The organism is Cryptosporangium minutisporangium (genome assembly GCF_039536245.1).
Lineage (GTDB): Bacteria > Actinomycetota > Actinomycetes > Mycobacteriales > Cryptosporangiaceae > Cryptosporangium > Cryptosporangium minutisporangium.
The window spans coordinates 57,672-115,342 of record NZ_BAAAYN010000005.1 but is presented as its reverse complement, the minus strand read 5'-3'; the positions used below and the strand labels follow the sequence as shown (position 1 = coordinate 115,342).

The window sequence follows — 57,671 nt, the reverse complement described above, 5'->3', positions numbered from 1 at the left end:
GCACGTCCTGAACGCGTTCTGCCCGCACATGGGCGGCGACCTGAGCCGGGGCGAGGTCAAGGGAGACGCCCTCGCCTGCCCGTTCCACGACTGGCGCTGGTCGGGGTCCGGCCGCTGCGCGAACATCCCGTACGCCCGCCGCGTTCCGCCGCGCGCCCGGACGAAGACCTGGCAGACGCTGGTGCGCAACGCGCAGCTCTACGTCTGGAACGACCCGCAGGGCAACCCGCCGCCGCCGGAGGTCACGATCCCGGAGATCGAGGGCATCGGCACCGACGCGTGGACCGAGTTCACCTGGAACCGCCTCCGGATCGACGGCTCGAACTGCCGGGAGATCGTCGACAACGTCGTCGACATGGCGCACTTCTTCTACATCCACTACGCGTTCCCGGTGTACTTCAAGAACATCTTCGAAGGGCACATCGCGACGCAGTACATGAATAGCAAGTCGCGGCCCGACGTCCGGATGGGCACCAACTACGGCAACGACGCGGTCAACCGGTCGGAGGCGTCGTACTACGGCCCGTCCTACATGATCAACTACCTGGAGAACGACCTGCCCGACGGGCAGGTGCTGAAGACGGTGCTGATCAACTGCCACTACCCGATCACGCCGACGAGTTTCGTCCTGCAGTACGGCGTCTCGGTGCGCAAGCCCGACGGCATGAGCGACGCGCAGGTCGAGGGCGTGGCCCGCAGCTTCACGGCCGGGGTCGAGAAGGGCTTCCTCCAGGACGTCGAGATCTGGAAGAACAAGACCAAGATCGACAACCCGCTGCTGTGCGAGGAAGACGGCCCGGTCTACCAGCTGCGGCGCTGGTACGAGCAGTTCTACGTCGACGCGGGCGACGTCACGCCGGAGATGACGCAGCGGTTCGAGTTCGAGATCGACACCGAGCGCGCGATCGGGTTCTGGCAGCGGGAGGTCGACGCGAACCTGGCCAGCGGACGGCTCCTGGTCAGCACCGACGGCACCGGGGCCTGATCCGTGGTTCCCGTGTCCTGCCGCCAGTGCGGGTCGTGCGTGCTGGTCAAGAAGAACAGCCTGGCGCACACGCTCGTGCAGTGGACGTCCGGCACCGACCAGTGCACCGAGCTGGGCGGTCACGCAGACCGGGCGCTGATCCGGACCTGCACGCAGCTGCGCGCCAGCATCGAGTCGTCGGTGCGTGAAGGGCTGCTCCCGGTCGGGGACTCGTAGATGAGCTACACGCTCACGGTCCTCGACGTGGTGCCGGAGACCGCCGACAGCAGATCGCTCGTGCTGCGCGTGCCCGACGCCGACCGGGACCGGTTCCGCTACCGCCCCGGCCAGTACCTCACGCTGCGCATCCCCTGCGACGACCAGCCGTCGGTGGCCCGCTGCTACTCGCTCGCCAGCGCCCCCGGCGTCGACGCCGACCTCACGGTGACCGTCAAGCGGGTTGCCGGGGGAGTGGGCTCGGCCTGGGTCTGCGACCGGGTGCGGCCCGGCGACGAGATCGAGGTGCTGCCGCCGGCAGGGCTGTTCACCCCGGAGCGGCTCGACGCCGATCTACTGCTGTTCGCCGCCGGGAGCGGCATCACGCCGGTGTTCTCGATCGTGAAGGCGGTGCTCGCTCAGCCGGGCGGCAGCGCGGTGCTGGTCTACGCCAACCGCGACGAGAACTCCGTGATCTTCGCCGCGGAGCTGCGGACGCTGGCGGCGAAGGCGCCCGACCGTCTTCAGGTCATCCACCTGCTGGAGAGTGTGCAGGGTCTGCCGACGGCCGCGATGCTCGCCGCGCTGGCCGCACCGCACGCCGGACGGGATGCCGCGTTCGTGTGCGGGCCAGAGCCGTTCATGGACGCGGTGTGTGAGGCGTTGCGCCCGACGGGCATCCCGGTCGTGCTCGAACGGTTCCGGTCGCTGAGCGGCGATCCGTTCGCGGCAACCGTGGAGACCAGCAGGGCGGACGGCCCGGCCACCCGCCTCACCGTGACCCTCGACGGCGACCGGCGCGAGCTGAGTTGGCGGACTGACACCACGCTCGTCGACCGGTTGCTCGCCGAGGGACTTCAGCCGCCCTACTCCTGCAAGGAAGGCGCGTGCAGCGCCTGCGCCTGCCGGCTCGTGAGCGGCGAGGTCAAGATGCTGCGCAACGACGTCCTGGAAGAGGAGGACCTGGCCGAGGGCTGGGTCCTGGGTTGCCAGGCGGTCCCGGTGACCGACGAGGTCGAGCTCACCTACGACGACTGAGATTTCGTCCCGCTCGGAAAGGAGCGTGCATGTCGCCTGCCCGGAATTTCTCGGTCGAGACCGCCGACGTCGTCGTCGTGGGGTCCGGCGGCGCCGCACTCACCGCGGCGTACACCGCCGCGGCTACCGGACTGCGCACGATCGTGGTCGAGAAGACCGAGTACTTCGGCGGCACCAGCGCCTACTCCGGTGCGGGCATCTGGCTGCCCGGCAATCCGGCGCAGCAGCGCGCGGGCGTGCCGGACTCGGTGGAGCTGGGACTGGAGTACTTCCGGGCGGTCGTCGGCGACCGCACTTCGGCCGCGCTCCAGGAGGCCTACCTGTCGACCGGGCCCGAGCTGATCGAGTTCCTGGAGAAGGACCCGGCGCTGGTCTTCGACTACGGGCCGTTCCCCGACTACTTCGAGGCTCCGGGCCGGGTCGAGAACGGCCGCGACATCTTCCCGCGTGCGCTCCGGGCCGCGGAGCTCGGCGAGCGCCTGGCCGACCTGCGCCCGACGATCTCGATCGACCAGCACGGCCTCTCCGAGGACCGGAGCACGCTGATCGGCGGTCAGGCGCTGATCGGCCGGCTGCTGCTGGCGCTCGACGCGACCGGGTCGGCGACGCTCTACTCCCGCACGCCGATGACGTCGCTGGTCGTGGAGGACGGACGCGTCATCGGGATCGACGTCGACGGGCCGGAAGGACCGCGCCGCATCCGGGCCGAGCGTGGCGTCGTGCTCGCGGCCGGAGGCTACGAGTGCGACGACGACCTGCGCCGCGAACATCACGCGCTGCCGAGCGGCCAGTGGACGTCGGCGGCGCCGGGCTCGAACACCGGCGACGCGCTGGCCGCGATCCAGGCGGTCGGCGGCGCGGTGGACCTGCTGGACGAGGCCTGGTGGTGTCCGGCGACGCTGTTCCCGAACGGGCGCGCCGAGTTCACGCTCGGCTTCCGCGGCGGCATCCTCGTCAACGGTGCCGGCGAGCGGTTCGCCAACGAATCGTTGCCCTATGACCGCATGGGCCACGAGCTGCGCCGCGGCCAGGCCACCGGCGTGCCGCACGTCCCGTGCTGGCTCGTGTTCGACGCCCGCTTCGACGCGATGCCCGGGATCTCGCAGCCCGCCCCGGATCGGGAGGCGTTCACCGCGGCTGGGCTGTGGCGGACGGCGGATTCCCTCGCCGAGCTGGCGACGCGGATCGGCGTGCCCGCCGACGCGCTGCAGCGCACCGTCGAGCGGTTCAACGGATTCGCGGCCTCCGGAGTGGACGAGGACTACCACCGCGGCGAGGACGCGTACGACCTTTTCTTCGCCGACGGCACCGGACCGAACCCGTGCTTGGTGCCGATCGACCGCGGCCCGTACTCGGCGATCCAGATCGTGCTCGGTGACCTCGGCACCAAGGGCGGCGCCCGGATCGACCCGGACGCCCGCGTGCTGGACGAAGCCGGGGCACCGATCCCCGGCCTCTACGCCACCGGGAACTCAGCCGCGTCGGTGGCCGGACACGTCTACCCCGGCCCGGGAACGCCGCTGGGCTCGGGCATGGTCTTCGGCTACCGCGCGGCACGGCACGCAGCACACGGAGGACGTCAATGATAAAGGCCTGGGACCACGAGGTCGACGTGCTGATCGCCGGCAGCGGTGCCGGCGGCATGGTCAGCGCGATCGCGGCCGCCGACCGGGGCCTCGACGCGCTCGTCGTCGAGAAGGCCGCCGGGTTCGGCGGCTCCACCGCGTTGTCCGGCGGCGGCATCTGGCTCCCGAACAACCCGACGCTGCGGGCGAAGGGACTGACCGACGATCCCGCTGACGTCCGCCGCTACCTGCACGCGATCGTCGGCGACCGGGTTCCGGCCGCGCGGCTGGACACCTACGCCGATCGCGGACCCGAGGTGCTGACCATGCTGCACCGCGTCAGTCGGCACATGGCGTTCACCTGGTGCCCCGGCTACTCCGACTACCACCCCGAGGAGCCCGGCGGCCGTCCGAAGGGCCGCACGATCGAGCCGAAGCCGATCGACGCCCGCAAGCTCGGCGACGAGGAGGACCGGCTGCGCGGCCTCGACGTCCCCGCGCCTATGGGTCTGTGGCTCACCGGATATGAGGCCAAGACCCTGATGATGTTCAAGCGCGACCGCAAGGCCTGGCGGATGTTCCCGGTGGCCGGCTGGCGGGTGCTGAGCAACCTGGTCCGGCGCCGGCACATGAAGACGCTTGGCGCGGCGCTGATCGCCCGGCTGCGGCTGACCATGCGCGACCTGAAGATCCCGCTCTGGCTCGAGGCGCCGATCGTCGAGCTGGTGGTCGAGAACGGCGCGGTCGTCGGCGCGGTCGTGCAGCGCGCCGGCAAGCCGGTCCGCGTCCGGGCCCGCCGCGGACTGATCCTGGCCACCGGAGGCTTTGACCACGACCCGGTGCTGCGGGACAAGCACCTGCCCGAGCACGGGCGAGCCGACTTCAGCATGGGCGCGCCGACCAACGTCGGGGACGGCCACCGGCTCGGCGAGCAGGTCGGCGCCGACCTGGACCTGATGGACGACGCTTGGTGGATGCCGGCGATCGCCAAGCCGGACGGCGAGGTCTTCCCGCTGGTCTCCGAGCGCTGCATCCCGCCGATGGTGATCGTCAACCAGGAGGGCAAGCGCTTCACGAACGAGTCGTCGCCGTACGTCAACTTCGTCCACGATCAGCTCGACGGTGGGTACGTGCCGATCCACGCGATCCTCGACGCCAAGGCCCGGGACCGGTACCAGTTCGCCGGGATTCTGCCCGGCCAGCGCTTCCCCGGCCGCTGGTACAAGAGCGGGCTGGTCACGAAGGCCGACACACTCGCCGAGCTCGCCGAGAAGATCGATGTCCCGGCCGACGCGCTGCAGGCCACCGTCGACCGGTTCAACGGCTTCGCCCGCACCGGGAAAGACGAGGACTTCGGCCGCGGCGACTCCGCGTACGACCACTACTACGGCGACCCGACGCTGCCCAACCCGGTGCTCGACACGCTCGACGCCGGTCCCTACTACGCGATCCGGCTGGAGGCCGGCGATCTCGGCACCAAGGGCGGGCTGGTCAGCGACGAGCACGGTCGCGTGCTGCGCGAAGACGGCTCGGTCATCGACGGCCTCTACGCGACCGGCAACGTGTCGGCTTCGGTCATGGGCAACGAGTACGCCGGCGCGGGCGCGACGATCGGCCCCGCCATGGTCTTCGGCTACCTCGCCGTGGAGCACGCCGCCACCCGCTGAATCCCGAGAGGTTCATGTCATGACCATGCAGAAGGTGACGGCCGCGATCGTCGGCCCCGGAAACATCGGCACCGACCTCCTCGCCAAGCTGCAGCGCAGCGAGACGATCGAGGTCGGGTACGTGGTCGGCGTCGTCGAGTCCGACGGCCTGGCACGCGCCCGCGAGCGCGGTGTCGCAGCCTCGCCGGAGGGCGTCGACTGGCTGCTGCGCCAGGACCCGCTCCCGCAGCTGGTGTTCGAGGCGACGTCGGCCAAGGCACACCTGGCCAACGCGCCGCGCTACGCCGAAGCCGGTATCCAGGCGGTGGACCTGACCCCCGCGCACCTCGGGCCGATGGTCTCGCCGCCGGTCAACGGCGCGGCGCACCTCCGGTCGCCGAACGTCTCGATGATCACCTGCGGCGGTCAGGCGACGATCCCGATCGTGCACGCGGTGTCGCGGGTGACGCCGGTGCCCTACGCCGAGATCGTCGCGTCGGTCGCGTCCCGGGGCGCCGGCCCGGGCACCCGCGCCAACATCGACGAGTTCACCGAGACCACCGCCCGCGCGGTGGAGGAGGTCGGCGGCGCCGCGCGGGGCAAGGCGATCATCATACTCAACCCGGTCCACCCGCCGATGATCATGCGCGACACGGTGTTCTGCGCGATCGACCCGGACGCCGACCGCGACGCGATCGCCGCCTCGGTGCACGACATGGTGCGCGACGTGCAGGAGTACGTGCCGGGCTACACGCTGCGCGCGGACCCGCAGTTCGACGATCCGCGCGAGGACTGGAACGGCCGGGCGCGGGTCGCGGTGTTCCTCGAAGTCCGGGGCAACGGTGACTACCTGCCGCCGTGGGCCGGCAACCTCGACATCATGACCGCGGCCGCGGCCCAGGTGGGAGAACTCATGGCACGATCCGCCCTGGCTACGACGACCGGAGTGAGCGCGTGAGCCGCCCCGAGTTCCGGCACGACGTCCGGATCACCGACACGACGCTGCGCGACGGCAGCCACGCGATGGCGCACCGCTTCACCGAGACGCAGGTGCGCGACACGGTCCGGGCGCTCGACCGGGCTGGCGTCGAGGTCATCGAGGTCTCGCACGGCGACGGGATCGGCGGGTCGTCGTTCAACTACGGCTTCTCCCGCACCGACGAGATGCGGCTGATCGCGGCCGCCAAGGACGAGGCGAAACGGGCGCGCATCGCGGTGCTGCTCGTGCCCGGCATCGGTACGGTCAAGGACCTCGAGCGGGCCCGGGACGCCGGCGCGGACATCGTCCGGGTCGCGACGCACTGCACCGAGGCCGACGTCTCCCCGCAGCACTTCGAGGCGGCCCGCGCGCTGGGCATGGAGACCGTCGGCTTCCTGATGATGGCCCACCGCACCAGCCCGGGGGACCTGGCGAAGCAGGCCCGGATCATGGTCGACGCCGGGTGCCAGTGCCCGTACGTCACCGACTCGGCCGGTGCGCTGCTGATGCACGAGGCCAAGGATCGCTTCGACGCGCTCGTGGCCGAGGTCGGCGACGAGGCGGAGGTGGGCTACCACGGTCACCAGAACCTCAGCCTCGGCGTCGCGAACTCGGTGCTGGCCTACGAGGCCGGAGTGCGCTCGATCGACGGGTCGCTCTGCGCGCTCGGTGCGGGCGCGGGCAACTCGCCGACCGAGGTGCTGGCCGCGGTATTCGACCGGCTGGGGGTCTCGACCGGGCTGGATGTGGCTGCGTTGGTCGACGCGGCCGAGGAGGTCGTCCGGCCGTACCTGACCCGCTGGCCGAAGATGGACCGGAACGCGATCGTGCAGGGCTGGGCCGGGGTCTACTCGTCGTTCCTCCTGCACGCCGAGCGGGCCGGGGAGCGGTACGACGTGCCCGCGCACGAGATCCTGCGGCGCTGCGGCGAGCTCGGGTTCGTCGGCGGGCAGGAGGACATGATCCTCGACGTCGCGATCCAGCTGGCGGCCGAGCGCCGCGCGTGATTGCCGCGCGAACGATGCGCCGCTGGGCTCGCTCACACGAGCCCGGCGGCACATCGTTCCGGCCGACGCCGGTACTCAGGCGACGTGGATCGTCACCGAGCCGAGGTGGTCGAAGTCGGCGCGGAACTCGTCACCCGGCTCCAGCGGGACGGCGGCGTGCAGCGCGCCGGTCATGATGACGTGCCCCGGCTCGAGCGCGACGCCGTCCGGACCGAGCACATTAGCCAGCCAGGCCACCACCCCGACCGGGTCGCCGAGCGCGGCCGACCCCATCCCCTCGTCGATCACGGTGCCGTTGCGGCGCAGCGTCATGTGGATCAGCCGGGGGTCGAGGCCGTCGAGCGGCACCACCTGGTCGGAGAGCACGGCCGCCCCGTTCGACGCGAGGTCCGCGACCGTGTCGGCCAGCTTGATCCGCCAGTCGGCGATCCGCGAGTCGACGATCTCCATCGCGGCCACCGCGCCCGAGATCGCCGCCCGTGCCTCCTCGACCGTGACGCCCGGGCCCTGCAGCCGGCGACCGAGCACGAACACGATCTCGGCCTCCATCTTCGGCGCGATGAACCGGTCGAGCGGGATCGTCCCGCTGTCTCGGTACACGGTGGAGGCCAGTACCGGTCCGTAGTCCGGTGAGTCGATTCCGATCAGCTCCTGCATCGCCTTCGACGTCACACCGACCTTGTGCCCGATCACCCGGTCCCCGTCGGAGAGCAACAGCTCGACGAGCTCGCGCTGGATCGCGTAGCCGTCGGCCATCCCGAGCGAGGGATCGTCGTCGGTGAAAGGAGCGATCGGCACCCGGGTGCGCCGCGCCTCGTAGAGCGCGCGGGCCTTCGTCAACGGATCCGATACAGACATGAAACGGGTTCCTTTCCGGTCGGTGGTACCCGAGCATGACGAAAGTGGGCGGGGGTGACACCGGTTCCCACCGCTCACCGGGATGCCAGCTGTCCGTCCCGGTGACCGGGAGCGGCCGTAGAACGCCCCACCGAACCGAACCTAGCTTCGGATCGACCGCCCTTCCGACGGCGGCCAGCAACGCGACCGGAGGTGCGCGCATGGTCCACGAGGTGGTCCGACGTGTCGAGGAGCTCGGCGATCGGTTACGCAAGGTCGCGGACGAGACCGAGCGGCTGGGCCGGCTGTCCGACGAGAGCGTGCGGGTCGTCCGCGAGGCCGGCGTGATGCGGATGCTGCAGCCCACTGACTTCGGCGGATACGCCGCCCATCCGCGGGACTTCGCCGAGGCCGTCATGGCGGTCGCCAAGAACTGCGGTTCGACCGGCTGGGTCTGCGGCGTCGGCGGCGTCCACCCGTGGGAGATGGCGCTGATGGACCGCCGTCTGCAGCAGGAGGTGTGGGGCGAGAACCCCGACACCTGGATCGCCTCGCCGTACGCGCCGCAGGGCGTCGCGGTGCCGACCGACGGCGGCTACGTGCTGCGCGGGCGGTGGAACTTCTCCTCCGGCACCGACCACTGCGACTGGATCTTCCTCGGTGCGGCGGTCGGTAACCCGGACGGCAGCCCGGCCCAGCCGTTCCGGGCGATGCACGTGGTGCTTCCCCGGGCCGACTACACGATCGTCGAGGACTCCTGGGACGTCATCGGTCTGTCCGGCACCGGCAGCAAGGACGTCGTCGTCGACGGTGCGTTCATCCCCGAGTACCGCACGATCGACTCCGAGGAGGTCGCCGCGGGACAGGCCGGCGACCGGGCCGACACCGTGTACCGGCTGCCGTTCTGGGCGATGTTCCCGCTGGGCATCACCGCCGCGGTCATCGGCATCGCCGAGGGCGCGCTCGCGGCCCACCTGGACTACCAGCGGAACCGCGTCACCGCGATGGGCACCGCGATCAAGGACGACCCGTACGTGCTGTACGCGATCTCGGAGGCGGCGACCGAGATCGCCGCGTCCCGCACCCAGCTGCTGGACGGGATCAGCCGGCTCTACGACAAGGTCGACGCCGGGCAGACCGTGTCCTTCGAGGACCGTGCGGTGGTCCGCCGCAATCAGACCCGGTGTGCGTGGCGTGCGGTCGCGGCCGTCGACGAGATCTTCGCGCGCTCCGGTGGCAACGCGGTGCGGCGGAACAACCCTATGCAGCGGTTCTGGCGGGACGCGCACGTCGGGCTGCAGCACGCGATCCACACCCCGGGCGGCATCTACCACGCCACCGCGCTGACCCAGCTCGGGATCGAACCGCAGGGCGCGCTGCGAGCGCTGATCTGATGGTCCCTGAACCGATTCATCACCGCGTCGACGGCGACGGTCCGGCGCTCCTCCTGCTGCACGGTTCGGGCCCCGGCGTCAGCGGCTGGGCGAACTTCGGCGAGAACGTGCCGGTCTTCGCCGAGCGGTTCACCACGATCGTTCCCGACCTGCCCGGCTACGGTGCGAGCTACGTCCCGGCGCTGGACCGCCCCTACGGCGCGATCGCCGTTAAGGCGCTCATCCGCCTGCTCGACGAGCTCGGCCTGGAGAAGGTTCACGTCCTGGGCAACTCGCTCGGCGGAATGGTCGCCACCCAGCTCGCGCTCGACTACCCCGAGCGGGTCGAGCGGCTCGTGCTGATGGGGCCCGGCGGAGTCGGCGTTCCGCTGTTCACGCCGCAGCCGACCGAGGGTATCCGGCTGCTCACCGCGTTCGTCGAGGACCCGACGCGGGAGCGGCTCGTCGCCTGGATGCAGAGCATGGTCGGCGACCAGTCGTTCCTCACCGAGGAGCGGATCGAGGCGCGGTGGCGCGCGGCGTCGGCGCCCGGTGCGCTGGACTTCACCCGGGACTTCTACCGGGCGGCGCTGCGCGCGATGGCGTCCGGGGCGTCGCCGGGGACGCCGCTGTGGGCGCGGCTGGGCGAGATCGCGCACCCGACGCTGCTCACCTACGGCCGGGACGACCGGGTGACGCCGCTGGAGAGCGCGTTCCTGCCGCTGCGCCACCTGCGCAACGCCGAGCTGCACGTGTTCCCGAACTGCGGCCACTGGGCCATGCAGGAACGCAAGGCCGACTTCGAACGCGTCGTGCTCGAGTTCCTGACCCGCTGACCGAAGGAGTACAGCATGTCCGACCTGAAGGCGCTGGGGTACGTGCGGGTACGCGCGACCGATCTGGACGCCTGGCGCGCGTTCGCGTTCGACGACATCGGCTTCGCCCAGGGCACCGGCCCGGAGACCGACGCGCTCTACCTGCGCCTGGACGAACGTCCGGGGCGGATCGTGGTGGTGCCCGGAGACGAGGACCGGGTGGAGGCCGTCGGCTGGGAGGTCCGTGACCACCTGGCGCTGCGCCGGGTGCAAACCGCGGTCGAGGCCGCCGGTATCGCGGCGAAGCCGCTGTCGGCGACCGAGTGCGACGAGCGCCGGGTGGAGGAGGCGATCGCATTCGAGGCCCCCGGCGGCACGCCGACCGAGGTCTTCTTCGGCCCGGCACTCGACCACAGCCCGGTCGGCACGAAGTACGGCAACCGCTTCGTCACCGGCGACCTGGGCCTCGGCCACGTCGTCGTGCCGGTCGGCGACCTCGACGGCGCCTACCGGTTCTACGCCGAGACGCTCGGCTTCCTGCCCCGCGGGGCGTTCCGGCTGCCGGCGCCGCCGGAGTACGGCCCGGTGCGGCTGCGGTTCATGGGCATCAACGCGCGCCACCACAGCCTGGCGATTCTGCCGTCGCCGCAGCTGAAGGCGCCCGCACTCGTGCACATCATGGTCGAGTGCGAGACGCTCGACGAGGTCGGGCAGGCGCTCGACCGGGTGACGAAGTCCGGGCACCACATCTCCTCCACACTCGGGCGGCACACGAACGACAAGATGGTGTCGTTCTACGTCCGCACGCCCGGCGGCTGGGACCTGGAGGTGGGCTGGGCCGGCATCCGGGTGGACGAGGCCAGTTACACCGCCGAGGAGATCACCGCCGACAGCTACTGGGGCCACCAGTGGGACTTCGGTCAGCCATCATGAACGCGCCGTCGACCACGGACATCGCCAACGCCGTCAAGCGGTACCTGGACGCGGTCGCGGACGGAACCGCGGAGGAGATCGCGGACTGCTTCGCCGAGGACGCCACCCAGGAGGACCCGGTCGGCAGCGGCGCCCGCCGGGGGCGCGCCGAGATCGAGAAGTTCTACTCCGCGATCGAATCCGCGCGGCGCAAGACCGAGCTGGTCACGCTGCGCATCGCCGGCGACGGCGCCGCGTTCCACTTCGTCGTCACGACCGAGATGGACGAGCACGCGGTCGAGATCGGGGTCATCGACGTGATGACGTTCGACGAGCAGGCGCGGATCACGAGCATGCGGGCGTACTGGAACTCCGACGACGTCCGCATGCTCCGCTGATGGCGGTCGGCATCGACCTGTCCGGGCAGGTCGTGCTCGTCACCGGTGGCGCTCGTGGCGTGGGCGACGGGATCGTCGAGCGTTTCCTCGCGGCGGGAGCGCACGTGGAGATCTGCGGCCGCTCGCAGCCGGAGACCCTCCGCTCGGTCGACGGCCGGGACGTGTGCTTCCGTCCGGTCGACGTCCGGGACGCCGCCCAGGTCGACGCCTGGGTCGCCGACGTCGCCGAGCGGCGTGGCCGGATCGACGTCGCGGTCAACAACGCGGGCGGGGCGCCGTTCACCGACTTCGTCTCCGCGTCACCCCGCTTCCACCAGCGGGTCACCGACCTCAACTTCCTCGCCGCCGTCTACGTGTGCCGCGCGGTCCAGCCCGTGATGGCGGCCGGGGGCGGCGGATCGGTCGTCAACATCACGTCGATCTCCGCCCGTCGCCCCAGCCCGGGAACGGCCGTCTACGGCGCGGCCAAAGCCGCGACCGAGAGCCTCACCCGCAGCCTCGCGGTCGAGTGGGCGCCGGACATCCGGGTGAACGCGGTGAGCTGCGGCCTGGTGGCCACCCCCGGCTCAGGCGACCACTACGGCGACGACGAACAGGTCGCCCGGGTCGCCGCGACGATCCCCCGGGGCGTCTTCGCGACGCCCGCCGAGGTCGGCGACGCCTGCCTGTTCCTCGCCTCGCCGCTCGCTTCGCACGTCACCGGAGCCGTGCTCAACGTCGACGGGGGCGGCGAGTGGCCGGCTTTCCTCCGACACACACCGAACGCCTGACTCGATTCGAGGATGCCGAATGCCCGACGCCGTCATCGTCTCCGCCGCCCGGTCGCCGATCGGGCGAGCTCACAAGGGATCGCTGACCACGCTGCGCGCCGACGATCTCGCAGCCCAGGTCGTCGACGCCGCGCTCGCGGCGGTGCCGGCGCTGGACCGCGCCGCGATCGAGGACGTGCTGCTCGGCTGCGCCCAGCCGGCCGGAGAACAGGGCTACAACCTCGGCCGGATGGTCGCGCTCCGGCTCGACCTGGACGGCGTCCCCGGCACGACCGTGCACCGCTACTGCGCCTCATCGGTCCAGACCACCCGGATGGCGCTGCACGCGATCCGGGCCGGAGAGGGCGACGTCTTCGTCTCCGCGGGCGTCGAGACCGTCTCCCGGTTCGGCAAGGGCAAGGCCGACGGCATGCCTGCCACCCGCAACCCCCGCTACGCCGACGCCGCCGAGCGGGCCGCCGCCCGGGCGGAGAGCGGCACCTCCTGGGCCGACCCGCGCGAGTCCGCTCAGCTGCCCGACGTCTACCTGGCGATGGGGGAGACCGCGGAGAACGTGGCCCAGCTCTGCGGGGTGAGCCGCCGGGCCCAGGACGAGTACGCCGTGCGCAGCCAGAACCTCGCGGAGGCCGCCGCAGCCCGCGGCTTCTGGAAGAACGACGTCACCCCGGTGACGCTGCCGGACGGCACCGTGGTCGAGACCGACGACGGTCCGCGCGCCGGCGTGACGCTGGAGAAGGTCGAGGCGCTCAAGCCGGTGTTCCGGCCCACCGGGACCGTCACCGCGGCGAACTGCTGCCCGCTCAACGACGGCGCGGCCGCACTGGTCGTGATGAGCGACCGCCGGGCCCGGGAGTTGGGCATCGAGCCGCTGGCGCGGATCGTCTCGTCCGGCGTCTCGGCGCTCAGCCCGGAGATCATGGGACTCGGCCCGGTCGCCGCCAGCCGGCAGGCACTCGCCCGCGCCGGGCTGGCCGTCGGCGACGTCGACCTGGTCGAACTCAACGAGGCGTTCGCCGCGCAGGTCCTGCCGTCGATCGATCAGCTGGGCCTCGACCTCGACCGGGTCAACGTCAACGGCGGCGCGATCGCGCTCGGCCACCCGTTCGGATCGACCGGCGCCCGGATGGTCACGACGCTGATCCACGGGCTGCAGGAGCGCGACGGCGGCATCGGCCTGGTGACGCTCTGCGCCGCCGGTGGCCAGGGCATGGCGCTGGTCATCGAGCGGCTGAACTGACCGGCGGCTCGACGAGCTCCACCCGGATCCGATCGGGGTCCAGCACGTAGACGCAGCGGTGACGGGCCAGCGGCGCGCTGGCCACGATCGGCTCCGACAGCACGTGCACGCCCGCCGCGCGCAGGCGGGCGAGCACCGCGTCCAGATCGGCGACCGTGACCGCGACATGCACGGCGCCGACCGAGCCGTTGTCCGGATCCAGAACCACGTCGGAGCCGCCGCGGTACTGCAGCAGTTCGACGACCGTCGCGCCGTCGGGAGCCGTGACGAACGCCTGCCGGACGACGACCCCCGGGTAGCCGGTGACCGCGTCGATCCGGGGACCGCTGCGCTCGAACGGCCCCAGGCGCTCGCCGTCCAGCAGGTCGGCGTAGAAGTCCATCGAGCGCTCCAGGTCGCTGACCGTGAGCCCGACATGGTGCACGGATGCCATGAGTCCTCCTCGTAGACGCCTCCAGGTTCGCCGGGCGGCTCGCGGCTGCCGAGCGGCGTTCCCGGTGAGCGGGACCGAGCCTGGTTCGGTGCGGTGTCCGGTCTCGACGATGAACGCATGCCATCCGCACCGCTCGTCGAGGACTTCCGCGTCCTCGACCTGACGACCGGGATCGCCGGCGGGTACGCGACGAAGCTGCTCGTCGACGCCGGCGCCGACGTCGTGAAGGTCGAGCCCGACGGTGGCGATCCGCTGCGGCGGTGGACCGCCTGCGGCGCGGACCCCGGCGAGGGCGGCAGCGCGCTGTTCGGGTTCCTCGCCGCGGGCAAGCGGTCGGTCCCCGGCCCGGCTCTCGACGCCCTGATCGGCGGCGCGGACCTGCTCGTGGAGTCCGGGCAGCTCGACGACGCCGAGTTGGCCCGGGTCCGAGCCGCCCACCCCCAGCTGGACGTCCTCTCGATCACCCCGTTCGGCCGCACCGGCCCGTGGGCGAACCGGCCCGCGACCGAGTTCACGCTCCAGGCGCTCGCCGGTTCGATCGGAGGCCGCGGCTACCCGGACCGGCCTCCGGTGCAGGCGGGTGGGCTCCTCGGCGAGTGGATCGCCGGGAGCTACGCCGGCGCCACCGCGCTCGCGCTGCGCACCGGGAGCCGGCGCGGACGCGGCGGAGAGCACGCCGACCTCTCGATGTGCGAGTGCCTCTGCGTGGCAACGTCGCTCTACGCCCCGGTGACCGCGCGGCTCGCCGGACGGCGTCCGGCGGGGCGGAGCGTCGAGATCCCGTCGGTGGAGCGCAGCGCGGACGGGTGGGTGGGGTTCTGCACGATCACCGGCCAGATGTTCGCGGACTTCCTCGTGATGATCGGCCGCCCGGACCTGCAGGACGACCCCGGCATCGTCGACCCGGTGCGGCGTCGCGAGCGGGCTGCCGAGTTCCGGAAGGCGATCGAGGAGTGGACCACCGGACTGCCGACCGCGGCGATCGAGGAGATCGCCAGCGCGTTCCGGATCCCGGTGTCGCCGCTCGGCACACCGGCCACGGTCATGGACAACGCGCAGTTCGCTGCGCGAGGGGTGTTCGTGCCGAACGCCGCCGGGACGCTCCGTCAACCGCGACGGCCCTACCTGGTCGACGGCGACGCCGGTCCGCTACCCGGTCCGGTGCCGAGGCCCGGCGAGCACCGCGTGGCGTGGACGTCGCGCCGCCAGGACCCGGGGCGCCCCGACGGCGCCCCGCTCGACGGCGTGCGGGTCATCGATCTGACGATGTTCTGGGCCGGACCGGCCGCGTCCCAGCTGCTCGCGGGCTTCGGCGCCGACGTGATCAAGGTCGAGTCCGCCGCCCGACCCGACGGCATGCGGTTCACGTCCACGCGCACGCCCGACGTCGATGGCTGGTGGGAGTGGGGCGGGGTCTTCCACGGCACGAACGCCGGCAAGCGTGGCGTGACGCTGGACCTGGGCACCGCCGAGGGGCGGGAACTCCTGCTCGCGCTGGCGGCCGACGCCGACGTCCTGATCGAGAACTACTCGCCGCGCGTCCTGGACCAATTCGGTATCGACGCCGCCGCGATCCGCGCCGTCAACCCGCGAGCCAGCCTGGTGCGGATGCCGGCATTCGGCCTGGACGGCCCGTGGCGCGACCGCACCGGGTTCGCGCAGACGATGGAGCAGGCCACCGGGCTGGCGTGGCTGACCGGGCACGCCGACGACCCGCCGCTGGTGCTCAAGGGACCGTGCGACCCGGTCGCCGGAGCGCACGCGGCGGTGGCCGTCCTCGCCGCGCTCGAATCCGCCGAACGGCAGGGGATCGGCGTCTTCGTCGAGGTGCCGATGGTGGAGAGCGCGCTGAACGTCGCCGCACAGCTCGTGCTGGAGTACCAGGCCTACGGCGCCGAGCCGGCGCGGGACGGCAACCGCGGCCCGGCCGCCGCTCCGCAGGGCGTCTACCGTGCCTCCAGCGCCGCGGGCGACGACGAGTGGCTCGCGGTCGCGGTCGCCACCGACGAGCAGTGGCGGGCCCTCCGCCGCGTGATGGGAGGACCGCCGTGGAGCGACGACCTGGACACCGCTGCGCGCCGCCGGGCCGCCGCCGACCTCCTCGACGCCCGGCTGGGGGAGTGGACCGCGGGCCGCGACGCAGCCGCCGCCGCTGAGCTGCTGGTCGCCGCCGGAGTGCCCGCCGCGCGGGTGGTGCCGCCGCCGGACGTCCTGGACAACCCGCAGCACCGCGCCCGTGGCTTCGCCGAGACGCTCGACCACCCGGTCGTCGGAGTACTGGAGCTGCCCGGCCTGCCGGTGCGGTTCGCGTCCCGCCGGACGCCGTGGTTCCAGCGTCCCGCGCCCACTCTGGGCCAGCACAACGCCGAGGTGCTCGACGTCGATGTCGCGCGGCTGGAACAGCTCCGCTCGGACGGCGTGATCGGCGACCGCCTGCTTACCGAAGGGCCCCGATGAGCCATCCGTTCCGCGACGTCGCACTCGTCGCCGCGCACAACACCCGGCAGGCGCGGGTGCTCGAGGGGCACACCGCGTTCTCGATCACGCTGGAGGCGGCCCGCGGCGTCCTCGCCGACGCCGGTGTTCCGGTGACCGACGTCGACGCGGTGTTCAGCAAGCACGCGCCCGCGTTGATCCACGCGCTCGGCCTCGGACCGGTCTGGAACTCCAACGCGGCCGGTGGCATCGCCGGTGTGCTGCAGGCGTGCGCGCTGGTCGCGGCCGGCCTCGCGCGGACCGTACTGATCGCGGACGGCGGCGCCGGTCTCTACACCGAGCGGGCGTCCACCGCGCCCTGGACCCGCCCGAGCAACGAGTTCGTCGCGCCATTCGGGCTCTACACCGCCGCCGAGTTCGCGCTGATCGCCCGCGTCCACATGGACCGGTACGGCACCACGCCCGCGCAGCTGGCCGAGGTCGCCGCGACGATCCGCAACAACGGCCACGTCAACCCGGAAGCCGTGTACTCCGGGCGCGGTCCGTACACGCCCGCCGACGTACTGGCGTCCCGGATGATCGCCGACCCGTTCCACCTGCTCGACTGCGCGACGACGTCCGAGGGTGGCTGCGCGCTGCTGGTGACGACCGCCGAGCGCGCCGCCGACCTGGCGAACCCGCCCGTGTACGTCCTCGGCGGCGGCTGCGACGCGTTCGGCCCGGCCTACCGGCACGCGCCGCTGTGGGACCTCACCGGCCGCACCGGCGACGACATACCGAACGGCTACGTGGGCAGGCGGGCCGCCCGGCAGGCGTTCGCGACGGCCGGGCTGACCCCGGACGACGTCGACGTGTGCGAACTCTACGACCCGTTCTCGTTCGAGATCATCCGGCAGTTCGAGGCGTTCGGCTTCTGCGCGGACGGCGAGGGCGGCGCCTTCGTGCTGGACGGACGGATCGGGCCGGACGGCCGCTATCCGACCACCACCGACGGCGGCCTGATGTCGTACAGCCACGGCGGCGGCATCGTCCAGCTCACCCAGCGCGTCGCCCGAGGCGTCCATCAGTTGCAGAAGCGCTGCCCGACCGGGCAGGTCGCGGACGCGACCGTGGCGCTCTGCAGCAACGGCGGCGCCGGGGCCCTGTTCACCGACGTCCTGCTGCTGGGGAGTGAGCGCCCATGACCCGGCTGAAGCCCCAGCGCGCGGGCATCCCGCTGCCCGAGCCCACACCGGTCTCCCGGACGTTCTGGGACGGCTGCGCCGGGGGCGAACTGCGCTATCAGCGGTGCGAGACCTGCGGCGCCGCGCAGTTCGACCCGGTGTTGCTGTGCCGCTGCTGCGGTGCCGACACGCTGAGCTGGCAGGTCAGCGCCGGGCTCGGCAGCGTCTACAGCCACACCGTCGTCCACCGGCCGCAGACCCCGGCGTTCGACGTTCCCTACGCCGTTGTCCTCGTCGCGTTCGACGAGGGCTTCCACCTGCTGACCAACCTCGTCTCCGCGGACGTGGCCGACGTCCGGACCGGTCTGCGAGTGCGGGTGACGTTCGCGGACGTGGGTGGCGGCATCTGTCTGCCCTATGTCGAGCCGACGTACGTCGAACCGGCAGCGGTGCCGGCCGACGCGGAAAGGAGCTGAGCCATGTCATCCCAGGCCGAGGAGCTGCTCGGGCTGACCGACGCGGTCGCGCTGGTGACCGGCGGCGGAGGGGGCATCCCCAAGGCCGCCGCGATCGCGCTCGCCCGAGCCGGGGCGCACGTCGCGGTCGCCGACATCGCCGGCGAGTTCGCCGAGCAGACCCGTAAGGAGATCGACGCGCTGGGACGCCGCTCGATCGCGCTGCAGGCCGACGTCCGGCGCCCCGACGACGTCCGCCGGATGGTCGAGACGACGCGCGCGGAGCTCGGGCCTCTGGCGGTGGCGGTCAACGGCGTCGGCAGCCTCGGCGCCGCGACGCCGAAGTCGTTCCTCGACTTCACCTTGGAGGAGTGGAACGGCCCGGTCGAGCTGAACCTCACGACCGCGATGCTCTGCATGCAGGCCGAGGCGCTGGCGATGATCCAGGACGGCGTGCACGGTGCGATCGTCAACTTCGCGTCGACCAGCGGGGTGACCGCCGCACCGTCGATCGCCCACTACGGCGCCGCCAACGCCGGCGTCATCCACCTGACCAGCTCGATCGCGCTCGAACTGGCGCAGTACGGCATCCGCGTCAACTGCGTCGTGCCGGGCACCCACGCGATCGACCGCACGGGCCGGGAGACTCCCACCTCGAGCCGCCCCGGCCAGGCCGAGTTCATGCGCCGGGCCGCCGAAGCCACGCCGATGGGCCGGCTCGGCACTGCGGAGGACACCGCCGGAGTCGCGGTCTTCCTCGCCTCCAGCCTGTCGTCGTACCTGACCGGCCACTCGGTCGTCTCCGACGGCGGCATCGTGCACACGACCCGCCGCCCGCCGGCCGGTGCGCTCACGCCGAAGGCGCTGGACGAGGTGACGCAGTGACCGACCTGGAGATCGTCGACTGCCACAACCACGTGCTGCGCAGCGCCGACCACAGCTGCGACCTGTACAGCAACCTGCTGCGGTTCAGCGCCGCGATGGGCCTACCGGACCGGCCGGAGTTCTTCGGCACGCCGGAGGAGGCCGAGCGCGTCATGGACGCGACCGGCATCGCGCACATGAACATCCTGATGTTCACCTGGTCCGGGGTCTACTGGCGTCAGGGCCAGAACATCCTGCCCGACGAATCGCGCGCTCGCGCCGCCGCGAGCGAGGACCTGCGGCAGCGCATCGTCCGCCGGATCCAGGACAACAACACGTGGGCGCTGGAGCAGGTCGCCGGCAACCCGCGGCTGAGCTGCTTCGTCGGCATCGACCCAGTGCTGATGGACTCGGAGACGCTGCTCGCCGAGGTGGAGAACGGGCTGCGCCGGGGCGCGCTCGGCGTCAAGCACGTGCCGATGAACCACTCCACCGAGGGCGACGACCCCCGCTTGCGCCCGGTGCTCGACTACTGCGCCTCGGCCGGAGTCCCGATTCTGACCCAGGCCGCCGGGTTCATGGCCGGACGACCCGGTCGCTGGGCGAAGCCGCTGGCCGACTTCCCGACGCTGAAGCTGATCTTCGCGCACCTCGGCCACGACCGGACGTTCGGCCAGGGCGCCGACGCGGAGGTGCTGGAGCTGGTCCGGGCGTACCCGAACGTGCACACCGACGTGTCGCTGCGGCTGATCGAGGTCGCCGAGGGGCACGTCAGCGCCGAGGACATGGTCGCTCACCTGCGGAAGCTGGGGTCCGACCGGGTGCTGTTCGGCAGCAACTGGGTGATCAGCGAGTACCTGTGGATGCGCAGCCGGCCGGGCGTCGCGCACCCGGGCAGCCACGATCGGCTCGACCGCGAGATCGAGGTGTTGAAGACGCTGCCGCTGACCGACGACGAGCGGACGGCGCTCGCCGCCGGCAACTTTCGCCGCCTGACCGGGCTCGGCCGATGACGGCCGCTTCCGGCCGGGCCGACCCTCGGCCCGAGCCCACTGTGGGCGGTCGCCCGCCGGGCCCGACGGTCCCAGCCGGAAAGCCGCTGCCCGGCGTCGCCGGAGCGGCGTTCGATGCGCCCGTGACCGACGGGACGGCGCCGCACGTCGCCGTGGTCACGGGCGCCAGCCGAGGCATCGGGCGGGCGATCGCGCGGCGGCTGGCCGCCGACGGGATCGCGGTCGCCGCCGCGGGCCGGTCGCTCCGCCCCGGCGACGGCACGCTGGCCGGGTCGCTGGAGGAGACCGTGGACCAGATCCACGCCGACGGCGGGCGCGCCGTCGCGATCCCGTTCGACCTCGCCGACCGGCAGGCCGATCGGGCGCAGATCCTGAGCCGCGCCGCCGACGCGTTCGGCGCGCCGGTCGACATCGTGGTGAACAACGCCGCCGCCGAACGCAACTTCGACCAGCGCTTCCCGGACATGACCCGGGACGCGTTCTGGCGGGCCGTCGAGACGAACGTGTGGGCGGCGTGGGAGCTGGCCGCGGCCGCGGTCCCCGGCATGCGGCAGCGCGGCGCCGGCTGGATCCTGATGATCTCCTCGTCGCAGGCCGGCCCCCGGCTCGGCCCGCCGTTCCCGCCCAACCCAACCTACGGCGCCGCGCTCTACGGCGGCACGAAGGCGATGATCGACCGGATCACGACCGGCGCGGCGATGGATCTCTACGACGACGGCATCGCGGTCAACGCGCTGGCCCCGGAGTACCAGATCGCCACCGAGAACGCGCAGCGGGTCGCCGGTGTCCGCGCCGACGAGGCAGAGCCGGAGGAGACGATCGCCGAGGCCGCGCTCGCGCTGTGCACCGGGGACCCCGCGGTGCTCACCGGTCGCATCGCCTACAACCTCTCGCTGCTCGTGGAGCTGAACCGGCCGGTGCACACCGTCGACGGCCGTGCGCTGCTGCCCGGCTGGCAGCCCGACGACATCGACCCGTCCCGCCTGCGTACGCCGTACCTGCGGGCGGCGCCCCATCCCGTGCAGTCCAGGAGGTAGACGTGCCGCTCCAGCCATCGATGAAACTGATCTCGGTCGACGACCACCTCATCGAGCACCCGCGGGTGTGGGCCGACCGGCTCCCCGCCAAGTTCCAGGAGCCCGGGCCCCGGATCGTCGACGAACCCTCGCCGTCCGGCGGGCCGCCGATCCAGGTCTGGTACTACCAGGGCAAACGGTTCCCCGCGATCGGGCTGAACGCGGTCGCCGGCAAGCGCCCGGAGGAGTACGGCGTGGAGCCGGTCCGCTACGCCGACATGATCCCTGGGTGTTACGACCCGCGGGCCCGCCTGGTCGACATGGACCTCGACGGCGTGTGGGCCGGGGCGAACTTCCCGTCGTTCCCCCGCTTCGCCGGGGCGTTGTTCACCGCCGAGGGCGGTGACATGGAGCTCGCGCACGCGTGCGTGCTCGCGTACAACGACTTCGTGTTGGACGAGTGGTGCGCCACCGACCCGCGCCGGTTCATCCCGCTGGTCGTGCTGCCGTGGTGGGACGCCGACGCCTGTGTGGCCGAGATCCACCGGACCGTCGCCAAGGGTGCGAAGGGCATCTCGTTCCCGGAGAACATGGTGCCGCTGGGGCTGCCCTCGCTCTACACCGACCACTGGGAGGGCGTGCTGTCCGCGGCCGAGGAAGCGAATCTGCCGCTCTGCATGCACTTCGGCTCGTCCGGGTCCCCGCCGGCCACCGCCCCCGAGGCACCGTACGCGGTGACGATCTCGCTCTACGGCACCAACCTGATGTCGGCCACCGCCCACCTGCTGTTCTCGCCGGTCTTCCACCGCCACCCGAACCTCAAGGTCGCGCTCTCCGAGGGCGGGATCGGCTGGGTGCCGTACCTGCTGGAGCGCATCGACGGTACCTGGGAGCGGCACCGCTGGTACCAGAACGTGGTCAAGGACGTCCGTCCGTCGGAGCTGTTCCGCAAGCACATCTACGGCTGCTTCATCGACGACGTCTTCGGGCTGAAGAACCGCCACGACATCGGCATCGACAACATCACCTGGGAGTGCGACTACCCGCACTCGGACTCCTACTGGCCGCACAGCCGCAAGTACGCCGAGAAGGTCCTCGCGGACGTGCCGGACGACGAGGCCCGCAAGATCGTGGAGACAAACGCGCGTCGGCTGTTCAACTTCTGGGACGACGAAGCTCGCGGAGTAGACGCGTGAGCGGGCGGCCCGACGACGGCGGAGCGGACATCCCGGAGGACGACTGGGTCGAGCAGGACCTGCTGACCCGGGCGCTGGCCACCGACCGGCTGGCGCAGCTGGAGGCCGACACCAGGGCGGAGCTGGCGGCTGAGGAGGGCGACCCGGCCGCCGCGGCCCTCCTCCGCCGCCGCCTCGCCGCGATCGAAGCCAGCCGCGCCAACATCGCGCGGTCCTGAGAGCACCGCCGCGAGGCCGGACGCCCGGCCTCGCGGCGTGTTGCTACTGAACTCTTTTCGACCTCACCTTTTCCCGCAGGCTGAACGCCGTCCGCAGGGGTCGGTCGAAATTCACTGGCCCGCGGCGATCGCCACGCGGGCTTCGCTCAGCGAGCCGGGCAGGTACCGGATCTGGCCGCTGAGCAGAGCGGTCGACACCTGCCGGGCGGCCGCCCGCACGGTTCCAACGAGCTGTTCGAAGTTCACCCGGCCGACCGGGCCGCAGATCGACACCGCGGCGCTCGGCGCGTCCGGGCGTCCCACCGGTGCGGCCACGCAGCCGATGCCGTGCGCGGACTCCTCCCGATCGAACGCGACGCCGCGCTCGGCCACCCGTCGGAGCTCCGCCCGCAGGCGTCGCTCGGAGACGAGGCTGGCCGACGTCGGCGCCTCCATCGGCCCGGCGAGCACCGCCTGCACGACGTCGTCGTGCGCGGCGGCCAGCAGCATCTTGCCGGCGGCGGTGCAGTGCGCCGGTGCGCGTCCACCGATTCGGGAGGGGACCTGCATCCCGAGGCGGCCGCCGACCTTGTCGAGGTAGATGATGTCGGTGCCGTCGAGCACCGCGAGGTGGACGACGAGCCCGGTCCGGTTCTGCAGGTTGTGCAGGTGCGGCAGGGCCGCGGACCGCAGCGCGTTGTGGTGGGCCGCCAGCGTGCCCAGCTCCAGCATGCGCAGACCGAGCTCGTAGGTGTTCTCCTCGCGGCGTAGCCAGCGCACCTTCACCAAGTGCTCGAGGATCCGGTGCGCGGACGACCGGGGGATCCCGGTTCGCGTGACGACCTGGGCGAGGGTCAGGCTGCCCACGCCCTCGAACGCACCGAGGATGTCGACCACGCGATCGATCATCCCGGCGGGCGTCGGCGACGTTGCCTTGCTCATGCGGCCTCCTACTGCCTGCGCGGCCCGTACCGCTCAAGTTAAGGCGACGTTTTCTTTCGGTCAACTAATAGCGGCGGATCCCGTCGCGGTCGGTTCCGGGCGGCGTCCGAGATGACCATCGGATGACCGCAGTGCGACAAGAGTTCCGCGAAACACTTGATCAGAAGAAACTAACTAGCTAGCGTCCGAGGGGTCGGCGTCGGATGCACGTCGCGCGGCGACAGGTCGGCAGGAGAGGTCACATGCATCTCAAGTACAGCCCTGAGCAGGAGAAACTTCAGCAGGAGCTGCGGGCGTACTTCGCGGACCTGATGACGCCCGAGGAGCGGAGACACTTACGCCACGGGTACTCGGCAGTGGCTGCGACGGAGGCCTACCGCAGCGTCGTTCGCCGGTTGGGGGAAGACGGGTGGCTGGGGATCGGCTGGCCGAGGGAGATCGGCGGGCAGGGGCGAACGATGGTCGAGCAGGCCATCTTCAACGACGAGGCAGCGTATGCGAACGTGCCGACTCCGTTGCTCACAATCAACAGTATCGGGCCGGCGATCGCCGCGCACGGTACCGAGGAGCAGAAGCGCACGCTCGTGCAGGGCATCCTCAAGGGCCGGGTGCACTTCGCGATCGGCTACTCCGAGCCCGACTCCGGCACCGACCTGGCGTCGCTGCGGACCCGGGCGGTGCGCGAGGGCGACGAGTACGTGATCAACGGCCAGAAGCTCTGGACCGGAATGATGGAGGCCGCCGACTACATCTGGCTCGCGGTCCGCACCGATCCGGACGCATTCCGGCACAAGGGCATCTCGGTACTCGTCGTTCCGCGCGATGCCCCCGGTGTCGAGTCGACCCGGTTGCGGACACTCGGCGACAACTCGATCGCGGCAGTCTCGTTCACCGATGTGCGCGTCCCGGTGGAGAACTGCATCGGTGGCGAGAACAACGGCTGGGCGATCATCACCGGCCAATTGAACTCCGAGCGGGTCGCGCTGGTCTCCTCCGTGCAGCTCGAGCGAGGCCTCGCCGCCGTGACCGCCTGGGCCAAGGAACAGCACTACCCCGACGGCACCCGGCTGATCGACAAGGCCTGGGTCCGGACCGCGTTGGCGCGGGTGAAGGCCGACGCGGAGTTCCTCCGCGTGCTCAACCGCAAGCTCGCCACCGCGGTGGACAACGGCAGCCTCAACGCCGCCGACGCGTCCTCGGCGAAGGTGTTCGGCAGCGAGCTGATGGGCCGCGGTGCGCGCATGCTCGCGCAGATCGCCGGTCCCGACGCGGTGTTCACCGACGACGATCCCGCCGCGATCCTCGGCGGCTCGATGGCGAAGGGCGTCGCGTCCTCCAACGTCATGACGTTCATCGGCGGCGTCAACGAGATCCAGCGCGACCTGATCGCCCAGTTCGGTCTCGGCCTTCCGCGCGCCAAGCGCTGACCGGCTCCAGCGACGAAGGGTTCCCCGTGGACTTCACGTTCGACGAAACGCAGCAGGACGTTCTCGACCTGGCGACGACGATCCTCACCGATCGCGGTAAGCCCGAACGGCTCAGCGCGGTGGAGGCCGCCGGCGACAGCGTCGACGAGGTGGTCTGGCAGGACCTCGCGGCCGCCGGACTGATCGGCATCGCACTCCCGGAGGAACTGGGCGGCAGCGGCGCCGGCTTCACCGAACTGTGCGTGCTGGTGCAGGCCGCGGCGCGCGCGTGCGTGCGGGTTCCACTGGTCGACACCGCGGTGGCCGTCGCTGCGCCACTCGCCCGCTTCGGCACGCCCGAGCAGCGCGAGCGGCTGGTGGCGCCGTTCGCCGCGGGGACGACGCTTCTGGTGGGAGCCCTAACCCGGCCCGGTGGTCGGGCGGCGCGGCCGGTGGTGACCCGCACGGCGGACGGCTGGGCGCTGCGCGGTGTGCTGTCCCACGTGCCGGCCGCCGATCGGGCCGAACGCCTGCTGGTCGACGCCGCCGACGAGACCGGTCGAGTCGGGCTGTTCCTCGTCGACCTGCGGTCGAGCACGGTGGAGCGGACGCCGCACGCCACCGTCGACCGGCTGCCGCGCTGGCACGTCCGGCTCACCGACACCCCCGTCGCGGACGCCGATGTCGTCCGCGCGTGCGGTGACGCCGCGGACGTTCTGGACTGGACGCTGCCCCGGATCGACGCCGCCCGATGCGCGGCCCAGCTCGGCCGCTGCGACGCCGCGCTGACGCTCACCGCGACCTACGTGTCCGAGCGCGAGCAGTTCACCCGCCCGATCGGTTCGTTCCAGGCGGTGGCCCACCGGTTGGCCGACGCCTACATCGACACCGAGGGCCTGCGGCTCACCACCTGGCAGGCGATCTGGCTGCTGGCCGAGGAGCTCCCCGCGGAAGAGGCGCTCGCGATCGCCACAGTCTGGGCGACCGAAGCCCCGACCCGCGTGGGCGAGGCGGCGATGCACCTGCACGGCGGCACCAGCGTGGATCTCGACTATCCCGTTCACCGGGCCTTCCTGGGGGCGAAGAACGACGTCTTCGCCCTCGGCGGTCCCGGCCAGCGACTCGAAGAACTCGGCGACCTCCTGGCGGTGAGCTGACATGACGGCATCGAACAACGACGTTCCCCGTTCCGCCCCCCTGACCGGCGTCCGGGTCCTGGAGTGGTCCCGGTCGATCGCCGGTGGCTACGCCGGCCGCACCCTGCGCGACGCCGGGGCCCGCGTCGTCCGCGCGGGCGCGCCCGGCAGCGGTCCGGAAAGGCCCGCGCTCGCCGCGTACCTGCACTCCGGCAAGGAGCGGACCGACGCCGACCTCGCCGACCTTCCGCGGGTAAGCCGGGAGGTGGACGCGGATATCGTCCTGATCGAACTCCCGGACGCCCCCGACGCCGAGCTGCGCGCGGCGTTCGACGACGACCGGGTCGTCGTCTTCCTCACGCCGTGGGGACTGGACGGTCCGTGGGCCGGAGCCGGACGGCCGTGGAGCGAGTTCACGCTCCAAGCCGAGTCCGGCTCGCTGAGCATCCGCGGTGTGCTGGAGAACGACCCGCTCGCGACCGGCAGCGCCGAGCCGCTGTGGATCGCCGGCGCGATGGCCGCCGGTGCGGCGATCGCCGCGCTGCAGGGCGGTCCGGACGGACGCGTACTCGACGTTCCACTGCTGGAAGTGTCGGGGTACTCCACGAACCTCTTCATCGACGTGATGGCCGCCGTGCACGGCATGCCCCGCGAGCCGTTCCTCCAGCGTCGGCGGCTGACGCCCTCGGTGGAGCCGGCGAGCGACGGCTGGGTCGGCTTCAACCTCGCCTCCGTGCAGAACCACGAGGACTTCCTCGTGCTCATCGAACGGCCGGACTACCTGGCCGACGAGGAGATGAAGACGCACGAGGGTCGCTACCGGCGGGCCGCCGAGCTGACCGAAGCCGTCCGATCCTGGACCCGGCGGCACACGGTCGCCGAGATCGTCGAGCGGGCGGCCGCGTTCCGGATCCCGTGCGCACCGGTCCACAACGGCCGGACGATCCTCGACGACCCCCAGATCGTCGCCCGCGACTTCTACCCCGACCATCCCGGTGGTGGTTTCCGGGAGCCGGCGCCGCCGTTCCTGTTCGACGGCGAGCGTCCGGCGCGCACCGGCGCGGCGGCAGCGGCGACCGGGGAGCGCCCCGACCGGCAGCTCGACCGGCCGGCGCCGTTCGCCGGGCTGCGCGTCCTCGACCTCGGGACCTGGTGGGTCGGTGCCTACGTCGGCTCGTTGCTCGGCGCGTTCGGCGCGGACGTGATCAAGGTCGAGAGCACCAACCGGATCGACGGTTCGCGGACGATGGGCGGTCTCCCGCCCACCCGCGACCACTGGTGGGAGTGCAGCAACTTCTACCTCGGTGCCAACGGCAACAAGCGGAACGTCACGCTCGACCTCTCCCAGCCGGACGGGGTCGCCCTGCTGCGCGAGCTCATCGCGTCGGCCGACGTGCTGATCGAGAACTACGCGCCCCGGGTCCTGGAGTCGGTCGGGCTCGACTGGGCGGCGGTCCACGAGCTCAACCCTCGGCTGGTGATGCACCGCATGCCGGCGTTCGGCCTCACCGGCCCGCGCCGCTCGATGGTCGGCTACGCGCAAACCGTCGAGCAGTTCTCTGGGCTCGCCTGGCGCACCGGCTATCCGGACGGCGACCCGACGAACCCCAGCGGACCCGCGGACCCGATGGGCGCGGCGAACTCGTTCTTCGCGCTCGCCGCGGCGATCTACCGCAGCCGCCGCACCGGCGTCGGCATGCTGGTCGAGTCCCCCCTGGCGGAGGCCGCTCTGGTGATGACCGCGGAGCAGGTGATCGCCTGGACCGGCGACCGTGAGCTGCTCACGGCGCAGGGCAATCGGGGGTCCGAGGCCCACCTCCAGGGCGCGTTCCGGGCCCGTGGCACCGACCGCTGGGTGGGGATCTCGGTACTCGACGAAGCCCAGTGGACGGCGCTCACCGAGGTCACCGGGTTCCGGCACTGGGCGGACGAGACAGACCTGGCCGATCGCGCCGGGCGCCGCGCCCGCGCCGCCGCGCTGGAGAAGGAACTCAGCGGCTGGATCGCCGAGCGCGACGCCGACGACGTGGTGGAGACGCTGCTGGCAGCCGGGGTTCCGGCGGCGCGGCTGATCGATGCCCGGTTCCTGCACGAGCACCCGCAGCTGGCCGGCCGTGGCTCCTACGAGCTCACCGAGCTGCCGTACGCGGGCACGCTCGCGCTGCCGACGCTGCCGTTCCGCCGCGTGGGGCAGCCCCAGTGGATGCGGCGGCGGCCGCCGACCCTCGGCGAACACAACGCGGAGATCCTCGGTGGGGAGCTGGGACTGTCCGACGAGCGGCTCGCCGATCTCGAGCGCCGCGGCGTCATCGGAACCAGGCCACTGGGGTTCTGAGTGAGTGCGAACGAAAACAGGACTTCGCTGGCGGGGCCGCTGGACGGCGTGCGGGTGATCGAGCTGGCCGGGCAGGGCCCCGGCCCGTATGCCTGCATGCTCCTGGCCGGACTCGGCGCGGACGTCATCCGGGTCGACCGCCTCAGCGCAGCCCGACCGACCCACCCGGAGACGGACATCCATGCCCGGGGGCGACGTTCGATCGCGCTGGACCTCAAGCAACCCCGCGCGGTGGAGATCGTCCTCGACCTGATTGAGGGCGCCGATGTGCTGATCGAGGGATACCGGCCCGGCGTGACCGAGCGGCTCGGGCTCGGCCCCGCGGAGTGCCTGCGCCGCAACCCGCGTCTGGTCTACGGCCGGATGACCGGCTGGGGACAGGACGGCCCGCTCGCGCAGGCCGCCGGACACGACATCAACTACCTGGCGCTCACCGGAGCCCTGCACGCGGTCGGCGAGCAGGACGGATCGCCGGTGCCGCCGCTGAACCTGGTCGCCGACTACGGCGGTGGTGGAGCGATGCTGGCGCTCGGCGTCCTCGCCGCGCTGCTGGACGCGTCCTCCTCGGGGCAGGGCCAGGTGGTCGACGCGGCCATGGTGGACGGTGTCGCGACGATGATGGCGCCGTTCTACGCGTTGGCCGCGCGGGGCGCGTGGGTGGACGAGCGCGGCAGCAACATCCTCGACGGCGCGGCCCCGTTCTACGGCGTCTACCGGACCAGCGACGACCGCTTCGTCGCGGTGGGCGCGATCGAGCCGCAGTTCTACGCCCGGCTCCTCGCGGGACTCGGGCTCGACCCGGCGGAGCTGCCGCCACAGCTGGACCGCGCCGGCTGGCCCGCGGTGAAAGCGCGCGTCGCCGAGATCTTCGCGACCCGCAGCCGGGACGAGTGGACGGCGGTGTTCGACGGCGAGGACGCCTGCGTGACGCCGGTCCTGAGCCTGCGCGAGGCGGTCGCGACGCCGCTCGCTCGCGCACGCGGCATGTTCCCGCTCGTCGACGGCGTGCCGTCGGCCGCGCCGGCACCGCGGTTCAGCCGGTGTGCTCCGGCCGCTCCCGGCCGGGTCGAGGCGTCCGGTGCGAGCACGGACGCGGTGTTGCGGTCGCTCGGTCTCGAGGAGAGCGACGTGGCGAAGCTGCGCGAGACCGGGGTCGCCGGATGAGCAGCTCCCTTCAGGGACGAGCGGAGCTGGTGGCCCGGTTGCGCGAGCTGAATGCGCTGAGCGTCATCGCGGAACTGGACGACGCCCGCGCTGCCGAGGTCGCCGAGCGGGTCGACGAACTGGCCAGGGAGCTTCGGGGTCCGTCGGCCCAGCAGCCGTGGTACTTCCGCCCCGGTGCCGCGCCGGTCGAAACCGGCGACGCCTGGGCGCTGTTCAATCCGGTCTCGCCGCCGCTGCGGATGCGCGTGGACGGCGGCCGCGCAACCGGCACGACCGTGCTCGGGCCCGAGTTCGGTGGCCCGCCGAAGGTCGTCCACGGTGGTTACGTCGCCGTGCTGCTCGACCATGCGCTCGGCATCTACCTGCACGGGGTCGGACGCTCCAGCCTCACCGCGCAGCTGTCCGTGCGGTACCTGGCCCCGACGCCGCTGGGTTCCCGGCTGACGGTGGAGGCGAGCCACAGCGAGATCGACGGCACCACCACGTACGCCTGGGCGACGGTCAGCGTCGAGGGCCGCGTGACCGCCCGGGCGGAAGGCCGGTTCGTCCTGGGCAGAGGGAAGTGGCGCTCGTGAGGTCGGCAGCGACCGTCGTCGTGCTCCGCGACGGTCCGGCCGGGGTGGAGACCCTCTTGGTCCGGCGCAGCCCGGACAGCCGTACGTTCGCCGGGGCCTGGGTCTTCCCTGGCGGCGCAGTCGAACCGGCCGATGGGGATCCGTCCGACACGGACGCCGTCCGCCGCGCGGCCGTGCGCGAACTGCGCGAGGAGACCGGCCTGGTGCTGCCGCCGGAATCGCTGCGCGCCTGGTCGTGCTGGATCCCGCCGTCCGAAGCGCCGGTGCAGGTGCGGACGTGGTTTTTCCTCGCCGTCGCGCCGGCGCAGCCGGTGACGGTGGACGGGCTCGAGATCACCGAGCACGCCTGGCTCACCGGCGAGCGAGCCCTCACCGAGCACGGCGAAGGGCTGCGCGCGCTGATGCCACCCACCTGGATGACGCTGCACGACCTCCGCCGTCTGCGCACGGTCGAGGAGGTGCTCGTCCGGACGAACCGTGAGCCGCCGACCTATCACGCCACCGTCACCCGCACCGCGGCCGGAACCGAGCTGGTCTGGGGATCGCCGCGCTCCGCCCGCCTGCGCATCGACCGGCTGCCGTGGCAGCTGCTGTCGACCTCCGCTGTCCCGAGTCCCGAGGGGATACGCCCGTCATGAGTCGCATCACCACACTCGACGTGTTCGAGAAAGAGTACCGCGAGGGCCTGGGACAGCCGCTGACGCCGAAGCCCTGGCGCGAGGTCACGCCAGAGTGGCTGCGTCGGCACGGCGACGGCTCCGGCGATTTCAACCCGCTCTACCGCGACCCGGTGTACGCCCGGGACGGCCGGTACCACCAACTCGTCGGCTCTCCCTCGTTCGTCTTCTCGATGAACTTCGGCGCGAACGCCTCGATCTGGGGCCACATCCCGCCCGCGGACGTCGCGATGAAGGACCTGAGCATCCTCTACCTCGGCGCCGACATCGAGTGGTACCGGCCGGTCTGGGTCGGCGACCGGGTCCGCTCGATCGAGACGCCGGTCGACGTCACTCCGACGACGATGCGGCAGCTCGGTGAGGCGTTGATCTGCTCGGGGCGTACCGAGTACTTCAATCACCGCGCCGAGCCGGTCGCCCGGGTCACCAACCGGATGCTGCGCTTCGTCAACCCCGGGAAGGGTGTGCAAGCCAGCGATACCGGGGACAAGCCGCGGGTCGCCCCCGATCCGCTGGTGTGGGAGCGGACCCGCCGGGGCGCACAACCGCGGTACTGGGACGACGTCCAGGTCGGCGAGGAGCTTCCGGAGCTGCCGAAGGGCACCTACACCACCACGGAGCTCTACCTGTTCACCTACGGCTCGCTGAGCACGAACCGGGCGCGTTACGTCGACGCGGGCACGATCGACATGGGAGCCGGTGGGCGCGCGGACCCCGAGTACGCCCGCGCGAACCGGTCCCAGGCGACCAGCTTCGACTACGGTCCGCAGCGGATCGCCTGGCTCACGCAGGTCGTCAGCGACTGGATGGGGGACCACGGCGACCTGGTACGGCTCTCGTCCCAGCTGCGCCGCCCCAACCTCATCGGCGACACGAACACCGTCTACGCCCAGGTCAGCCGAGTTCTCGACGCCGACGAGTTCGGCGGCGAGGTAGAGATCGAGGCTGCGGTCGTAAACCAGGACGAGGTGTCCACGGCGACGGCGACCGCGGTGGTCCGCCTGCCCCGGCCCGGCGCCCTGCCCGACCACAGCGTCCTGTTCGCGCCGGAGAAGTCCGCCGAACCCGGCCTGTACGGCTGACCTGTTCCCCTCATCCCCGAAGGGCACTTCATCGTGGAAATCAAGCCCGGAGTCAAACTGTCGAGCGCGGCGTCGTCCGCCGAGTTCATCGTCGTGCGCGCCGCCCCCGGCGACGTCGACCTGGCGTGCGCGGGCGAGCCGCTGGTCACCGTGGGTACGGCGCCGGCCGGACCGAAGACCGGCACCGGCGAGGCGATCCTCGTCGGTAAGCGTTACAGCGACGAGGCAGGCTCGCTCGAGCTGCTGTGCACCAAGCCCGGCCGCGGCCCGGTCACGCTGGCCGGTACTCCGCTGCGGCTCGCCGCGGCCAAGGCGCTGCCGGCGTCGGACTGAGGGCGACCGATGAACATCGTCAGCCTGCTGGACATCGTCGCGTCGGTCGAGCCGGACCGGGTCGCGCTCGGCGACCGTCGCTCCGGCCTTACCTACGGTCAGCTGCGCGAGCGGGTCGGCGTCGCGGCGGCGGCGCTGGCCGGGCAACCCGAGAGGCCGGTGCTCTACGCCGGGACGGCGACGATCGCCTTCCCCGTGGCGCTGTTCGCGGCGGCCGTGGCGGGCCGTCCGTTCGCGCCGATCAGCTACCGGCTGGCCAAGGCGCCGTTCGAGGCCCTGGTCGCCGACCAGGCGCCCGCGCTGCTGATCGCCGACGAGCGCACGCTCCGGGGCGTCGCACTCGCCGACGGCGTCGACGTGGTCGAGACCGCGGCCTACGCCGCGGCCGTCCCCGACCTCGCGCCGGTCGAGCCGGAGCACGATCCGGAGGCACCGGCGGTGCTGCTGCACACCAGCGGTACCACCGGCAAGCCGAAGGTCGCGATTCTGCGGCACCGTCACCTCACCTCCTACGTGCTGGGCGGCACCGAACTGCTCTCGGCGGGCGCCGACGAGGCCGCGCTGGTGAGCGTCCCGCCGTACCACATCGCCGGGGTCGCCGGCCTGCTCACCGGCCTCTACAGCGGACGCCGGATCGTTCAGCTGCCGAATTTCGACCCGGACGCCTGGGTGGCGCTCGCCGCCGAGCAGCAGGTCACCCACGCGATGCTGGTGCCGACGATGCTGGCCCGCATCATCGACGTGCTCGAGCGCGACGGCACCGCGTTGCCCGCGCTGCGGCACCTGTCGTACGGCGGCGGCCGGATGCCGCTCCCGGTGATCGAGAAGGCGCTCGAGCTCCTGCCGCACGTGAACTTCGTCAACGGGTACGGCCTGACCGAGACGACGTCGTCGATCGCGGTGCTCGGGCCCGACGAGCACCGCGAGGCGCGGTCCTCGACCGACCCGTCGGTGCGGCGGAGGCTCGGATCGGTGGGGCGTCCGTTGCCGTCGGTGGAGATCGTGGTGCGCGACCCCGTGGGCACCGACCTCCCGGCCGGAGAACGCGGTGAGCTATGGGTGCGCGGCCCTCAGGTCTCCGGCGAGTACGCCTCCGGCTCGCGCATCGACGCCGACGGGTGGTTCCGCACCCGGGACGCGGGCTGGATCGACGACGACGGGTACGTCTATGTGGAGGGGCGCCTCGACGACGTCATCGTCCGCGGCGGCGAGAACCTCTCGCCGGGCGAGATCGAGGACGTGATCGCCGCCCATCCGGACGTCGACGAGGCCGTGGTCTTCGGTGTGCCGGACGACCAGTGGGGGGAGGTGGCCGTCGCCGCGGTCGTCCCTCGCCCGGGCGTCGCGCTCGACGAGGGAACGGTCCAGCGGTGGGTGGCCGAGCGCCTGCGCTCGACGCGGGTGCCCGAGCGGGTGCTGATCCGCGCCGAGCTGCCCCGCAACGAGATGGGCAAGCTGCTGCGGCGCGTGCTGCGCGCGGAGGCCACACCGCCGGCGGTGGTCTCCTGATGGCCGCCGAGCCACCGGTCCTGGTCGACGACGCGCTCGGTGTCCGGGTGATCACGCTGAACCGGCCGCACGTCCGGAACGCGCTGGACAGCGAGGCCACGCGGTTGCTCCGGCACGCGGTCAGCGAGCTGGACGAGCGGCCGGATCTCAAGGCCGGTGTACTCACGGGCGCCGGCGGGACGTTCTGTTCGGGCATGGACCTGACCGCGTTCGCGGCCGGCGAGATCGACGTGACCGCGGGGGAGGGGCCCAGCGATCTGCTGCCCCCGACCGCGACGCCGTTGCTCGCGGCCGTCGAGGGTTGGGCGGCCGGTGGCGGCCTGGAGCTGGCATTGGCCTGCGACGCGGTGGTCGCCGCCACCGACGCGCGGTTGGGGCTGCCCGAGGTCCGGCACGGCCTGTTCGCGGCCGGCGGAGGTCTGCGGTCGCTGGCGGCGACCATGCCGCGCGGTGCCGCGATGCTCCTGGCGCTGACCGGAGAGCCGATGAGCGCGGTCGATGCGCGTGCGCGGGGACTGGTCGCCGCGCTCACCCCACCGGGGCAGGCCGTGTCCGAGGCCCGCCGGCTCGCCGGGTTGATCGCACGTCACCCGGCCCGAGGCGTCGAGGCCACCAAGGAGCTGCTGCAACTCGCCTACGCCGGCCCGCAGCTGCCGTTCACCGAACGGCAGCACGCGCTGCTCGGTGAGGTCTTCACCGAATACTTGACGACAAGCATCTAAGTGCTACTGTGACTCAACCCACAGGTGCGGTCGCGGTGTCGCTCATCCCGTGAATCACTCTTCTTTTTACTTGACCCCACGAAACAACGAGGTTGTCATGGTGGATGCTGTCTCCGAGGCCGTGCGGAACGCCCGGTCGATCCCTGCCCGCGAGTTGGCCCGCGGTTTCTCCTGGCCGGAGTGCCCGCGCTGGCACGACGGGGCGTTCTACTTCAGCGACATGTATAACCACACCGTCCTGGCGGTGGCCGAGGACGGCAGCACGTCGGTCTTCATCGATGCCCGCGAGCGGGACGCCGCGACCGACGTCGAGGTGGTCCTGGGCGGCTTCGGCTGGTTACCGGACGGCCGGGTGCTGGTCACCTCGATGCACGAGAAGCTGGTCCTGGTCTGGGACGGCACCGCGCTGGAGACCTGGGCCGACCTCTCTGACCTGGCGCCGGGTCCGATAAACGACATGGTCGTCGACGCCGACGGCCGCGCGTACGTCACCCAGCTCGGCTTCGATCTGTTCAACGGCGCGGAGGTGGCCGCGTCGGACCTTCTGGTGGTCGAGCCCGACCGCAGCGTCCGTGCACTCAGCGACGTCGGCTCGTTCCTGGGCGCCAACGGGATCGCGATCACCGCGGACGGGACTCGGCTGATCACGGTGGAGGCGTTCGCGAGCCGCGTGGAGGTGCTCGACCGGGCCGCCGACGGCACGCTGAGCAACCGGCGGACGTTCGCCGCGGCTCCGTTCCTGCCCGACGGGATCTGCCTCGACGACGAGGGTGGGGTCTGGGCGGCGATGCCCGGCAGCGGCTACGTCGTCCGGATCGTCGAGGGCGGGACCGTGACCGACGCGGTGGCGATTCCGCTCGAGAGCGGCTTCGGCTCGGCGTGCGGGCTGGGCGGCACGGACCGTCGGACGCTCTACGTCACGGTCGGCCTCGAGGTCATGGACTTCGCGAAGTCGCGGGCCGAGGGCCTCGCGTCGATCTGGGTGGCTGACGTCGCGGTCAGCGGCGGCAAGAACCGGCCGTGACCCCTCAGACCCGGATCGGAGAGGAATCAACGATGAACGAGCTTCGCTTCGACGGCCGCGTGGTCGTCGTCACCGGCGCCGGCCGCGGCATCGGCCGCGCGCACGCGCTCCTGCTCGCCAGCCGCGGCGCGTCGGTCGTGGTGAGCGACCTCGGCGCCCGCACCGACGGCGCCGGCGTCGACGGCGACGCCCCGGCCGCCGCGGTCGTCGACGAGATCACCGCGCAGGGCGGGACCGCGGTCGCGTCCCGTGCCGACGTGTCCACGGAGGACGGCGCGGCCTCCGTCGTGCAGACCGCGGTCGACACCTACGGTCGGCTGGACGCGGTGATCAACAACGCCGGCATCGTCCGCACCGCCGCGTTCGACGAGGTATCGGTCGAGGAGTACCAGCGCCACCTCGACGTCCACTTCTTCGGCTCGCTGTTCGTGGCGAGAGCTGCCTGGCCGCACCTGCGCGACTCCGGCAGCGGGCGGATCGTCAACACGATCTCCGCCGCGATGCTCGGCAATCCCGGGATGACCCACTACGGCAGCTCGAAGGGCGCGGTCTTCGGGCTCACCCGCAACCTCGCGCTGGAGGGCGCGGCGGTCGGCATCCGGGTCAACGCGCTCGCGCCGGGGGCGGGTACCCGGATGGCCGAGGCGAGCGCCGACGGACTGCCGCCGGAGATTCTCGAGTACATGCGCACGTCGCTCAAGTCCGAGCAGGTCGCGCCGGTCGCCGCCTACCTGGTGCACCCCGACTGCGCGGTCACCGGCGAGGTGTTCAACGTCGCGGGCGGCATCGTCAACCGGATGGCGATCGTCAATACGACCGGCTTCACCGACCCGGACCTGACGCTGGAGACGGTCGCCGCCCGGTTCGCCGAGGTCATGGAGATCACCCCGGACGCCGCTCCCCAGGTCGTCGCGCCCGCGACGCTGCCGACCGCCTGAGATCGAAGGACACGCGATGACCGAAACCACCGAGCGGGCCTATCCGCCCGGCACCGAGTACCCGTTCGGGCCGCGGCCCGTGCACGAGGCCGCCGAGCAGTACCACCGGATCGCGGCCGACCGGCCGATGACGAAGATGACGATGCCGTTCGGCGGGGACGTCTGGGTCATCCACCGGAACCAGGCGGCGCGCGACATGCTGGGCGACACCCGATTCGTCCGGGAGCCGTTCCGCACCGGCGAGCGGGTCGTGCCGTACTTCGTCGAGTTCCCCGACTTCCTCAAGACGACGATCCAGTTCGAGGACCCGCCGCACCACACCAAGCTCCGCCGGCTGGTGCAGCGGTCGATCTCGCCGAAGCGCGTCCGGGCGATGCGTGAGTCCGCGGTGGAGTTCGCCAACCACCTGATCGACGAGATGGTCTCCAAGGGCAGTCCGGCCAACCTGGTCGAGGAGTATGCGCTGGGTCTGCCGATCCAGATGCTGAGCAACCTGCTCGGCGTGCCGCCGGAGGACCGGCCGAAATTCGAGCGGTGGGCGGCGTCGACGCTGGCGACGGCGAACATGCCGGAGGAACGGATCGCCAACGACATGCTCGAGCTCATCGGCTACATGAGCGGGCTGATCGAGGAGCGGCGACGCGAACCGCGCGAAGACCTGCTGAGCGACCTGGCCAACGCCCGGGACAAAGACGAGTCGCTCACCGACGACGAGATCATGCCGATCGCGCTGATCCTGATCATCGCCGGCTTCGACAACACCGCGAACTTCATCTCCACCGGCGTCGCCGCCCTGCTGCACCACGACGCCCAGCGGGAGCTCCTGCTCACCGACGTCGACGGGCTGATGCCCACCGCGGTCGAGGAGATCCTGCGGCACGGCGGCTGGGCGCTCGGCACGCCGGTCGGTGGAGGCGGCGGGTTGGTGCCGTTCGTGGCCACCGAGGACGTCGTGATCGACGGGCAGCTCATCGCCGCAGGCGAAGCCGTCCTCATCGATCCGACGGCGGTCGCGCACGACGGCATCGTCCTGCCCGACGACGCGGAGTTCGACATCACCCGCCAGAACAACCCGCAACTCACGCTCAGCTACGGCCTCCACCACTGTCTCGGCGCGCCGCTGGCCCGGATGGAGATGCAGGTCGGCATCGGTGAGCTGTTTAAGCGCCTGCCCCAGTTGCGGCTGGCGGGCGAGATCAGGTGGAACCGCGATCACCTCAGCCAGCCGATGGTGGAACTCCCGGTCGCCTGGTAGCACCGGCAAGGAGAACGTCACATGCCAAAGGTCTTCTACACCCAGCCGGACGGCGCGGAACGCGTCGTCGACGGCAAGGTCGGTGACTCCGTGATGCGCACCGCCGTGCAGAACGGCGTCGCCGGCATCGTCGGGCAGTGCGGGGGAGTGCTCTCCTGCGCGACCTGCCACGTCTTCCTCGCCGAGGGGGAGCTCGACGCCTACCCGCCGGTGAGCGAGGACGAGGACGAGATGCTCGACTGCGCGGCCACCGATCGGGAGCCCAACTCGCGGCTGTCGTGCCAGCTCGTGCTGCGCGAGGGGACCGACGTGCACGTGACGATCCCGCCGGAGCAGCTGTGACCGCAGGGCGGGCGGGCCTGCTGGTCGTCGGTGCCTCCCAGGCCGGCGTCCAGCTCGCCAGCCGCCTGCGGGAACTCGGGTACTCCTCGCCGATCCGCCTGATCGGCGAGGAGACCCACCCGCCCTACCAGCGTCCGCCGCTGTCGAAGGCGTTGCTGACCGGGGCGGCGACCGCCGAGTCGCTCACGTTACGCAATGCGGAGTACTACCGCGATCAGCGCATCACGGTGACGCTGGGCGAGCGGGTGGGGGGTGTCGAGTTCTCCGGCGGCGGGTCGGGCATCGCCCGGGCTTCCAGCGGCGCGCGCTACCCGTTCGACCGGCTGGTGCTCGCGACCGGCGCGCGACCCCGACGGCTCGACCTGCCGGGCGCCGACGCGGACGGGGTGCTGTACCTGCGTGATCTCGACTCGGCACTGCGGCTTCGGGACCGACTGTCCCGGGCGCGCGTGGTGGTGGTGGTCGGGGGCGGCTTCATCGGGCTGGAGGCGGCCGCGACCGCCCGGGCACAGGGCCGGCAGGTCGCGGTCGTGGAAGCCGGCCCCCAGCTGATGGGGCGTGCACTCGGGGCGCCGACGGCGTCGTACCTCCTCGACGCGCACCGCGCCGCCGGGATCGACTTCCACCTCGGCACTGCGCCGCGGCGAATCGTCACCGCGGACGGCGCCGCGACCGGCGTCGAACTCGCCGACGGGATCGTGCTCGACGCCGACGTGGTGCTCGTCGGCGTGGGCGTCGTGCCCCGCGACGAGCTGGCCCGGGCGGCCGGCCTGGACTGCGCCGACGGCGTCGTGGTCGACCGTCGTTCGCTTGCGTCCGACGGCGTCACCGTGGCGGTGGGGGACTGCGCGAACCTGCCGGATCCCACGCCGGGCGCGGCGGAGACGTCGCGCCTGCGGTTGGAGAGCGTCGACAACGCCGTCGAGCAGGCGAACGCGGCGGCGTGGACCGTCCTCGGCGAGGACCGCACCTACCGGAGCGTTCCCTGGTTCTGGTCGGATCAGGGGGCATTCAAGCTGCAGATCGCCGGCCTGCGGCAGCTCGGCGACGACGCGCTGGTCCGGCCGGGCGCCAAGCCCGGACGGAGGACGACGCTCTACTACCGGGGCGACCGGCTGGTCGCGGCCGAGTGCGTCAACGCGCCCGCCGATTTCTTGCAGGTGAAGAAGGCGTTGGCAGACGAGCGGCATCCGCCGCGAGCGGTCGTGGCCGATCCATCTGTGCCCTTGAAGTCGATCCTCGCCGACGCGTCCGCCCTCGCGTAGCCCGGTCGCGGGGCCTCGGTCAGCCGGCGGCGCGCTCGGTCACCGGGCGCGCCGTGCTGCCGCGTGCCACCAGCCACCCCCGCTCGTCCACCTCGGCGGTGGCCAGCACGTGGACGTAGCGCTTGACCAGCGTCGTCCAGCGCCCGCGGGACGCCGGGTCGACTTCTCCGAGCAGATCGAGGAAACCGGCGAGCTGGTTCTGATGAATGCGACGTACGACCGCGGTACCTCGCCGCGACGCCCGCAGCCGGGTGCTGCGCCGGTCGAACACGTCCACCGCTTCGTCGAGCAGGCCGTGCTCCCGCAGCGCGGTCACCCGCTTGCTGGCTTGGGACGCGTCGATGGCCAGGCGGGACGCGATCTCGGAGACCGTCGTCGGCCCATGCCGCCAGATGTCGCGGAGCGTGAAGTACGTCAGCTCGTTCAGGTTGGTTCGGGCCTCGTCCAGGAGGTCTTGGAAACCGTGCGAGTTACCTACCAGCCGGGCCAGACGCACGGTCGTCCGCAGGAACCGAACCCGGTTCTCATCGCCGGTCGGTTCCCAACTCGACGGCAGGTCCCGCTCCGGCACCGACGTGAGCGCCGGCGCGAGCACACGATGGACGATCGCCAGCCACTCCCCGAGGGCGTCGACGTCCTCGGTGGCCCAACCGTCGACGGGAAGCGCGTAGTCGTTGACCCAGACCGCCGCCCACGCGTCGGCGCGCCGTTGTGCCTGCTCGGTCAGCGAGACCACGATGCGACGCCGATCGGCGGGGTCGCGCTCCTTCTCGGCGAGTCCCAGGGCCGCGAGTCGGGCTACCTGGCGGCTGGCCTGGGTGATGTCGATCCGGAGCCGCTCGGCGAGCGCGCCGGTCGTCATCGGGGTGCCGGTCAGCGCGGTGACCGTCTCGATCTCCGCGCCGGGCAGGTCGAGCCCGGTGACGAGCGCGAAGCGACGACGGTACGTGCGGTTGTGCGCGGAGTACGCGATGAGGTTCACGAGGTGCAGCGTCGTCTGCTCCAGCTCGGTATCGGCAGCAGTCGCCATCCCTCGTCCTCCTTGCGGTGTCGCGGCTCTCAGCGTATCGGCGCCAGGGCTCAGCTCCTGCCGGTACTCCCGACATTAAGTTGATCGAAAGACGATAACCGAAAGAGTACCTTCTTCGTTCTTCTTCCATTTGTGCCAGCAAGGGCGCTTGCGGGGCATCGCAAAAGGTTGACCGTGTTCACGTATACCGATACGGTCCACGCGCCATCTGCGGTTACAACCGGCTGGCACCTCAACCAGCGGACGATCCCGCGACGCGCGCCGCCTCCTACCGCTTGACGGCGGTCAGCTTTCGATCGGACTTTCAGAGAGGGAACTCATGCGGATCGACGACAGCTCCGCGGTGCTCGTCACCGGAGGCGCCTCCGGCCTCGGTCTGGCGGCCGCCCGCCGCTTCGCGGCGCTCGGAGCCGCCGTGGTCGTGCTCGACCTGCCCGGCTCGGACGGCGAGAAGGTCGCCGCCGATCTCGGTCCACGCTGCCGGTTCGTGCCGGCCGACGTCACGTCCGAGTCGGACGTGGCCGCCGCGCTCGACGCCGTCGACGAGACCGGAGTTCCGCTGCGCGCCGTGGTGTCCTGCGCTGGTGTGGCGACGCCCGGCCGCATCCTCGGGCGCCACGGTCCGCACCCGCTTGAGCGTTACGAACGCGTCGTCCGCATCAACCTCGTCGGCACGTTCAACGTGCTGCGCCTGGCGGCCGAGCGCATCGCGGCGGTCGATCCGGTCGACGGCGAGCGCGGCGTCGTCGTGCTCACCGCCTCGATCGCGGCGTTCGAGGGCCAGATCGGACAGGCCGCATACGCCTCGTCCAAGGCCGGCGTGCACGGCCTCACGCTGTGCGCCGCGCGCGATCTCGCCCAGCACCGCATCCGGGTGTGCGCAATCGCGCCCGGCACGTTCGAGACGCCGATGCTGCTCGGTCTTCCCGAAGCGGCCCGGGACTCGCTGGGTGCTCAAATCCCGCACCCGAGCCGGTTGGGTCGCCCGGACGAGTACGCGGATCTGGTGGCCGCGGTGGTCGGCAACCCGATGCTCAACGGCGAAACGATCCGCCTGGACGGCGCACTCAGAATGGGTCCGGCGTGAGCGCCCCGGTGCCGCGCGGCGCGGGGCTGCGCACCTACCACCTGGTGGCGCTACTGATCACGGCCCATGCGCCGCTCACCCTCCTCTGGGCGGTCGTCCCGACCGCGCTGCAGAACGGCAAGGTCGTCGCCACCCCGCTGATCTTCGCGCTAGCCGGCCTGATCCTGCTCGGATTCGTGCTTGGCTACAGCGGGCTCGCGCGCCGGGTACGTCACCCCGGTGGTCTCTACGTGCAGGTCGTCCGCGGGCTCGGACGTCCGGTCGGACTGGGCGCCGCGGCGGTGACGCTGCTGGCCTACACCGGCCTGGTCGCGGGTCTGTACGGCTTCTTCGCCACGGTGTTCGTTGCGCTCGTCGACAGCCTCTTCGGCGTCGTTCTGCCCGCGGCTGTCGGCCTCCTGCTCTGCGTGGTGTCGGTCCTCGCGCTCGGCGTCGTGCCGTTGCGAATCGTCGTGCGGCTTCTTCTCGGTGTGGTGGTCGGGCAGATCGCCGTTGTGCTCGCGTTCGACCTGGGCGCTTTCACCGAAGCCGCGGGGTCGGAGGTGTCGTTCACCCCCCTCGATCCCGGGTGGATCCTCTCCGGCTCCTTCGGTGTAGCGCTGGTATTCGCCGTGACGGCGTTCGTCGGATCCGAGGCCGGCGCGACCTACAGCGACGAGCTCACCGACCCGCAGCGGGCCATCCCGAAGGCCACCTACATCTCCTACGCGGTGACGACCGCGGTGCTGGTGGTCAGCGCGTGGGCCGTCAGCGTCGCCGTCGGGCCCGAGCAGGCTCCGCTCCAGGCCGCCGCGCTGGGGGCCGCCTTCCTCCCGGCGGTGGTCGCGTCGATCGTCGGCGCGGGTGCCGCGGGGACGGTGACCAACCTGCTGCTGGGCGTTCTGCTCGTCGGCCTCCTCGCCACCGGGGTCACGCTGCACAACGCGACGTCCCGGCAGCTGGCCGGCCTGGCGCGCGACGGGGTGCTCCCGGCGCCGTTGGCGATTCCACGCCTCGGTGGTGCGCCCCCGTGGCGGACAGCGCTGATCCAGCCTGTCGTGGCCGGTCTCATCGCGCTGTTCGCGTTGTTTTCGGAGCAGAAGGTCCTACCGCTGTGGCTGGTAGTGGGGAGTGGATTGGCGGCCACCGGTGTCCTCACGCTGGCGTCCGCGGCGACCGTGGTCTGGTTCCTGCGCGGCGTCGCCGACGAGGACGGCTTCTTCGGCTGGGAAGGACAGGTCGTCGCTGGGTTCTTCTCGATCGTCACGACCGGATTCATTTTCCTCTACGGCGTCACCCGCGTGCGAGAGATCGCTCCCGGATCCCCACCGGTGGCGGCGTGGCTGGTCGGCGTCCTGATCGGCGGCGTGTTCGGCACGGGTGTCGTGGTCGCTCTCGTGCTTCAGGCAACCAGGCCTGCGGCGTACGCGACGATCGGCCAGGACCAAGCGCAGGCCACCGGTCGAACCCCGGCAGAGCCGCCACCTACGGCCGGCACGATCCCTGTCCGGCGGCACCCGCCAGCCGGTGCCGCGCCGACGCGGGTGCCTTCGCACGCGGCAGCACCACCGAATCGGCGGGGGACCGGCGCGCCGTTCGACGGTCAGCCTGCGGCCCCGGACCCGTCCTGGCCTGAGGATGCCCGGTATCGGTATCCGTCCCGCTGACCGGGCTACTCCACCATGCAGCGTCACGCTGAGGCGATGCGCGCGCACCGGTGGCCTGGCGATACGGGGCCTGCTGATCGGACAGTCGACACCCCGACTGGGAGGTCCCCGTTGTCTGCGTACCGCGCGATTCGTATCGATCCCTCGGCGAACCGGAGGCTCAAGCGGCGACGTCCGAGAATTTGGAGCGGCTAGGGTTGGCCGCCGACACGTTATCAGCGGCACGAGAGGGCGTTCGTCGGCTTGGCCTCTTTGGGTCTGGTCGAGAGCTTGTGTCAGCATTCGGGCTGGTACGCCGGTGAGGCGGGCGGCTCCGGGGCCGCCGTCATCGCACCGATAGAAAGCGCTGACGGGCGGGGCATCCTGCCCACCTGTCCCGGAGCCAAGATCAGGAATATGGATCCGGCCACGCACGCGCTCTCGCGGCCGACCGCTGCGCTGAGGCCGGCGGGCTAACCTGTCTCCCCGCCCTGCCGGTGCGCTCCGCGAAGCTGAAAGCGGCAAGAGCGGATGTACTTGCCGACCCTACCGACTGGTTGGTCTCAACGATGCTCCCAGCGGCGACCGCGCGCCCCCAACCGAGCGATAACCCATCGCGGACTGTGAGTGCGACGACTAGGCCGGAGGTGTCCCGCTCCGCGGACCGTGGCACGCTGAAGCTGTGAGTGCGAACGCACCAGCGGATCCCGTGGGGGTCAAGGCGCGTTTCGACGGCGGTCCCCTGGATGGTCAGATCCGGCGATTCGAGTATCTCGTGCATGCCGACGGCAGTCCTCACGAACGCGTGGCGCTTCATGACCAGCGGACACAGAGCCGCCATATATATCTGCGGTCTTCCGGCCCCGCCGCCGATGGCACGTGGCTTTTCACCTTCGCGGGTTCAGAGACCACGGTGGCGACCTGAGGTATTGGGCGCGCCGCCGGAAAAGGCAACGCCCGATCAGCGGCAAGAGAGGGCGTTGGAAACCGGACTCTACGAAGCCGATAGACATGCAGCAGCCCTAGTGATTGACCCAAATTGCCCAAGGCGCGCGCTCTGTCCGCGGCGATGAAGGTCCCGTCCGCACCGCCCTGCGACGCCCGATTTTCTGTCTTCGTCATTGCTGGCTGGACAAGTTCGCCTTCGGTGAAGAGAAACCGTCTGTGGCTGCCCGGGCAGCTTGTTCAATCCTCGCGCGAAACTCTCCCGAGCCGCCACGTCGATCTGGTCCTCGTGCTCGGCTCTCAGCCCGGTCCGGCCGTCGAGCTGTTCACGCAGAATGGCGGCCTGCCCGGCATCGCTTTCCCCTCGTCGGCCCGGGAATCACGTCAACGCCGGGAGGCGGAAAACCGGTCTGGAGCTAGGACCAGCCCGCAGACGGGTCCGATCCGGCGCAGATGCGCGCCGGAAGGGACCGCGCGGATCAGATGCCGTTGGTGCCTCGATCTGTTCGAGGCTCTGGCCGGTCAGCTCCGAAGCGCCCGGCCGTGACGCCTGGGGTGCCCGGGTGGGCCTGCGGTCAGGCTGACTCGGTGCGCTGGTCGCGTCCACCTACCCAGGCCCGGACGTAGTCGGGCTCGGGATTCACGAATGCCCTGCCGTCGACGTACACGGTCGGCACGGTCTCGGTGCCGTCAGCGGCGGCCCGAACCGCGCCCGCGCCTTCCGGATCCGCCCAAATGTTCACCCAATACGCCCGCCGCGCCGAGAGCCCGAGCCGGAACCGGAGCCAGATGCAGTGCTGGCAGCCAGGTCGCCAGTAGACGATCGGGCGGCCATCGGCGGCGCTGCGGGCCGGCGGCGACAATCGGGTCGGCGGCCTGGTTCTCGCCCCCACTTCCCGAGGTCCCGGCCGGTGCGCCCGTTGCGGCCGCAGGTGCACTTGTCACAGACCTATTCCTCGGGTTCCGCGCATCCAGCTCGCTGAACGAACGCATGCCGATACTCACAGTACGCGGCATTAGAAAACGAGCGGAAGGATGCTACGTCCGTGCCATGAGTAAACCGCCAAGTTGGTCGGCTACTGGACCGGTACGTCCGGTTGCGCATTCGTCCATTGAGAAGCTGCCGTTGGAGCACCCTTTGCGTAATGCGCGCCGCAAGAACGAGGCAGGTCTCCCGAACAGACCGATGACGAGCCGATTCTTGATCTGCGACAGTAAGACAACCTGGACGACAGGGGGTTGCCGGTGGCCAAGAACGGTCGTTCGTCGCGGACGACAAAAGACCTCGTACCGCAGGGAGGGCCCCCGACCCTGCAGACTCCTGTAGGGACCACACCCCTCACGGCCCGCTTACCGGTGATTCCGGGCGACGGCGCGGAGATCACAGGTCTGATGTTCGGGCCGGTGGGGCTTGTCCGCAGCACCGACCCAACGCCACTAACCCCGACGAGCCCAGACGGTGCGGCATCGCCGGCGCCACAGGAGGCGGATGCCTTCGAGGGTCACCTTGCCGAGTTACTCGGCCTTGAGAGCAACGTTGGCTCGGCGCTCGCTGGTTTGGACACCGCCGCAGACGCCACCTACGACTTCGACGAATACGTCTTACTACGTAACCTCGACGATCCCTACATCGATCCGCGTCGGTACGGCTCGTCCGAACCGCTGCGCCCAGTCCAGCCCCGCCTGGCGACCTTCGCTGAAACGGTCCGACGGACGGTGGACAACTTCGCCCTCTTGGCGGAAGGGCTCGCCCGCGCAGGCGGAGTCACGGTCGAGTCATCCTACGTCGGTAGCTTGGGGGCTTCGCTGTTCAGCTGGTGGTACGGCGTGTGCGCCGTACGCGCGTACAACCAACTACAGACTTACAGTCCGACCGCAATCGCTCAGCAGGAGTTCAAGGACCTCTCCGGCATCGCCCCAAATGATTACTACGCCTACTGCATCTATTTGATTTTGCAGGACCGCGTTCAGGACGCGGCCATCACGTACCTCACCACGAAAGACTTAGCGACGCTCGATGAGTTCCTTTCCGGAGACTTCTGGGAGGAGGTCAACGACACGCTGTTCGACAACCACTTCGTCAAAGCAGGAATTCCGACTGGTGACACGGGTGACGACTATAGTTTCGACCCGATTCCTCTGGACGAAGTGTTGTTCGGGCTGCAGGTGGTGCACCGACAGTCTTGGACGCTGCTCGCGTACGGCCGCGGCGAACTGGTGAAGTCGATTCCGCTCGGTCCTCGCGAATCGCAGAAGGTCAGCGTGAAGGTCACCACGCGCACCAAGGTCTCCCACGGTTCGGAAGAAAGCTCGTCGTACGAGAGGACGACTGAGTCCGGCATTACCACCAAGGACACCGCGGAGGTGGTCCGGGAAGCCTCGAATAAGCTGAACACGCACGCGGAGGCGGAGGTCAGCGGCGGCTACGGACCATTCGTCCAGGCGAAAGTCTCTGGAGGCATGGCCTCGGAACAGGCCGGCAGCAGCCGTGACACCAAGAACCGACTCAACGAGGTGATGAGCAAGACCGCCAGCCGAATGAAGCGGGACACCAAGGTCACCGTCTCGACTGAGTCCGAGAACACCTACGAGGTGTCTCGGTCCTCCGAGCTAACCAACCCCAACGACGAACTCGCCGTCACCTACCTCTATCACCGCCTCCAGCAGCGATTCTGGGTGTCCACCCGGATTGCCGAGGTGCACTCGGTGGTTCTTGTCCCGGAGGCTCTTCCCCCCGCCTCAGCCATCGACGAGGCGTGGATCGCGCGCAATGGTGACGTTCTGGTGTCATCCCTCCTCGACCCTGGCCTTGCCGGCGTACTCAGCGCCGTGCGCAAGGAGCCGCCCAACATGGGTCTCCCGGACAGCGATGCATTCCAAGAATCCGCGTTGGCGGCGATCCGGGCCACCGACAACTACCGCAGCTACACCGGCCAGGGCACCATGCCCAACTTCCTCGCCTCAGGGCAGCAGTATCACGAGCGCGACCTAGAGCGACGAGCCGCTCGAGTATCGGACGCGGCACGCCGCAATCATCAGGTCGACGCCCTGATCGCCCACATCCGGCGGAACATTCTGCATTACATGCGAGCGATCTGGCGGGCCGAGGACTTCGACCAGCGCATGCAGCGCTACAACAGGCGACTCGTTCCAACCCAGTGGGTCTTCGTCCCGGATGCCCGGCCACCGGCCGGGACGATGCCGACGCCGCTCGAGGTCGATGGGGCGTTCCTGCCCGTGGCAGGCAGTGAACGCGCGCTCACGCAGGTTATCGACCCCATTGGCCCGATCGGCTACCTCTTCAACTGCGCGGTGTATCGGCTCCGCGATGATCCGCGCTTGGCGAACACCCATCAAGCTCTAGCGTGGCTCCGAGCGGCATATACCCGTTTCGATACGCGGGTCGAGCCGTCCAAGAGCGCTGGCGTGACCGTGCGCCAAGCCGTGGCCGTATCCCCTCGGTCGCTCCACGACGACTTGACGTTGGTGTACCGAGATTCGCGCAGGGAGTGGCTAGTGGCGGTCGACGGGAAGCCCGAGGATGAATGGCCTCGAGCCACCTCGACTCCAGGCGGCGCACTTGACGCTCTCGGCGTCCGTCTTTGGATCGACGGGGTTCCGGCCGACGACGCGCGCCTCAACGTCGTCGTCCGCGCCTCAACTGAGTTGGAGGACCCGCACATTCGATTGACGCGGGCCACCAAGCCGCTGCCGGCAGCCACCGACGAGCCAGCGACCTTCACCGAGCCCGCGCTGCGCCAGATGCAGCAGGTCGTCCCAGAGCTGGCGAGGACGCTGCGCGACGCGATTGATTGGGGCGCTCTGACTGAAGTTCAGCGACAAGCGGTTCGTGCGGCATACCACGAGTGGATCGTGCTCCGGGAGAGCGGTCGGCTTGTACCGCTGGAGACCGACAACGTCGTCCTCAGCCTTGCGTCGGGCGCCACACCGCTACTCGAGCCGTTCAAGCGGCTTCATCGGTACATCGACGTACTCCGCGAACGCGAAGTCGTCCGCCGGAACGAGCTAGACAACGAACGTCGCCGGTTGTTGCTCGACGCCGGGAGGCTCGGCGATCCAGACGTCGACCGCGTGTCGATTGTCTCGGCTGACCCCTCCTTCGCGAACCTTGTCGACACGGACGAATCCGACGCGCCACACCCCTGACTAGTTGCTGTATCAGAAGGAGGTACCGAGTTGAGACTCAGAGTCAGCAGCAGGAGTACCGGCAACTCGGCCGATGCTGACCACGTCGAAAAGCGGAGGAAAGAGGCGGTCTCCGCCCTCGCGCCGCTGGCCGATGGAGAGCCCAGTGACCAAGATGTGCGCGACGTGATGGAACTGCTGCGAGCACAGCCGCGAGCATCTGCTCGTAGCAGCAGGTCCTCCTCGCCGGCACGCGCCGCCAGCGTTCTCTCCGTCGCACGCGGCTGGTCGCGCGCCACGGCCACCGAGCAGGCTGCTCGCCGATTGGACACCGCACTCGCGGAGCATCTCGCCGACACCTTCTGACTGCGATGGCCGATTCTCCACTGACCAACGCGGCCAAGCGGCTGAGCGCGTTCCACCAGGCCCTCATCGCGCAGGGCTCGGCCCTGAACGACAGTGCACTTCCGGGATGGGCCGCGCCGTCTCGATTGCGTCCGGTTAGTGGCTGGCAAGTCGGTCGCATGGGGCAGAACGCTATTCTGCTTGTCTATCCGGACGATCCGAGTTCGGCTTCGTACGACTGGTCCTGGACCAATGTCGAGCTGAAACTCCGCCTCTTCAACGCCGATCTGCATCTCGTGCTCGATGCGCTCCGTCCCGCGTTACGGAGGACGACAGCGCTCCTGCTCGCCGAGCAAGAGGCCCAGTTGCTGCAGCTCGCGCACCGGTTCGCACGCGATGGCGCCGATGACCGACTGAGCACCAGCGCGCGACGCATACTCGGACGAGCTCGGGACGCGGAGGCGCGTACCGAGGTATTGCCCGGCGGCACCCCCCGCGGTCCGGACGAACCGAACGAAGTCGCCGAGAACGCCAGCCCGTTCGGCGTCGGAGACGAAGCGACGCCAGAGGCCGGATCGGGCGTCGCACCGGCCCCCGACGGCGGAGTCCCAGCCACGACCGACAAGTCGCTACCCGGCGGAACCCCCGGACCAGGGGCGCCCCGTCAGGCCGCAGACACGGAACCCGAACCCCGGATCGGCCGCGCGATGCTGCTCACCGCTATCGCGGATGAACGCCGCGGTCTAGAAGACGGCAGTCTGGACCCACTCGACCCACGAGACGGCGCCGCGGGCCGCAGCGGACCGACCGCCGCCGACATCGCCGACCTGCTCGCCGCGCTCGCCCTCCATCCCCAGACACGAGACCTGCTCGAGGCCTACGCAGAGTCCGGGTACCGCGGGAACACCGCGATCCAAGCCCAGATACGGCGGGCCACGGACGCGACCCGAGAACTGAAGCAGCGCCTGACCACTGGCGATGACGCGGATGACGCCTGGACATATTCCCCGTTGGTGCTGGCCGCCGCGCGCAGCCTCGGCCTGGAATCGATTCCAGGATTCGCGGCTTTCGCCGTCGATCTCGGCCACCAACTCGGACGCACTCGAACTGACGCGGTCATAGGAGCCGCTCAGGTTCTGCTGCTCGCGCTGACGCTCACGTTCACCGGACCGGTGGGTGCAGTCGTCGTCGGGGCACTCGACCTAGCTCTCTCCGGCGTCCAAATCGGTGTCGAACTACTTCGCGAATACGAACAGGCGCTCGCGGCCGACGCCTCCACCTTCCGAGCGTCCGACGACCATTTCGCAGAGCCACCAACGGGCGCCGCCACAGGCATAGCCGTCGCTGGTGCGCTACTGTCCGCCGTTGGCTTGACAAGGGACGCCCGCCGGCTGCTGAGAACCCTCCCACCGGCCCCGCGGCGGCTATCGGCAGCGTCTGGTCTGGAGCTCGACCGCTCCCCTCGGACCTTCGACGACCACTCCATCGCCGCGGAGAGCCCGGGGGGTTTTAAACGCCTATCGGATCGTCTCGATCTGGCCGACCAAGCGAACGGCACCCCTCCCAGGCCACGGTCGGTATCCCCGACTGATTTGCCCCCGGCAACCAGGCCGTTGACGCCGCAGCAGATGAGCGCCCGAAGCAAGGCGGCCGCTCAGGACCCGGGCGCTCGACGTCACCGTGCCACCAACCGGCAGCCCGAAACCATCGAGAAGTTCAGGCTCACCCCAGAACAGCGAGCTACCGCAAACCGAGGCACTGTCCGGGATGCCACCCAGACGGCCATGACCGAGGTCGTCACCGACCCTGACGCCGTGACCACGGGGTATGGAGAGGTCGACCTGGACGCCATCAGCCGGGACGTCTCGCGCGCTCCCGACCTTGACGAGCTACCCCGTGCCCGCGGTGGACGCGGCTCCCGTTCGATACTGACTCGCGAAGGTCAGGAGTACGACGTCTTCTGGCGACGCGGCCCATCCGATGCTGAACTCACAGCATGGGCGCGTCGCGAGCTCCCGGAAGGCTCGCCCGATCCGATCGTGCCAGGAATTATCGTGTCGGCGAAAAACCCCGCGACGGTCGATCACATCGTCGCCGTCGAACGCCTCCGCCAGTTCTTCGGCTTCCCCCAGTTGACGCCAGCGAATCAAGCGCGTGTCCTCAACTACAGACCGAACTTGATGGCCGTCAGCGTCGAGGTCAATACAAGGCGCGGCAGCCGCACGTTCGCCGAGTGGGAAGGAATCCCTGGCCGGAACATTCCTACGGACGTGCTGCAGGAACTCCGGCGACGCGAAGTCGCCCTCGCCACCGAACTGCAGGAACTTATTCAGACGCTACTCGCTGAACAGAATGCCCTCCGAGGCCTCGAGACGGCGCCCCTGCTGCCGCCCGGGCTCGAGATAGCACCCCTGCTACCGCCGGGGGTCGGCGCGCGCCTGACCGGGCAGGCAGCACGCGGTACCCGACAGGACGATCCCGGACGGTGAACTGCCCTCCGGGCGGAGATCCTGCTAGGCAACTCCGCCTCCGAGGCGGTTCTGCGGAAGAACGCCTTCGTCGAGTACGGGACAGCACCTTGTACCTGAAGATCGCTGGCCGCTGGCAGAACCATCGGCTCTTCCAGCGCCTGAATGACGCGCCGTAGCCGATCACGAGCACCCACGGGCGCAATGGCGGCATGACAGTGCGTGTGCCGCAGAAGCTGATAGGACGAGTTTTAGGCTTCGCTGCACTGATGCCTGCTGCTCCCAAACAATTAGCGGAGTCGACCCGCAAGGACAAAGATTGTCAAACGACGTATATGAGTGCGGATATGAGCGCAAGGGAGATGCTCTGCAGGGCGGCCGCCGAGAATATTGCGCCGACAAGAATGAATGACATCGCAGTAAATTCGCGCGCTAGAACGCTACTTACGGCAGGTCGCACATACACCGCTGCTCCCTGAGATACTCCTAGCTGCTGTCGCGAAGCAAGGTCGAGACTGATGACCGGGAAATCCTCATCCTCGACCAGTTCCTGATTGTCGGGAACACCGGTTTGAGTGCGCGCTATAAGAAGGGGGGACCGCTCCCGCCACAAAGTCATTCTATTAACGGTAGGGCCTTGAGGCGTGAGGTGTGCGGACTCTACTATCACTCGACTGCCAGCGTCGAGACCAAGGAGGTCGAGCACCTCTTCTGGGAGCCTGGTGACGGGCTTTTCAACGTCGACTACCGCCGTCCTCCCGACGCGGACTACAGCGTGCCTACTGCCAAACAACGTGCTCCGAGCGGAGCCAGAACGCCCAATTCCTGGGGTCAGTCCGACCGGCTCCCCCTGCGGCAGGCCGATAGCGAAGAGAGTCGTCTGATCCATAACTGCGCGATCTTTTGGAACTCTGTTATCGAACGCGGCCCGCAGGGGCAGGCTCGCATGAAGGCTAGGATAGTCGAGATCGAGGAAAAGATTCCGGGCGAAGATGTACGGCTTGCTAAACCGCCCGCGATGAATAGGGTTCAGGAGGCAGTAATAGGAGTACTTCGAGCGGGTGACGCCCCCGAATTCAGTAGAGGGGTGCATGGTGAAGAGTTCTTCGTTATTGCGAAGGGGCGCCGCCCTCATATTCCCTGAATATCTAGCTCCTTGATATTCGAGAGTCTCCGTTCGGGCAATGTCTAAGTTTGCGCTCACGGGGCGGACGATCCGCCGATTATCCAGCATCGCGTCCCGAGGGTGCTCCACATTCTCCGCAACCGAGAGTTGAGCGCGAGTCAACAGGGCGACGTAACCTCGGGCCGACAAGTAACCTTCGTCGTTATCACGTGATGGGTCGCCGGCGGACAGCACAATCCAAGCCTTGTCGAAATATGAACTTGTCGCAACCAATTCTTTTAGCCGCTGGCACAGCCCGTCGATCTCATCGGGCGGCACCCACAACGGGTATCTTCGGGCGATCCTTTCTGCGCCGAGTCGACCAAGAAGTCCCGCTAAGGTACGGGCTCCGATCGAATCTCCACCGGCATCATCCAGGAGAGACCATCCGATTGGCCTATCTCGGCGGGGTTTGATCGAAAACGGTTTGAACGAAGTTTCAGCGGCCACCCATACAGCGTTCGGATTTTCATCAACACAACCCATGGTCGATTATGGTTCGGCCTGCCAACCCACGGCGGCGCCTGACCGTTCCTGGCTCGGGCCGCTGGCAGCATGCACTCTCGTCGGCAGCGTCGCGCGCGGGCGTTACGTTCCCGACGCCATGTAGGCGGCGAGGATGTAGTTGGGTGCCGGTCGAGGTTCTTGCGGGCTCGGTCGTAGCGCATCGTCGTTCGTGGATCGGCGTGGCGGGCGGCGAATTGGATGTCGCGGAGGCTGACGCCGGCGTCGAGCATCGTGGTGACGAGGGTGTGGCGGAGCACGTGCGGGTGCGTCCGGGGCATCCGGATTCCGGCGGTCGTCGCGAGAGGCTTGAGCCGACGGGTCGCGGCGTGCCGATCCATCGGGCCACCGCGAGTGTTGCGCAGGATAGGCCTGGCGGTGCGTTCGTCGACGGCACGGTCGAGCGCGCGTCCAACAGCGGGTGGGAGTGGTACGAGGACGACCTTGCCTTCTTTGCTGCGGACGCGCAGGACGCGGTGGCGTGTTCTTCGCCGAGGTCGGCGATGTCGGCTTGAGTGGCTTCGAAGATCCGGAAGCCGAGGGGGCCGAGCACGGCGATCAGCGCGAAGTCGTTGAGGTTCGCCGAGCGCCTGGCGGTCTTGAGCAGCGCCTCGAACTGCAGGTGACCGAGCCCTAAGGTCGGTGATTCGGGTGGAACGAGCGGCCGGCAGACGTAGTCGGCTGGCGAGTGGGCCAGGACTTGATGACGCAGACGCGGTAGAAGCCGACCACGACCAACAGGCGCCGGGACACCGTGGACGGTTGGAAGCAGCGGACGTCTTGGAGCCAGCGGATGGAGCGCTCGATGTCCGCGCGGACGGCAGCCGCGGTGAAGCTCGACTGTGCCTAGCCCGGGCCTGCCCGTCGCCTTATCAGCTCGCGGATTGCATCTTGATCATGCCGGCGCAGGGGGCCGCTCGCGGGGTCGAGAATGCTCGCCTCGGCACCGGCGAGCGGATCGTCCCCCTTTTAGTCGGAAGGAACAGCGAGCCGAGGCACCACCGACACAGCACCTACACACGGGCACCTGCGGAGGAATCGCATTTAAACGGAATTGTTCACTTAGGCTTACCAATCCAGCTGTCCGTCAATGAGGTACACGTTCGAACTATCCGTTCCATAGACGTGCTGTGGCGGCGCGATTGCAGCGAGCCGTTGCGATCACGCGTAGCATGCGCTGGCACGATACTGGTGGGAGGGGGCGAACTACTGTGCTTGACCTTCTGAAGGACCGCTGGCAACGGCTTCTCGATGTCTGGTCGTGGTTTTTTGACCACGGCGCAGTACGCCAATTCTTGGGCGCTATCATTTTGGCTGGTATTGCCATGAGCCTCTGGCGGGCGTACGGCAGGATGAAAGTGGCTAGGTTCAACTCCATTAGTCAAGAACGGCGAGTACAAATTGTTTCAGGCGTTCTGTCCGCCCTATTGGGGAGGCGGTCGCCTGCGACTATTACTGATTTAGAAGACACGACGGGCAAAAATGCGGCCGTACTTAAACATATCCTCGGACAGCTCGTTGAGCGCGGATATGTGACCGAGAGAAATACGCCCCATGGAAAGGGCTACTGGCTGACTGCTATCGGTAAATCCGCATATGATCGATACCACGCAGGCAATGCCCAGATTTTCACCGGCGATTTCTTCCAGGTAGGGGATAACTCCACGGTTGTAAACCGAAGTTCGGTCGACGCCTCTTTCAACCCGACTGCCGCGGATCCTGCCGCACCGGTCGCCTTAGTCTCACTCTCGTTCGAGGTTCGGAATTCTGGCAACCTTCAGGCCCAGGATCTTATGGATAGGCTGCTGTCAGAGCTGAACCGTACGCCACCACGTCTGCACGTATTGCGGAGCTATTTGAGTGCGCTCGCAGAGGCGCACCCTGGCATATCGCCTTTGCTCTTGTCCGAGGTCTGGCGCGACCTTCAGCGAATGCGCTAACGTCAGTGCCTGGGATGAGCTTTTAAGATGAAATGGCGGAAATGATTGTTTGCGTAGCTGCGACTAGGCTAGCTGCTGCGGGAACGAGGCGTATGATTTCGTCAACGGCAGCCCTAACGCGATAGGGCTTCGGGCTCGAAGTGTCGAGTTCCGTCAAGAGGCATTGAAAGGCTTCGTGACCGGCGTCACTCTTACTTTGTAATACAGCCTCGTGAATCACGTTGAGAGCATCTTGGACTTCGGCTCTTTGAGTCACGGTTGCGGCATTGTAAGAGTTGGATACGGAGCTGCGATTGATGATAGATGCGCCGTCGCCTGCCGTGATATTGTCGCCCATCATGTGCCCCTTCGTTCGATCGTGAAGACCGCGCATTTGGGAAGTCGCGCAAGGCTCTCGGTTCAGCTTAGACGCTCAGCGCCATCCGATCGCGAGCCCGAGCGTCATAGCACCCCGCGAGAGCTCCGACGGCCTCGTCGGCCGGGGGCAGAGTTCGACGGGTGTCACCGTCCACGGATCAATGAGATCGATGCCGGCTTGGTTCGTCTTGATGCCATTGGAGGTCGCCCACCGCGGCAAGCAGCCAGCGGTGCCGCGGGAACTGCCGCTAGTGCTGTAGAGACTGCCGGTTTCCACCCGGACGGTGTAGTGGTCGGAATCGGTAGCAGCGGACGCCCAAGCAAGCTGGCCGCGCGGCGGTGCGGCGCAGCCGTGCCTGGTTTCTGCGCTGTTCAGGAGGAACGCTCGCGCCTGCGGGGCGCGGCTAACCTGTCTCCCTGAGCCGGCGGCGCGCTGAGCTGGAGGCGGCATGCGTGTACGAACGGACACATATCAGTGCATCGCCGGACGCCGGCGTGCTCGATGGTTCGCAAACTCGTGACGCAGCGGATCGGGGGCAGCCACATGGCTTCACTCGCCGGCCGCGATCGACGACGAGGTGATCTGGTCGGCGATCGGCTTCTTGTGCGGAATCGACCTTGAGTCCGGACTGGATCCACGACGACGATCAGCTGCGCCAGCGGCGACTGGAGTTCCGCCGCCGCTGCGCGGCGTCGCCCAGAGCCGAGAACTGACCTGACAGGGCCAGCCCTCGGAGGTAACTGAGTGGGTCCGGACAGGAGGAAAAGTCGCGGTGTAGCTGGTTCGCTTCGCCGGTATCAAGCGGCTAGGCAAGAATTCGAGTCTGGTCGACAATTTCGACTGGCTTTCCAGCAAGCTGTCGGTCTACGACTCACTGTTACCAACAGATCGCATGGCGCCGCGAAGACGCTCCATGCAGACACTCCACGTCCGGACGTCGGGATGGTCTGGTCCCAGCAGTCTGCTCAGCGCCGGAAAAACGTCATCTAGCAGACGCGACGCTTCGGTGAGACGGCCGACATCAGCATACGACAAGGCAAGATTGGCGAGGGCGCGCCTCGTGTCATTGTGGCGAAGCCCAAGTACGCGTTCGCGGTCTCTGGCGACTCGTTCGCCTAAATCGATCGCATTCGAGGTATAGCCCGCCTCTCGGTACGTGCTAGCGAGGTTGACTCGTGCGCGTAGCGTGTCCGGATGGTCAGCGCCGAGGATCCGTTCGCGACTCGACACGACCGCTGTGCCTAAACTAATCGCCTCGCCAAATCTTTCAGCGTCCCGATAGGAAACCGCGAGGTTGCTACGTGCGCGAAGTGTCTCCGAGGCTTCGACGCCAAGTTCGCGTTCCCGTTCCGAGAGGATCTCCTCACGGATGGTAATGGCCTCGGCGTTGCGGTCCGCTTGCCGGTAAGACACGGCGAGTTCGCCGAGCGCGGTCCGGACGCGATGGTGGCGACGCCCGAGGCCACGCGTCAGGTTCTCGACGATCCGTTCTCCAAGGACGACCGCGTCGGCTGTTCGCCCTACACGACGATAGGAGACCGCAAGATTGATTTGAGTACGCAGGGTGGCCGGATCATCAGGACCGAGGATGCGTTCGCGGTCGAAAGCGAGCTGCTCTTCAAGAGTGATGGAGTCGCTGGCACGACCAGCATGGCGGTACGAAACCGCCAGTTCGGCGCGCGCGCTGAGCGTGCGAGGATCGTCCGAGCCGAAAATTCGGTCGCGGTCAGTCGCGATCCGCTCCCCGAGGAGGACGGCCTCCGATGTGTGCCCTGCGCGGCGGTAGGAGATCGCCAGGTTAATGCCAGCGTCTAACGAATCCGGGTGGTCGGCACCAAGTAGACGAGAGGCGGTAGTGGCGAGTGTCGCCCATTGTTGAACAGCGATGTTGTATAGGCCAGCGTCGAGAAGGCTACGGCCGGCTTTTTGAAGGACGGGGGGCATGTGACCGGAGAGCCATAGAAGGTCACCCGACTGACTCGACCGGCGGTTGACAATACCGGTATTTGCACGAAGGACGGCTACCAAGTCACCGTTGATATGGGTTTGCTCTGGCCAAAGCTCAACCAACGAGTCAGCTGCAGCACCGATCACGTCGAGAGCTACAGCTTGACCGGACTCCCACGCAGCGCGGGTCGTCAGGGCGTGAACTCTGACGGATTCCGGGGCTGCCTTCTCATTGACGGTGGCTAGCCCGAATCGATCGAGTATCAGCAATGCTCGTCGAGCGTCGTAGGGAGTGACTGGGCGCGACCCGTCGTGGTGTTCAGCGACTGCCTTGTCGGAACTTCTGTGCGCCCCCAGATACGAGCAGAACGCTCGTGTCGTCCACAGTTGCTCGGGATGACCGTTGGGGTCGAGCACCGAAACCAGGGCCATTGCAGGGCGGGCAAGTCCTACCGGGTCGTGGGAGTCCGCGGCCTCGAGAGAAAGCAGAAGTGCGGTGCTGATCGAGCGCCGCTGCCCCCGCGGAGAGCGTCCATGCCCATCGGGGTCACCGGTCATCAACTGGTCCAGTGTATGAGCTTCCGCGAGGAACAATTCTAGATAGCGGCTTGTGGTGGTCCGCTGGGCGATCAGGTACGCGGCCATGTGAGAAAGCGCTAGGGGTAGATAGCCAAGTTCCGCGACGAGTTCGGCGACCTTGTCATCGATCAGATTCGACTGGCCTGCATCGGCCAGGCGTTGACTCAGATAGTTCAGTGATTCGTGAATCTCGTAGACGTCGACGGGGATGATCTTTCTTCCCTGACCCGACAGAAGCGCGTCTCGGCTGCGCGTAGTGGCCAAGACCCAACCGGTGCCGACATGGCTGACCGGCCA

49 protein-coding genes and 1 pseudogene (2 of these 50 cut by a window edge) are annotated in these 57,671 nt (G+C 69.7%); 42 read left to right on the top strand and 8 right to left on the bottom strand.

Features of this window, described 5'->3' with window-relative positions:
* The 7 genes in view from ABEB28_RS04600 to dmpG are tightly spaced (at most 39 nt apart) and all read left to right on the top strand, a layout consistent with a single transcriptional unit that may run on beyond the window.
* On the top strand, nt 1-985 hold the 3' portion of the coding sequence (locus tag ABEB28_RS04600) for a 3-ketosteroid-9-alpha-monooxygenase, oxygenase component (RefSeq protein WP_345726690.1). It extends 173 nt beyond the left edge of the window; the window shows 985 of its 1,158 coding nt (coding positions 174-1,158); the start codon falls outside the window, past its left edge; its stop codon occupies nt 983-985.
* A gap of 39 nt (nt 986-1,024) precedes the next feature.
* The gene (locus ABEB28_RS04595; protein WP_345726689.1) at nt 1,025-1,201 is read left to right on the top strand and encodes a hypothetical protein; all 177 of its coding nucleotides are present in this window, start codon (nt 1,025-1,027) and stop codon (nt 1,199-1,201) included.
* A complete protein-coding gene (locus ABEB28_RS04590; RefSeq protein ID WP_345726688.1) occupies nt 1,202-2,218 on the top strand; it encodes a 2Fe-2S iron-sulfur cluster-binding protein in 1,017 nt (338 codons plus the stop codon).
* A 29-nt stretch (nt 2,219-2,247) separates the two neighbouring features.
* Complete coding sequence (locus ABEB28_RS04585; protein WP_345726687.1) at nt 2,248-3,804, top strand: FAD-dependent oxidoreductase; 1,557 nt, start codon at nt 2,248-2,250, stop codon at nt 3,802-3,804.
* Nucleotides 3,801-5,450: an FAD-binding protein gene (locus ABEB28_RS04580; protein WP_345726686.1), complete on the top strand. Its 1,650-nt coding sequence runs from the start codon at nt 3,801-3,803 to the stop codon at nt 5,448-5,450. Before ABEB28_RS04585 ends, ABEB28_RS04580 begins: the two co-directional genes overlap by 4 nt.
* Nucleotides 5,451-5,475: 25 nt before the next feature.
* Nucleotides 5,476-6,387: an acetaldehyde dehydrogenase (acetylating) gene (locus ABEB28_RS04575; protein WP_376980632.1), complete on the top strand. Its 912-nt coding sequence runs from the start codon at nt 5,476-5,478 to the stop codon at nt 6,385-6,387.
* Nucleotides 6,384-7,415, top strand: coding sequence for a 4-hydroxy-2-oxovalerate aldolase (dmpG, locus tag ABEB28_RS04570; protein ID WP_345726684.1), 1,032 nt, complete (start codon nt 6,384-6,386; stop codon nt 7,413-7,415). Before ABEB28_RS04575 ends, dmpG begins: the two co-directional genes overlap by 4 nt.
* Before the next feature lie 75 nt (nt 7,416-7,490).
* Here dmpG and ABEB28_RS04565 read toward each other — a convergent pair whose 3' ends face one another.
* Nucleotides 7,491-8,273: a 2-keto-4-pentenoate hydratase gene (locus ABEB28_RS04565; RefSeq protein ID WP_345726683.1), complete on the bottom strand. Its 783-nt coding sequence runs from the start codon at nt 8,271-8,273 to the stop codon at nt 7,491-7,493.
* Between the two features lie 200 nt (nt 8,274-8,473).
* On the opposite strand from ABEB28_RS04565, the gene ABEB28_RS04560 reads away from it, so the two are divergent.
* From ABEB28_RS04560 to ABEB28_RS04535, 6 genes are read left to right on the top strand one after another with little or no spacing between them, the layout of a single operon-like run.
* Entirely contained in the window at nt 8,474-9,646 is a 1,173-nt protein-coding gene (locus tag ABEB28_RS04560) for an acyl-CoA dehydrogenase family protein (RefSeq protein WP_345726682.1), read from the top strand.
* Entirely contained in the window at nt 9,646-10,461 is an 816-nt protein-coding gene (locus ABEB28_RS04555) for an alpha/beta fold hydrolase (protein ID WP_345726681.1), read from the top strand. Before ABEB28_RS04560 ends, ABEB28_RS04555 begins: the two co-directional genes overlap by 1 nt.
* A gap of 15 nt (nt 10,462-10,476) precedes the next feature.
* On the top strand, nt 10,477-11,373 hold the full coding sequence (locus tag ABEB28_RS04550; protein ID WP_345726680.1) for a VOC family protein: 897 nt from the start codon (nt 10,477-10,479) through the stop codon (nt 11,371-11,373).
* Complete coding sequence (locus ABEB28_RS04545) at nt 11,370-11,750, top strand: nuclear transport factor 2 family protein (RefSeq protein WP_345726679.1); 381 nt, start codon at nt 11,370-11,372, stop codon at nt 11,748-11,750. Before ABEB28_RS04550 ends, ABEB28_RS04545 begins: the two co-directional genes overlap by 4 nt.
* The gene (locus tag ABEB28_RS04540) at nt 11,750-12,520 is read left to right on the top strand and encodes an SDR family oxidoreductase (RefSeq protein WP_345726678.1); all 771 of its coding nucleotides are present in this window, start codon (nt 11,750-11,752) and stop codon (nt 12,518-12,520) included. The genes ABEB28_RS04545 and ABEB28_RS04540 overlap by 1 nt, the downstream gene beginning before the upstream one ends.
* 19 nt (nt 12,521-12,539) lie before the next feature.
* On the top strand, nt 12,540-13,757 hold the full coding sequence (locus ABEB28_RS04535; RefSeq protein ID WP_345726677.1) for an acetyl-CoA C-acetyltransferase: 1,218 nt from the start codon (nt 12,540-12,542) through the stop codon (nt 13,755-13,757).
* Here ABEB28_RS04535 and ABEB28_RS04530 read toward each other — a convergent pair.
* Complete coding sequence (locus ABEB28_RS04530; protein ID WP_345726676.1) at nt 13,738-14,190, bottom strand: VOC family protein; 453 nt, start codon at nt 14,188-14,190, stop codon at nt 13,738-13,740. The genes ABEB28_RS04535 and ABEB28_RS04530 overlap by 20 nt on opposite strands.
* Before the next feature lie 117 nt (nt 14,191-14,307).
* Between ABEB28_RS04530 and ABEB28_RS04525 the strand changes: the two genes are divergently transcribed.
* The 8 genes from ABEB28_RS04525 to ABEB28_RS04490 all read left to right on the top strand — a co-directional run bounded on the left by ABEB28_RS04525 (nt 14,308) and on the right by ABEB28_RS04490 (nt 22,551).
* Entirely contained in the window at nt 14,308-16,647 is a 2,340-nt protein-coding gene (locus ABEB28_RS04525) for a CaiB/BaiF CoA-transferase family protein (protein WP_345726675.1), read from the top strand.
* Nucleotides 16,644-17,810, top strand: coding sequence for a thiolase family protein (locus tag ABEB28_RS04520; RefSeq protein WP_345726674.1), 1,167 nt, complete (start codon nt 16,644-16,646; stop codon nt 17,808-17,810). Before ABEB28_RS04525 ends, ABEB28_RS04520 begins: the two co-directional genes overlap by 4 nt.
* The gene (locus ABEB28_RS04515) at nt 17,807-18,265 is read left to right on the top strand and encodes a Zn-ribbon domain-containing OB-fold protein (RefSeq protein ID WP_345726673.1); all 459 of its coding nucleotides are present in this window, start codon (nt 17,807-17,809) and stop codon (nt 18,263-18,265) included. The genes ABEB28_RS04520 and ABEB28_RS04515 overlap by 4 nt, the downstream gene beginning before the upstream one ends.
* 3 nt (nt 18,266-18,268) lie before the next feature.
* Nucleotides 18,269-19,129 carry an SDR family NAD(P)-dependent oxidoreductase gene (locus ABEB28_RS04510; protein ID WP_345726672.1) on the top strand — a complete coding sequence of 287 codons (861 nt, stop codon included), beginning with the start codon at nt 18,269-18,271 and terminating at the stop codon, nt 19,127-19,129.
* The gene (locus tag ABEB28_RS04505) at nt 19,126-20,121 is read left to right on the top strand and encodes an amidohydrolase family protein (protein WP_345726671.1); all 996 of its coding nucleotides are present in this window, start codon (nt 19,126-19,128) and stop codon (nt 20,119-20,121) included. Before ABEB28_RS04510 ends, ABEB28_RS04505 begins: the two co-directional genes overlap by 4 nt.
* Before the next feature lie 122 nt (nt 20,122-20,243).
* Nucleotides 20,244-21,158, top strand: a complete 915-nt coding sequence (locus ABEB28_RS04500; RefSeq protein WP_345726670.1) for an SDR family NAD(P)-dependent oxidoreductase — start codon at nt 20,244-20,246, stop codon at nt 21,156-21,158.
* A gap of 2 nt (nt 21,159-21,160) precedes the next feature.
* Nucleotides 21,161-22,333, top strand: a complete 1,173-nt coding sequence (locus tag ABEB28_RS04495; protein ID WP_345726669.1) for an amidohydrolase family protein — start codon at nt 21,161-21,163, stop codon at nt 22,331-22,333.
* Entirely contained in the window at nt 22,330-22,551 is a 222-nt protein-coding gene (locus tag ABEB28_RS04490; RefSeq protein ID WP_345726668.1) for a hypothetical protein, read from the top strand. The genes ABEB28_RS04495 and ABEB28_RS04490 overlap by 4 nt, the downstream gene beginning before the upstream one ends.
* A 111-nt stretch (nt 22,552-22,662) precedes the next feature.
* Here the strand turns inward: ABEB28_RS04490 and ABEB28_RS04485 are convergent, their stop codons facing one another.
* Nucleotides 22,663-23,472, bottom strand: a complete 810-nt coding sequence (locus tag ABEB28_RS04485) for an IclR family transcriptional regulator (protein ID WP_345726667.1) — start codon at nt 23,470-23,472, stop codon at nt 22,663-22,665.
* Nucleotides 23,473-23,714: 242 nt separating this feature from the next.
* Between ABEB28_RS04485 and ABEB28_RS04480 the strand changes: the two genes are divergently transcribed.
* The 15 genes from ABEB28_RS04480 to ABEB28_RS04410 all read left to right on the top strand — a co-directional run bounded on the left by ABEB28_RS04480 (nt 23,715) and on the right by ABEB28_RS04410 (nt 39,235).
* Entirely contained in the window at nt 23,715-24,899 is a 1,185-nt protein-coding gene (locus ABEB28_RS04480; protein ID WP_345726666.1) for an acyl-CoA dehydrogenase family protein, read from the top strand.
* A 26-nt stretch (nt 24,900-24,925) separates the two neighbouring features.
* On the top strand, nt 24,926-26,035 hold the full coding sequence (locus ABEB28_RS04475) for an acyl-CoA dehydrogenase family protein (protein ID WP_345726665.1): 1,110 nt from the start codon (nt 24,926-24,928) through the stop codon (nt 26,033-26,035).
* Nucleotide 26,036: 1 nt separating this feature from the next.
* Complete coding sequence (locus ABEB28_RS04470) at nt 26,037-28,349, top strand: CaiB/BaiF CoA-transferase family protein (RefSeq protein ID WP_345726664.1); 2,313 nt, start codon at nt 26,037-26,039, stop codon at nt 28,347-28,349.
* A complete protein-coding gene (locus ABEB28_RS04465) occupies nt 28,350-29,513 on the top strand; it encodes a CaiB/BaiF CoA transferase family protein (protein ID WP_345726663.1) in 1,164 nt (387 codons plus the stop codon).
* Entirely contained in the window at nt 29,510-30,088 is a 579-nt protein-coding gene (locus tag ABEB28_RS04460) for a PaaI family thioesterase (protein ID WP_345726662.1), read from the top strand. The genes ABEB28_RS04465 and ABEB28_RS04460 overlap by 4 nt, the downstream gene beginning before the upstream one ends.
* Nucleotides 30,085-30,726 (top strand): NUDIX hydrolase, encoded by a 642-nt coding sequence (locus ABEB28_RS04455; RefSeq protein ID WP_345726661.1) that lies wholly within the window; start codon nt 30,085-30,087, stop codon nt 30,724-30,726. The genes ABEB28_RS04460 and ABEB28_RS04455 overlap by 4 nt, the downstream gene beginning before the upstream one ends.
* A complete protein-coding gene (locus ABEB28_RS04450) occupies nt 30,723-31,847 on the top strand; it encodes an FAS1-like dehydratase domain-containing protein (protein ID WP_345726660.1) in 1,125 nt (374 codons plus the stop codon). Before ABEB28_RS04455 ends, ABEB28_RS04450 begins: the two co-directional genes overlap by 4 nt.
* 33 nt (nt 31,848-31,880) lie before the next feature.
* Complete coding sequence (locus ABEB28_RS04445) at nt 31,881-32,180, top strand: hypothetical protein (protein ID WP_345726659.1); 300 nt, start codon at nt 31,881-31,883, stop codon at nt 32,178-32,180.
* A gap of 9 nt (nt 32,181-32,189) precedes the next feature.
* Entirely contained in the window at nt 32,190-33,689 is a 1,500-nt protein-coding gene (locus tag ABEB28_RS04440) for a class I adenylate-forming enzyme family protein (protein ID WP_345726658.1), read from the top strand.
* Nucleotides 33,689-34,411, top strand: coding sequence for an enoyl-CoA hydratase-related protein (locus ABEB28_RS04435; protein ID WP_345726657.1), 723 nt, complete (start codon nt 33,689-33,691; stop codon nt 34,409-34,411). Before ABEB28_RS04440 ends, ABEB28_RS04435 begins: the two co-directional genes overlap by 1 nt.
* Nucleotides 34,412-34,508: 97 nt before the next feature.
* Nucleotides 34,509-35,435 (top strand): SMP-30/gluconolactonase/LRE family protein, encoded by a 927-nt coding sequence (locus tag ABEB28_RS04430; protein ID WP_345726656.1) that lies wholly within the window; start codon nt 34,509-34,511, stop codon nt 35,433-35,435.
* Nucleotides 35,436-35,467: 32 nt separating this feature from the next.
* Nucleotides 35,468-36,373: an SDR family NAD(P)-dependent oxidoreductase gene (locus ABEB28_RS04425; RefSeq protein ID WP_345726655.1), complete on the top strand. Its 906-nt coding sequence runs from the start codon at nt 35,468-35,470 to the stop codon at nt 36,371-36,373.
* 16 nt (nt 36,374-36,389) lie between these two features.
* Entirely contained in the window at nt 36,390-37,628 is a 1,239-nt protein-coding gene (locus ABEB28_RS04420) for a cytochrome P450 (protein ID WP_345726654.1), read from the top strand.
* Nucleotides 37,629-37,649: 21 nt separating this feature from the next.
* Nucleotides 37,650-37,970 carry a 2Fe-2S iron-sulfur cluster-binding protein gene (locus ABEB28_RS04415; RefSeq protein ID WP_345726653.1) on the top strand — a complete coding sequence of 107 codons (321 nt, stop codon included), beginning with the start codon at nt 37,650-37,652 and terminating at the stop codon, nt 37,968-37,970.
* Nucleotides 37,967-39,235 (top strand): NAD(P)/FAD-dependent oxidoreductase, encoded by a 1,269-nt coding sequence (locus ABEB28_RS04410; RefSeq protein WP_345726652.1) that lies wholly within the window; start codon nt 37,967-37,969, stop codon nt 39,233-39,235. Before ABEB28_RS04415 ends, ABEB28_RS04410 begins: the two co-directional genes overlap by 4 nt.
* A 19-nt stretch (nt 39,236-39,254) precedes the next feature.
* On the opposite strand, the gene ABEB28_RS04405 is transcribed toward ABEB28_RS04410, so the two are convergent.
* On the bottom strand, nt 39,255-40,265 hold the full coding sequence (locus tag ABEB28_RS04405; RefSeq protein WP_345726651.1) for a MarR family transcriptional regulator: 1,011 nt from the start codon (nt 40,263-40,265) through the stop codon (nt 39,255-39,257).
* A gap of 319 nt (nt 40,266-40,584) precedes the next feature.
* On the opposite strand from ABEB28_RS04405, the gene ABEB28_RS04400 reads away from it, so the two are divergent.
* Both ABEB28_RS04400 and ABEB28_RS04395 read left to right on the top strand, forming a co-directional pair.
* Entirely contained in the window at nt 40,585-41,352 is a 768-nt protein-coding gene (locus tag ABEB28_RS04400; protein ID WP_345726650.1) for an SDR family NAD(P)-dependent oxidoreductase, read from the top strand.
* Nucleotides 41,349-42,998, top strand: a complete 1,650-nt coding sequence (locus ABEB28_RS04395; RefSeq protein ID WP_345726649.1) for an APC family permease — start codon at nt 41,349-41,351, stop codon at nt 42,996-42,998. Before ABEB28_RS04400 ends, ABEB28_RS04395 begins: the two co-directional genes overlap by 4 nt.
* A gap of 1,499 nt (nt 42,999-44,497) precedes the next feature.
* On the opposite strand, the pseudogene ABEB28_RS04390 reads toward ABEB28_RS04395, so the two are convergent.
* Nucleotides 44,498-44,824: pseudogene (locus tag ABEB28_RS04390) on the bottom strand (glutaredoxin domain-containing protein); the annotation flags it as partial.
* Nucleotides 44,825-45,167: 343 nt separating this feature from the next.
* On the opposite strand from ABEB28_RS04390, the gene ABEB28_RS04385 reads away from it, so the two are divergent.
* The gene (locus tag ABEB28_RS04385; protein WP_345726648.1) at nt 45,168-48,089 is read left to right on the top strand and encodes a hypothetical protein; all 2,922 of its coding nucleotides are present in this window, start codon (nt 45,168-45,170) and stop codon (nt 48,087-48,089) included.
* 350 nt (nt 48,090-48,439) lie between these two features.
* A complete protein-coding gene (locus ABEB28_RS04380) occupies nt 48,440-50,902 on the top strand; it encodes a hypothetical protein (protein WP_345726647.1) in 2,463 nt (820 codons plus the stop codon).
* Nucleotides 50,903-51,203: 301 nt separating this feature from the next.
* On the opposite strand, the gene ABEB28_RS04375 is transcribed toward ABEB28_RS04380, so the two are convergent.
* Both ABEB28_RS04375 and ABEB28_RS04370 read right to left on the bottom strand, forming a co-directional pair.
* On the bottom strand, nt 51,204-52,325 hold the full coding sequence (locus ABEB28_RS04375) for a hypothetical protein (protein ID WP_345726646.1): 1,122 nt from the start codon (nt 52,323-52,325) through the stop codon (nt 51,204-51,206).
* 56 nt (nt 52,326-52,381) lie between these two features.
* On the bottom strand, nt 52,382-53,020 hold the full coding sequence (locus tag ABEB28_RS04370) for a tyrosine-type recombinase/integrase (RefSeq protein ID WP_345726724.1): 639 nt from the start codon (nt 53,018-53,020) through the stop codon (nt 52,382-52,384).
* An 11-nt stretch (nt 53,021-53,031) separates the two neighbouring features.
* On the opposite strand from ABEB28_RS04370, the gene ABEB28_RS04365 reads away from it, so the two are divergent.
* Together ABEB28_RS04365 and ABEB28_RS04360 are read left to right on the top strand one after the other, a co-directional pair.
* Nucleotides 53,032-53,187: a hypothetical protein gene (locus ABEB28_RS04365; RefSeq protein ID WP_345726645.1), complete on the top strand. Its 156-nt coding sequence runs from the start codon at nt 53,032-53,034 to the stop codon at nt 53,185-53,187.
* A 574-nt stretch (nt 53,188-53,761) separates the two neighbouring features.
* On the top strand, nt 53,762-54,490 hold the full coding sequence (locus ABEB28_RS04360) for a hypothetical protein (RefSeq protein WP_345726644.1): 729 nt from the start codon (nt 53,762-53,764) through the stop codon (nt 54,488-54,490).
* Between the two features lie 1,222 nt (nt 54,491-55,712).
* Here ABEB28_RS04360 and ABEB28_RS04355 read toward each other — a convergent pair.
* On the bottom strand, nt 55,713-57,671 hold the 3' portion of the coding sequence (locus ABEB28_RS04355) for a tetratricopeptide repeat protein (protein ID WP_345726643.1). 174 nt of this gene lie beyond the right edge of the window; the window shows 1,959 of its 2,133 coding nt (coding positions 175-2,133); its start codon lies beyond the right edge, outside the window; its stop codon occupies nt 55,713-55,715.

Bases quoted from the DNA above. Each gene is read 5' to 3' on its own strand.
- ABEB28_RS04440 (WP_345726658.1), top strand. From the start codon at position 32,190: ATGAACATCGTCAGCCTGCTGGACATCGTCGCGTCGGTCGAGCCGGAC.
- ABEB28_RS04565 (WP_345726683.1), bottom strand. From the start codon at position 8,273: ATGTCTGTATCGGATCCGTTGACGAAGGCCCGCGCGCTCTACGAGGCG.
- ABEB28_RS04450 (WP_345726660.1), top strand. From the start codon at position 30,723: ATGAGTCGCATCACCACACTCGACGTGTTCGAGAAAGAGTACCGCGAG.
- ABEB28_RS04415 (WP_345726653.1), top strand. From the start codon at position 37,650: ATGCCAAAGGTCTTCTACACCCAGCCGGACGGCGCGGAACGCGTCGTC.
- ABEB28_RS04540 (WP_345726678.1), top strand. From the start codon at position 11,750: ATGGCGGTCGGCATCGACCTGTCCGGGCAGGTCGTGCTCGTCACCGGT.
- ABEB28_RS04470 (WP_345726664.1), top strand. From the start codon at position 26,037: ATGACGGCATCGAACAACGACGTTCCCCGTTCCGCCCCCCTGACCGGC.
- ABEB28_RS04380 (WP_345726647.1), top strand. From the start codon at position 48,440: ATGGCCGATTCTCCACTGACCAACGCGGCCAAGCGGCTGAGCGCGTTC.
- ABEB28_RS04550 (WP_345726680.1), top strand. From the start codon at position 10,477: ATGTCCGACCTGAAGGCGCTGGGGTACGTGCGGGTACGCGCGACCGAT.
- ABEB28_RS04585 (WP_345726687.1), top strand. From the start codon at position 2,248: ATGTCGCCTGCCCGGAATTTCTCGGTCGAGACCGCCGACGTCGTCGTC.
- ABEB28_RS04590 (WP_345726688.1), top strand. From the start codon at position 1,202: ATGAGCTACACGCTCACGGTCCTCGACGTGGTGCCGGAGACCGCCGAC.
- ABEB28_RS04430 (WP_345726656.1), top strand. From the start codon at position 34,509: ATGGTGGATGCTGTCTCCGAGGCCGTGCGGAACGCCCGGTCGATCCCT.
- ABEB28_RS04520 (WP_345726674.1), top strand. From the start codon at position 16,644: ATGAGCCATCCGTTCCGCGACGTCGCACTCGTCGCCGCGCACAACACC.
- ABEB28_RS04485 (WP_345726667.1), bottom strand. From the start codon at position 23,472: ATGAGCAAGGCAACGTCGCCGACGCCCGCCGGGATGATCGATCGCGTG.
- ABEB28_RS04435 (WP_345726657.1), top strand. From the start codon at position 33,689: ATGGCCGCCGAGCCACCGGTCCTGGTCGACGACGCGCTCGGTGTCCGG.
- ABEB28_RS04420 (WP_345726654.1), top strand. From the start codon at position 36,390: ATGACCGAAACCACCGAGCGGGCCTATCCGCCCGGCACCGAGTACCCG.
- ABEB28_RS04515 (WP_345726673.1), top strand. From the start codon at position 17,807: ATGACCCGGCTGAAGCCCCAGCGCGCGGGCATCCCGCTGCCCGAGCCC.
- ABEB28_RS04400 (WP_345726650.1), top strand. From the start codon at position 40,585: ATGCGGATCGACGACAGCTCCGCGGTGCTCGTCACCGGAGGCGCCTCC.
- ABEB28_RS04560 (WP_345726682.1), top strand. From the start codon at position 8,474: ATGGTCCACGAGGTGGTCCGACGTGTCGAGGAGCTCGGCGATCGGTTA.
- ABEB28_RS04580 (WP_345726686.1), top strand. From the start codon at position 3,801: ATGATAAAGGCCTGGGACCACGAGGTCGACGTGCTGATCGCCGGCAGC.
- ABEB28_RS04530 (WP_345726676.1), bottom strand. From the start codon at position 14,190: ATGGCATCCGTGCACCATGTCGGGCTCACGGTCAGCGACCTGGAGCGC.
- ABEB28_RS04575 (WP_376980632.1), top strand. From the start codon at position 5,476: ATGCAGAAGGTGACGGCCGCGATCGTCGGCCCCGGAAACATCGGCACC.
- ABEB28_RS04480 (WP_345726666.1), top strand. From the start codon at position 23,715: ATGCATCTCAAGTACAGCCCTGAGCAGGAGAAACTTCAGCAGGAGCTG.
- ABEB28_RS04425 (WP_345726655.1), top strand. From the start codon at position 35,468: ATGAACGAGCTTCGCTTCGACGGCCGCGTGGTCGTCGTCACCGGCGCC.
- ABEB28_RS04555 (WP_345726681.1), top strand. From the start codon at position 9,646: ATGGTCCCTGAACCGATTCATCACCGCGTCGACGGCGACGGTCCGGCG.
- ABEB28_RS04545 (WP_345726679.1), top strand. From the start codon at position 11,370: ATGAACGCGCCGTCGACCACGGACATCGCCAACGCCGTCAAGCGGTAC.
- ABEB28_RS04510 (WP_345726672.1), top strand. From the start codon at position 18,269: ATGTCATCCCAGGCCGAGGAGCTGCTCGGGCTGACCGACGCGGTCGCG.
- ABEB28_RS04405 (WP_345726651.1), bottom strand. From the start codon at position 40,265: ATGGCGACTGCTGCCGATACCGAGCTGGAGCAGACGACGCTGCACCTC.
- ABEB28_RS04460 (WP_345726662.1), top strand. From the start codon at position 29,510: ATGAGCAGCTCCCTTCAGGGACGAGCGGAGCTGGTGGCCCGGTTGCGC.
- ABEB28_RS04525 (WP_345726675.1), top strand. From the start codon at position 14,308: ATGCCATCCGCACCGCTCGTCGAGGACTTCCGCGTCCTCGACCTGACG.
- ABEB28_RS04535 (WP_345726677.1), top strand. From the start codon at position 12,540: ATGCCCGACGCCGTCATCGTCTCCGCCGCCCGGTCGCCGATCGGGCGA.